The sequence below is a fragment of the Streptomyces sp. NPDC043896 genome, assembly GCF_056435605.1.
In genome coordinates this window covers 114,908-161,707 of record NZ_JBWKEE010000022.1, presented here as the reverse complement: position 1 = coordinate 161,707, position 46,800 = coordinate 114,908, and the positions used below count along the sequence as shown (strand labels likewise).

The window sequence follows — 46,800 nt, the reverse complement described above, 5'->3', positions numbered from 1 at the left end:
CACCTCGTCACCGAACACGGCGTCCGCGACCTCCTCCTCACCAGCCGACGCGGCCAACAAGCCCCCGGCACCACCGAACTCACCGAAGAACTCGCACAGTTGGGCGCCCGGGTACGGATCGCGGCCTGCGATGCAGCCGACCGCACCGCACTCGCCAACCTGCTGGGGTCCATCCCCGCCGACCGGCCTCTCACGGGGGTCGTCCACGTCGCCGGGGTCCTGGACGACGGAACCATCGGCTCCCTGACCGGCGAACGCGTCTCGCGCATCCTCGCCCCGAAGGCCGACGCCGTCGTCAACCTGCACGAGCTGACCCGCGACACGGACCTGTCCGCCTTCGTCGTCTTCTCCTCCGTCGCAGGTGTGTTCGGCGGTGCCGGACAGGCCGGATACGCCGCCGCGAACTCCTTCCTCGACGCCTTCATCGCCGAACGCCACGCGGCGGGCCTTCCCGGCCTGTCGCTGGCCTGGGGCCTGTGGACCGGAGTCGGCGGCATGGGCGACACCCTCACCCCCGAGGACGTCGAACGCATCGGCCGCTCCGGCGTCCAGGTCCTCACCCCCGGTCAGGGCCTCGCCCTCTTCGACGCCGCCCTCACCACCGACGAGGCCCTCCTCGTCCCCGTCCCCCTCGACCTGCCCACCCTGCGCACCCGGAGCCAGGTGCCGGGCCTGCTGAGGTCCCTGGTCAGCGCGCCCCGGCGGCGCGGTGCGGCCGCCACGGCCACGGCCACGGCGACCGGCGGCTCCCTCGCCGACCGGCTGGCCGCCCTCGGGCGGGCCGAACAGCGGTCGCTGCTGCTGGAGTTGGTCTGCACCCAGGCGGCGGTGGTCCTCGGACACGGCGGAGGCGGCGCGGTGGAGGCCGAGCGGGCCTTCCGCGAGCTGGGCTTCGACTCGCTCACGGCCGTCGAGTTCCGGAACCTGCTGATGGGCGAGACGGGCATCCGGCTCTCCCCGACGGTCGTGTTCGACCACCCCAACCCGGCGGCCCTCGCCGAGTTCCTCCGTACGGAGCTGGTCGGCGAGGACGCGGACGCGCGGACCGGCGCCGCGGTGGCCGTCGGCGACGACGAGCCGATCGCGATCATCGGCATGAGCTGCCGCTACCCCGGCGGCGTGGAATCCCCCGAGGACCTGTGGCGGCTCGTCGCCGACGGCCGCGACGGCATCACCGGCTTCCCCGAGAACCGGGGCTGGGACCTCGACGCCATCTACAACCCGGACCCCGAGCACCGGGGCACCTCGTACACCCGCGAGGGCGGGTTCCTGCACGACGTGGCGGAGTTCGACGCGGAGTTCTTCGGGATCTCGCCGCGCGAGGCCCTCGCCATGGACCCGCAGCAGCGGCTGCTGCTCCAGGCCACGTGGGAGGCCTTCGAACGGGCCGGGATCGACCCGAAGGCGATGAAGGGGTCCCGTACGGGCGTCTTCGCCGGGCTGATGTACCGCGACTACCTGACGCGGCTCTCCTCGATCCCGCAGGAGCTGGAGGGCTTCCGCGGGACCGCCAGCAGCGGCAGCGTCGCCTCGGGGCGCGTCTCCTACCTGTTCGGTCTGGAGGGCCCGGCGGTGACGGTCGACACGGCCTGCTCGTCCTCGCTGGTGGCACTGCACCTCGCCGCCCAGGCGCTGCGGCGCGGCGAATGCACGATGGCCCTCGCGGGCGGTGTGACGGTCATGTCCTCGGCCGGCACCTTCGTGGAGTTCAGCCGGCAGCGCGGGCTGTCGGCGGACGGCCGTTGCAAGTCCTTCGCGGACGGCGCGGACGGCACCGGCTGGGGCGAGGGCGTCGGCATGCTGCTCGTCGAACGCCTCTCGGACGCCGTCCGCAACGGACACCCCGTCCTGGCCGTCGTACGCGGCTCCGCCGTCAACCAGGACGGCGCCAGCAACGGACTCACCGCCCCCAACGGACCCTCCCAGCAGCGCGTCATCCGCCAGGCCCTCGACAGCGCCGGCCTCACCACCGCCGACGTGGACGCCGTGGAGGCACACGGGACGGGGACCCGGCTGGGCGACCCCATCGAGGCGCAGGCCCTGCTCGCCACCTACGGCCAGGACCGGGACGCGGACCGACCGCTGTGGCTGGGCTCGGTGAAGTCCAACATCGGGCACACCCAGGCCGCCGCCGGCGTCGCGAGCATCATCAAGATGGTGGAGGCCATGCGGCACGGCACCCTGCCGCGCACCCTTCACGTCGACGCCCCGTCCTCCCAGGTCGACTGGGAGGCGGGAGCGGTGGAACTGCTGACCGAGGACCGCGCCTGGCCCGAGACCGGGCGCGCCCGCCGCGCGGGCGTCTCGTCCTTCGGCATCAGCGGCACCAACGCGCACATCATCCTGGAACAGGCCCCCGAGGCCGACACGGCCGAGGACGCGGCCGCCCGTCCCGCCCCCGACGGCGCCCTGGTGCCGTGGCTGCTCTCGGGCCGTTCGGCCGAGGCGCTGCGGGCGCAGGCGGAACGCCTGCTGGCGTTCGTGGAGGAACGGCCCGAGCTGCGGGTGGACGACGTGGCGTACTCCCTGATGCGGCGGGCCGAGATGGAGCACCGCGCGGTGGTCGTGGGCCGGGACCGCGAGGAGTTCCTCGGCGGCCTGCGCACGCTCGCCCGTGACGGGGCGACCGCTGCGGCTCCGGCCGCCGACGGCCAGGGGCGCGCGGGGAGCAACGGGCTCGCGGTGCTGTTCACGGGCCAGGGCAGCCAGCGGCCGGGCATGGGCCGCGAGCTGTACGAAGCCTTCCCGGTGTTCGCCGACGCGTTCGACGCGGTGTGCGCGGAGCTGGGCGGCGGGGTCAAGGAGACCGTGTTCGGCGAGGACGCCGATGCGCTGGACCGGACGGGTATGACGCAGCCGGCGCTGTTCGCCGTCGAGGTCGCCCTCTACCGGCTCGTCGAGTCGTGGGGCGTGGTGCCGCGCTTCGTCGGCGGGCACTCGGTGGGCGAGATCGCCGCCGCGCACATCGCCGGGGTGCTCTCCCTGGCTGACGCCGCCACGCTGGTCACCGCACGCGGACGCCTGATGGAAGCCCTGCCGGAGGGCGGGGTCATGGTCTCCGTCCAGGCGAGCGAGGATCAGGTCACTCCGCTGCTCGTGCCGGGCGCGGCCGTCGCCGCGATCAACGGGCCCCAGGCCGTCGTGATCTCCGGCGCGCGGGAGGCCGTCGAAGGCGTGGTGGCACGGCTCGCGAAGCAGGGCGTCAAGTCCAAGGCCCTGCGCGTCAGCCACGCCTTCCACTCCCCCCTCATGGACCCCATGCTGGAGGACTTCCGCACCACCATCGCGGGCCTGAACTTCCAACAGCCCGAGATCGCCTTCGTCTCCGCCCTCACCGGCAGCCTGGTGTCCGAGGACATCGCACACCCTGACTACTGGGTCACCCACGTCCGCGAAGCCGTCCGCTTCCACGACACCATCCGCACCCTCGAAGCCGAAGGCGCCACCACCCTCCTGGAACTCGGCCCCGACGCGGTCCTCACCGCCATGGGCCGCCCCTGCCTCACCCACGAGAGCACCGCTCTCGTCCCCACCCTCCGCCGCAACCGGCCGGAGGAGCAGTCGCTGACCACCGCGGTCTCCGATCTGCACCGGCACGGCGTGGACCTCGACTGGGAGGCCCTGTGCGGGATGTCCGTCGACTGGGACACCTTCTTCGCCGAGTCCGGCGCCTCCCGCGTCGACCTGCCCACGTACGCCTTCCAGCGGCAGCGCTTCTGGCTGGAGGACGCCCCGGCGGAGGCCGCCCGGGACGTCGAGTCCGTCGGTCTCAAGCCGGCCGGGCACCCGCTGCTGGGCGCGGCCATCGCGCTGCCCGACTCGGACGGGGTGATGTTCACGGGGCGGCTCGCGGCCCGGGCGCAGGCCTGGCTCGGTGATCACCGGGTGATGGGGAAGCTGGTGGTGCCCGGGGCGGCCGTCGCGGAGCTCGTGGTGCGGGCCGGTGACGAGGCGGGCTGCGGGACCGTGGACGAGCTCACCCTGGAGGCGCCGATGGTGCTTCCCGAGGACGGGGGCGTGCAGTTGCGCGTGCTGGTCGGGGCGGGTGACGCCCAGGGGCTGCGTCCGGTCAGCGTGTTCTCTCGGGCCGAGGAGGCTGCGGAGGACGCCCCGTGGATCCGGCACGCAGCCGGCACGGTGTCCGCGACCGTCGCCGCGCCGGCTGCGGACGCCGGTGCGGCGGTGTGGCCGCCGGCCGGGGCCGAGGCCCTGGACGTGGCCGGGCTGTACGGGACGCTGGGGGCGGCCGGGCTGGAGTACGGGCCGGTGTTCCAGGGGCTGAAGGCCGCCTGGCGGCTCGGCGAGGACGTCTACGCCGAGGTCGCGCTCCCCGAGGCGGCGGCCGCCGACGCGGGCCGGTTCGGCATCCACCCGGCCCTGCTGGACGCCGCCCTGCACGGCATCGGGCTCGGCTCCTTCGTCAACGCCGACGGCGGGGGCGGGGCACGGCTGCCGTTCGCCTGGACGGGGGTCGCACTGCACGCCTCCGGGGCTTCCGCCCTGCGGGTACGGATCGCCCCGGCCGGAACCGATGCGGTCTCGCTGACGCTCACCGACCAGGCCGGAGCACCCGTCGCCACGGTGGAATCGCTCGCACTGCGCGCCGTATCGGCGGGGCAGTTGGAGGACGGCTCCCTGCGGGACGCCCTGTTCCGGCTGGACTGGGCCGAGGCGGCGCTGCCCGAGACGGCGCCCTCGGTGGCGGCGGGCGCCGCGTGGGCGCTGCTGGGCGGCGGGGACGCGTACGCGGCCGGGGTGCTGCGCGGTGCCGGGGTCGGCTTCGAGGCGTACGCGGGTCTGGGCGCGCTGGCCGCCGCGGTGGATGCCGGGGCGGTGGTGCCGGAGGTCGTGGTGGTGCCCGTCGCGGGTGACGCGGAGGGGGCCGGGGCGGCCGCGCCGGAGCGGGTGCGGGAGCTGGTCGGCCGGACGCTGGCGCTGCTCCAGGAGTGGCAGGGCGACGAGCGGTTCGCCGGGTCGCGGCTGCTGTTGCTGACGTCGGGCGCGGTCGTGGCGCGGGGCGGTGAGGCGGTGCACGATCTGGCCGCGGCGGCCGTGTGGGGTCTGGTGCGGTCGGCGCAGGCCGAGAACCCGGGCCGGATCGTGCTGGCGGACGGCCCGCACCGGGAGGCGTCGGTCGGGGAGGTGTCGCCCAAGGAGGCGTCGGCCGGGGATCTGGGCTGGAACCGGCTGTCGGCCGCGCTGGCCGGGGACGAGGCCCAGTTCGCGCTGCGCGACGGGGTGTTCCTCGTGCCGCGGCTGGCGCGGGCGCGGGCCGGGGAGGTGCTGGCGGTGCCGGGCGGCGGGGAGCCGTGGCGGCTGGACGTGCGGGGCCGGGGGACGCTGGAGAACCTGGCGCTGGTTCCGGCGCCGGAGGCGGCCGGGCCGCCGGCGGCCGGTCAGGTGCGGATCGGGGTGCGCGCGGCGGGCCTCAACTTCCGTGACGTGATGCTGTCGCTGGGCCTGTACCCGGGTGAGTTCGTACTCGGCGGCGAGGGTGCCGGTGTGGTCCTGGAGACGGGCCCGGGGGTGACCTCGGTGAAGCCGGGCGACCGGGTGATGGGGATCTTCGACGGGGCGTTCGGTCCGGTGGCCGTCGCCGACGCGCGCAGCGTGCACCGGATCCCGAAGGGCTGGAGCTTCGCCCAGGCGGCGGCCGTGCCGATCGTGTTCATGACGGCGTACTACGGGCTGGTGGACCTGGCGCGGGCGCGGCGGGGTGAGCGGGTGCTGATCCACGCGGCGGCCGGCGGTGTCGGCATGGCGGCCGTGCAGCTGGCCCGGCACCTGGGTCTGGAGGTGTACGGCACGGCCAGTCCGGGGAAGTGGGACAAACTGCGGGCGGCGGGGCTGGACGGGGCGCACATCGCGAACTCGCGGACCCTGGACTTCGAGGGTGCGTTCCTGGAGGCGACCGGCGGGCGGGGCGTGGACATCGTCCTGGACTCCCTGGCCCGGGAGTTCGTGGACGCCTCGCTGCGGCTGCTGCCGGGCGGGGGCCGGTTCCTGGAGATGGGCAAGACGGACATCCGGGTGCCGGCGGAGGTCGCGGAGCTGCACCCCGGGGTGGAGTACCGGGCGTTCGACCTGGTGGACGCGGGTCCGGAGCGGATCGGCGAGATGCTGGCCGCGCTGGTCGAGCTGTTCGAGAGCGGTGCGCTGTCGCCGCTTCCGGTGACGACGTGGGACGTCCGGCAGGCGAAGGAGGCGTTCCGGTACGTCAGTCAGGCCAGGCACACCGGCAAGGTGGTGCTGACGGTTCCGGCGCCGCTGGACCGGGACGGCACGGTGCTGGTCACGGGTGGTACGGGTGCGCTGGGCGGGCTGCTGGCCCGGCATCTCGTACGGGAGCACGGGGTGCGGCGGCTGCTGCTGACGAGCCGGCGCGGGCCGGAGGCGGCCGGGGCGGCGGAGCTGACGGCCGAGCTGGCGGGGCTGGGCGCGCACGTGGAGGTCGCCGCGTGTGACGTGGCGGATCCGCAGGCGCTGGCCGGGCTGCTCGCGGGGGTCCCGGCGGAGCATCCGCTGACGGCGGTGGTGCACACGGCCGGTGTCCTCGACGACGGGATCCTCGGGTCGCTGACCGGGGAGCGGCTGGAGCGGGTGCTGCGGCCCAAGACGGCGGCGGCGCTGGCGCTGCACGAGCTGACACGGGACCTGGACCTGGCGGCGTTCGTGCTGTTCTCCTCGGCGGCCGGAGTGTTCGGCAATCCGGGTCAGGCGAACTACGCGGCGGCGAACGCCTCGCTGGACGCGCTCGCGCAGCGGCGGCGGGCGCTGGGTCTGCCCGCGGTGTCCCTGGCGTGGGGCATGTGGGAGGAGGCCAGCGAGATGACGGCCCACCTGGTGGCCGGGGAGGGTTCGCGGACGGCGCGGGGCGGTGCTCCGGCGCTGTCCTCCGAGGAGGGGCTGGCCCTGTTCGACACGGCGCTCGCGGACGGTTCGGCGGTGCTGGTGCCGGCGCGGCTGGACCTGCGGGCGGTGTCGGGGGCGGCCGGTCCGGTGCCGCCGCTGCTGCGGGGGGGTCTGGTGCGGTCCGGTGCCCGGCGGGCCGCGGCCGCGGCTGCGCGGGCCGAGGGCGGGGCGTCGCCGGCGGAGCGGCTGGGCGGGCTGCCGGCGGCGGCGCGGGAGCGTGCACTGCTGGAGATCGTCCGGGAGAACACGGCCGTGGTGTTCGGTCACGCGAGTGCCGACACGGTCGACGTGCACAAGCCGTTCAAGGACCTGGGCATCGACTCGCTGACGGCGCTGGAGCTGCGCAACCGGGTGACGGCGGCGACGGGGCTGCGGCTGCCGCCGACGGTGGTCTTCGACTGCCCGACCCCGGCGGCGCTCGCGGCGCGGCTGCGGGAGGAGTTCGCCGGGTCGGACGAGCCGGCGCCGCCGGCGGTGCTGTCGGACATCGACCGGCTGGAGTCGGCGTTCGGTTCGGTGGACGCGGCCGACGAGGCGGCGGTCGGGGCGCGCCTGCGGGAGCTGCTCGCCGCCTGGAACGCGCGGACGGCGTCCGCGGTGCCGGAGCCGGCCGACGGGACCGACATCGAGTCGGCGACCGCGGAGGACCTGTTCGACCTGCTCGACGGCGAGCTGGGAGCGCTCTGACGCCGCGCCCCCCGTACGAGCCCCCAGTCCCGCCGGCCAGAACCTGTTGGAGCGATTCCACGTGACGAACACCAGCCAGAACAACGAGGCCAAGCTCCTCGACTACCTGAAGAGGGCCACGGCCGACCTGCGTGAGACGAAGCGCCGGCTCGGCGAGGCGGAGGCCCGGGCGGAGGCGAAGGAGCGGGAGCCGATCGCCATCGTCGGCATGAGCTGCCGTTTCCCGGGCGGGGCGGATTCCCCGGACGGGCTGTGGGAGCTGGTGCGGCGCGGCGGGCACGGCCGGTCGCCGTTCCCGGAGAACCGGGGCTGGGACGTGGACGCCCTGTTCGACGAGGACCCGGGCCGGCCGGGGACCTCGTACGTGAAGGAGGGCGGGTTCCTGCACGGGGCCGTCGACTTCGACGCGGGGTTCTTCGGGATCTCGCCGCGCGAGGCGCTGGCGATGGACTCGCAGCAGCGGCTGCTGCTGGAGGGGGCGTGGGAGGCGTTCGAGGACGCGTCGATCGACCCGGCGTCGGTGCGGGAGACGGACGTCGGCGTGTTCGCCGGGGTCATCCACCACGACTACGTGACCCGGCTGGCGCAGGTCCCGGAGGGGCTGGGCGGCTATCTGAGCACGGGCAGCGCGGGCAGTGTGGCCTCGGGGCGGATCGCGTACACGCTGGGGCTGGAGGGTCCGGCCGTGACGGTGGACACGGCCTGCTCGTCGTCGCTGGTGGCGCTGCACCTGGCGGTGCAGTCGCTGCGGCGCGGGGAGTGTGCGCTGGCGCTGGCGGGCGGGGTGACGGTCATGTCGTCGCCGGGGGCGTTCGTGGAGTTCAGCCGGCAGCGCGGGCTGGCCGCCGACGGGCGCTGCAAGTCCTTCGCGGACGGCGCGGACGGCACGGCGTGGGGTGAGGGCGTCGGGATGCTGCTGGTGGAGCGGCTGTCGGACGCGCTGGCCAACGGGCACGAGGTGCTGGCGGTGGTGCGGGGTTCGGCCGTCAACCAGGACGGTGCGAGCAACGGTCTGACGGCGCCGAGCGGGCGGGCGCAGCAGCGGGTGATCCGGCAGGCCCTGGAGAGCGCCGGTCTGGGTTCCGCCGATGTGGACGTGGTGGAGGCGCACGGGACGGGGACCCGGCTGGGGGATCCGATCGAGGCGCAGGCGCTGCTGGCGACGTACGGTCAGGGCCGGGAGGCGGACCGGCCGTTGTGGCTGGGGTCGGTGAAGTCGAACATCGGGCACACGCAGGCGGCGGCCGGTGTGGCGGGTGTGATCAAGATGGTGCAGGCGATGCGGCACGGCACGCTGCCGCGCACCCTGAACGTGGACGCCCCGTCGAGGCAGATCGACTGGTCGATGGGGTCGGTGGAGCTGCTGACGGAGGAGCGGGCCTGGCCGGAGACGGGCCGGGCCCGGCGGGCGGGGGTGTCCTCGTTCGGGATGAGCGGGACGAACGCGCACGTCATCCTGGAGCAGGCGCCGCAGGCGGAGACGGAGCCGGAGCCGGAGGCTGCCGAGGGGGTGCCGGCCGCCGGGGTGGTGCCGTGGCCGCTGTCGGGCCGTACGGAGGGGGCGCTGCGGGCGCAGGCCGCCCGGCTGGCGGCGCACCTGGAGGCGGGTGCGCCGGTGCGGCCGGCCGACACCGGTTTCTCGCTGGCGACGGGCCGTTCCTCCTTCGAGCACCGGGCGGTGCTGCTCGGTTCGGAGCCGGAGGAGTTCCGTACGGCGCTGGCGGCGCTCGCGGCGGGCGGGCCGGCGCCGGGGCTGGTCCGGGGGGCGGCGGAGAACGGGGCGTACGGGCGGGTGGCGTTCGTCTTCCCCGGGCAGGGCGCCCAGTGGGCGGAGATGGCGGTGGGGCTGCTGGACGGCGCTCCGGTGTTCCGGGCGCGCATGGAGGAGTGCGCGGCGGCGCTGGCCCCGCACACGGACTGGTCGCTGCTGGACGTGCTCACGGGGAAGCCGGGGGCGCCGACGCTGGAGCGGGTGGACGTGGTCCAGCCGGCGCTGTGGGCGGTGATGGTGTCGCTGGCGGCGCTGTGGCGTTCGTACGGGGTGGAGCCCTCGGCGGTCGTCGGGCATTCTCAGGGCGAGATCGCGGCGGCCGTGGTGGCCGGGGCGCTGTCGCTGGAGGACGGCGCTCTGGTGGTGGCCCGGCGCAGCCGGGTGCTGACGGGGCTGTCGGGGCGCGGCGGGATGATGTCGGTGGCGCTGCCGCAGGAGCGGGTGGCGTTCGACGTGGCCGGGTACGCCGACCGGGTGGCGGTGGCCACGGTCAACGGGCCGGCGGCGACGGTGGTGGCGGGCGAGCCGGACGCGCTGCGGGAGATGAAGGCCGCCTACGAGGCGGAGGGGGTGCGGGCGCGGATCATCCCGGTGGACTACGCCTCGCACTCCCCGCAGGTCGAGTCGATCCGGGAGCGGCTGCTGGAGGTGCTGGCTCCGGTGCGGGCGCGCCGGCCGGAGCTGCCGCTGTACTCGTCGGTGACGGGTGACGTCGTGGAGAGCGCGGTCCTGGACGCCGAGTACTGGTACGAGAACCTGCGGCGCACGGTGCGGTTCGAGGGTGCGGTGCGGGCGCTGCTGGCCGACGGGCACCGCTACTTCGTGGAGGTCAGTCCGCATCCGGTGCTGACCCTGGGCATCACCGAGACCCTGGACGCGGCGGCCGGTGGCGGCGGTGCGGTGGAGCGGGCGGCGGTCGTGGAGTCGCTGCGCCGTGACGACGGGGGCCTGGACCGGTTCCTGGCGTCGGTGGCGGAGCTGTACGTGCAGGGCGGGCCGGCGGACTGGCGGCCCGCGTTCGAGGGGCACCGGCCGCGGCGGGTGCCGCTGCCGACGTACGCGTTCCGGCACGAGCCGTACTGGCTGGAGAACGCGCCCGGGGCGGGCGGGGCCGGTACGTCCGGGATGGCGGCGACGGGGCATCCGCTGGCGGCGTTCCGGCTGGATCTGCCGGAGGCGGGGGCGGTGCTGTTCACGGGCGCGGTGTCGGCGCGCAGCCACCCGGAGTTCGCCGTGTCGGGCGGGGTGCCGGTGGAGGCGCTGGTGGAGGCGGCGCTGGCGGTGGGCGGTGAGGTCGGGCTGCCGGAGGTGGCGGAGGCCGCCGCGGAGGCGGCGCTGGTGCTGCCCGAGCGGGGCGGGGTCCGGCTCCAGCTGCTGGCGGAGGCCCGGGACGAGGCGGGCCGGCGGCGGCTGACGGTGTCCTCGCGGGCCGAGTCGGCGGACGCGGAGGAGCCGTGGGTGCGGCACCTGACGGCCGTTCTGGCGCCGGGCCGGGTGCCGTCCTCCGGGCCGGCCGAGTGGCCTCCGGCGGGCGCGGAGCCGCTGGCGGAGGCCGAGGAGCACCCGGCGGTGGAGCGGGCCTGGCGGCGCGGCGAGGAGTTCTTCGCGGAGGTCTGCCTGCCGGGCGGGGTGCGGGGGCGGGCGGGGGCGTACGCCCTGCACCCGGCGTTGCTGGAGGCGGCGCTGCACCCGGTGCTGGCCGTGGCGGACGGGCCGCTGGTGGCGGGGGCGTGGAGCGGTACGGCCCTGTACGCGACGGGGGCCGCCTCGCTGCGGGTGCGGGCGGTGCGCGGTGCGTTCGGGGTGGTGGCGCTGGAGCTGGCCGACGCGGAGGGCGGTGCGGTGGCGGCGGCGACGGTGACGCTGTCGGAGGCGCCGGGCGGCCGGACCGGGCGTCCCGTCATCCCGCTGGCGGTGGTGTGGGAGCGGGCGGCGGAGGCTGCCGAGGCGGTGCCGGGTCCGCGTCGGGCGCTGCTGGCGGGGGCGGTCGGCGGGGGCGGTCCGTCGCCGCTGCCGGACTGTGACGGGGCGCCCGTGTACGCGGGGCTGCCCGCGCTGCTGGCGGCGGCGGACGGGGGCCTGCCGCCGGAGCTGGTGCTCGCCCGCCGCGCGGAGCCGTCCCCCGGCGGGGAGTTGTCCGGCCGGGCGGTGGCGGAGGCGGTGGAGGAGGTGCGGGAGCTGGTCGGTGCCTGGCTCGCCGAGGAGCGGCTGGCCGGTTCGGTGCTGGCGGTGGTGACGGGCGGGGCCGAGGAGGTGCTGCCCGGGGAGGGCGTCGGCGACCTCGCCGGGGCGGCCGTGCGCGGCTTCGTGCGGTCGGTGCAGGCGTGGCTCGCGGGTGCGGGTGCGGGCCGCATCGTGCTGGTGGACGTGGACGACAGCGACGCGAGCCGCAAGGCCCTGGTGCGGGCGCTGGGCGGCGGTGAGCCGGACGTGGCCCTGCGGGACGGGGTCGCGTACGCGCGGCGGCTGGTGCGGGCCGGGTCCGTGACGCCGGGGTCGGGTGCCGGCGGGCCGGGGACGGTCCGGCTGAGCGGGGCCGTGGAGGGGCCGCGCGCCGAGGAGAGCGCCCGGCACCTGGTGGAGGCGTACGGCGTACGGCTGGTCGGGCCGGGTGAGGAGGCGGCCGGGGTCGTGCACCTGACGGGTCCGGGCGGGCCCTCGCTGGAGGCGTCGGTGGATGCCGCGCTCGCCCTGGACGGGCACACGACGCCGCTGGCGTTCGTGACGACCGTCGGGTCGGCCGTCGGTGCGGGCGGTCCGGAGGACTGCGCGGTGCTGGGTTCGTTCCTGACGGCGTTGGCGGCCCGCCGCCGCGCGGCCGGTCTGCCGGCGGCGGTGGTGGGCTGGGGCGCCGACGCGGACGGTTTCCCGGCGGGGCTCGCGGCCCCGGTGGGCGGGGACGGCCCGGACCTCCTCGGGCACGCCCTCGCGCGGAGCCTGACCCTGGTCGCGGCGCGCGCCGAAGCGGGGCCGCTGCGGGAGGGCGGGGCCGCCGTGCCGGCGCTGCTGCGGACGCTGGTCGCGGAGCGGCCCCGGCGGGCCGCCAACCGGCTCGTGGAGGACGGGATTTCGCCGCGCGAGCGGCTGGCGGCGCTGCCCGCCGGGGAGCGGGCCGGGGCGCTGACCGCGCTGGTGCGGGCCCACGCGGCCGGTGCGCTGGGGCACGCCGACCCGGAGGCGCTGTCGGTGGAGCGGTCCTTCACCGAGCTGGGCTTCCAGTCGCTGACGGCGCTGCAGCTGGTGCGTTCGCTGCGGGAGGCGACCGGGCTGACGCTGGCCCCGGTGACGGTCTTCGACCACCCGTCGGTGACCCGGCTGGCCGGGCACCTGGCGGGGCTGCTGGCGGAGCGGGACGGCGCGGGCGGACCTGCGGGCGGACCTGCGGGCGCACCGGCGGGCGGATCGCAGGGGGCTCCGGCCGCGGCGGCCGCGGCCGGGGGGACCTTCGCGGGGCTGCTGCGCGGGGCGCACGCGCAGGGCCGTACCGCCGAGGGCGCGGCGCTGCTGATGGCGGCGGCCGAGCTGCTGCCCGGCTACGACGCGCGGTCGGGGGTGGAGCGGTGGCCGGCTCCCGCGCGGCTGGCGCCGGGGCGGGAGGGCGCGGCGGGGCTGTTCGCGTTCCCGTCGCTGGGCGCGGCTTCGGGCCCGCACGAGTTCCTCGCGCTGGCGGCGGCCCTGGAGGGGCGCCGGGGGCTGACGGTGCTCGGGCACCCCGGTTTCGGGGGTGAGCCGGTGCTGCCGCGGAGCCGGCGGGCGCTGGTGCGGGCGCAGGCGGAGGCGGTCGCGGAGGCGGCCGGCAGCACGCGTCCGGTGCTTCTGGGACACTCCTCCGGTGGGTGGGTCGCGCACGCCGTGGCCCGCGAGCTGCTGGAGATCGGCCGGGAGGCGGCGGCGGTGGTACTGCTCGACACGTACGCGCGGGGCGAGAACGGTCACGGGCTGGCGGTGCTGACGGAGCGTCTGCTGGATCCGGACAGCCCGCTGGGGGTTCCCGACGACGGGCGGCTGCTGGCGATGGGCGGCCATCTGCGGGTGTTCGCCGACTGGACGCCCGAGCCGGCGGCGGCTCCCACGCTGCTGGTGCGCGCCTCGGCGTCGGCGGCCTCGGGCGCGGGCGGCTGGGAGTACGCGGACCACCTGGCGGAGGTGGCCGGCGACCACTTCTCGCTGCTGGGCGCTGACTCGGGCGCCGTGGCCGGTGTGGTGGACGGCTGGCTGCGGGAGGTGGCCGGCTGATGGCGGCGGCCCCGGCCGGACGGCTGCTGGCCGTGTCCGACCTGCACGTGGTCCACGCGGAGAACCGCAAGCTGCTGGAGGAGCGGATCGTGCCCGGGTCGCCCGGGGACTGGCTGCTGGTGGCCGGGGACGTCAGTGAGACCTCGTCCGAGATCGAGTGGGCGCTGGGGCTGCTGCGCGAGCGGTTCGCGCAGGTGGTGTGGACGCCGGGCAACCACGACCTGTGGACTCCGGACGACGACCCGGTACAGCTGCGGGGGGAACCCCGGTACCGGTACCTGGTGGAGATGTGCCGTCGGCTGGGGGTGCTCACGCCGGAGGATCCGTACCCGGTGTGGGAGGGTCCCGGCGGGCCGGTGGTGGTGGCGCCGCTGTTCACGCACTACGACTACTCGTTCCGCGACCCGGCCCTGACGAAGGAGGAGTCGCTGGCCGCCGCCCACGCGTCGGGGGTGGTGTGCACGGACGAGTTCCTGCTGCACCCGGAGCCGTACCCGGACATGGACAGCTGGTGCCGGGCCAGGGTGGCCGCAACGGCGGCCCGGCTGGACGCCGTGGACCCGGCGCTGGGGACGGTGCTGGTGAACCACTACCCGCTGGTGCGGGAGCCGACCGACATCCTGCGCTACCCGCAGTTCGCGCAGTGGTGCGGGACGACGCTGACGGCGGACTGGCACCTGCGCTACCGGGCGGTGGCCGTGGTGTACGGGCACCTGCACATCCCGCGCACGACGTACCACGACGGGGTGCGCTTCGACGAGGTGTCCATCGGCTATCCGCGCGAGCGCAGGCAGCGGGGCCTGCCGCGCGGGGTGGTGCGGGACGTCCTGAGGCCCCGCGAGGGCGGGGCCTGAGCGGCGGACGGGGCTGCGGTCAGGCGGTGAGGGCGGTGATGTCGCCGTAGGAGGTGGTGGCGTGGATGCTGAGCACCTCTCCTTCGCCGGTGTTGCGCAGGGCGTTGCCGACGCGGCCGTACCCGGTGCCGGCGTCGAGGGAGGCGGCGGTGCCGCGGGCGGCGGTGACGGAGATGTCGCCGTGTTCGGTGGCCAGGGTGAGGGTGCCGCCGGTGGCCTCGGCGACGGTCAGGTCGCCCTTCTGGACACGGATGTCGGCCGGGCCGGCCAGCCGGCCGATGGCGACGTCACCGGCGGCCAGGGTCAGCTGCACCCCGGCGGCCTCGTCGAGCTTGACGGTGCCGTGGGCGCTGTCGAGGGTGACCTCCCCCAGACGGCCGACGCCGCGGAACTCGGAGCTGGCGGTCTTCGCCCGGACGTGCGAGCCGGCCGGGAGCTGGACGGTGACCTCGATGGAGCCGGAGGCGCCGAACAGCTGGTTCCGGTGCGGAGAGCCGATGCGCAGGACGCCGTCTCGGTACTCGACGGTGGTCTCCTCGGCGGCCTTCACGTCGCGGCTCTTGCCGGCGTCGGCGGGGAGGACCTCGACCGTGGTGTCCGCGCGGTCGGCGGCGATGAAGCGGATGTTGCCGGCCGGGACGTCGAGGACGGCGGTGATCGCGGCGGGGGTGACGAAGTTCGGCATCGTTTCGTTCCTTCGGGCTCGTTGCTGCGTGTTTCCGACGAGAGAAACACTACGTAGCCTTCACATGTCGAGCAACAACCACGTTGCACGAGATGCACATCTCCGCAGGTCACAACGCTAGAATCGTTGCATCACCCCTGAATTCAACGCAACGAACGCCATCCTTCCGTTGCAACGGGCGACGGTGAACGCTACGGCGTCCCACCCCTCCGCCACTCCTCCGCCGCCTCGACCATGCTCCGGCCCACGTGCCCGAAGAAGTCGCCGATGTCCTGCATGCGGCTCCCGGCGGGGGTGGACGTGCCGAGGGTGCGGGCGCTGCGGCGGGCGAAGTCGGCCAGCAGGGCGTTCTGCCGGGCGCTGGCCATCCAGCCGCGGAACCAGGCGTCGGCGTCGATGACGTACCGGTCGCGGCGCCGGCCGGGATCGCGCTCCCGCCGGATGAGCTCCTGCTGTTCGAGTTCGCCGACGGCCTTGGAGACGGAGGCCGCGCTGACCTGGAGGCGGGAGGCGAGCTCGGCGGCGGTCAGGCTGCCCTCGTCGGTGACGTACAGGCAGGTGAGCACCCGGGCCGTCATCCGCGGCAGGCCGGTGCCGACCATCATCGCCGTGAACCGCTCCTCCACCTCGCGCACGGCTTCGGGGTCGCGCCCGTGCGCGTCCTCCACGCCCGGGGACGCGGCCGCCGGGGTCCGCCCGCCGCGCCGGGCGCGCCCGGCGGTCGCCCGGTGCGCCGCGTCGGCCCGGTAGGCGGCGGCGCCGCCGTTGCGGGCCACTTCCCGGGTGACCGTGGAGACGGGCCGGTCCAGGCGGGCGGCGATCTCGGAGTACGTGTGCCCCGCCGCCAGCCCCTCGGCGATCCGCCGTCGTTCCTCGTGCGTCAGCCTGCCTCCGGGCACCGGCCACCTCCGTCGTCGCGTCCCGCCGTGTCGGTGGCCAGTATTGCTTTCGACGGCAGTTCATTGCAAACACCTCGCCACGGGTTTGCATTAGATCTCACAGTCATTGCAAATCTTTGAACCGCCTGACCTGCATGGTTGCAAGCATGGCCGGGGTTGTTGATTGACCGATGACTGAAAGCTAATTAGCTTTCAGTCATCCGCGAAACAAGGAGCCCGCGATGAATTCCGTCCTCACCCCGCTGCGCGCCTGGCACCGCCCCCTGGTGGTCTGCGCCGCGCTCATGCTCGGCCTGGTCCTCGTCTCCGGCGTGGGGCTCCTGGTCGACGGCCGGACCCTGCTGGGCCGGCCGGTCTGGGCCAAGCCGCTCAAGTTCGGCCTCGCCTTCGCCGCCTACACGGGCACGCTGGCGTGGCTGCTGACGAAGCTCGGCCGGGGCCGGCGGCTCGGGCAGTGGTCCGGGACCGTCTTCGCGGTGGCCGCGGCCGCGGAGGTCGGCGCCATCACCGTCCAGGCGGCGCGCGGCACCTTCAGCCACTTCAACGCCGACCAGGACGACCCGGTCACCCGCGCCCTGGTCCCCGTCCTCACCTTCGGCGTCATGGTGATCGTCATCGCGCAGCTCGTGCTGGCGGTCGTCGTACTGGTCCAGCGCGGCGGCGGGGCCGCCCTGAACCGGGCCCTGCGCGCGGGGCTGGCCCTGGCCACCTTCGGGATGCTCGTACCGGTCTACTGGATGACCACCCACATCAGCGCCCGGACGGTGACCGACGCCCACGGCCGCCCCGTACCGATGTACCAGGGCCACGGCATCGGCGACCCCGACGGGCACGGCATGCCGCTGACCGACTGGAGCGTGACCGGGGGCGACTTCCGGGTCCCGCACTTCTTCGCCCTGCACGGCATCCAGGTGCTCCTGCTGGTCGCCGCCGTCCTGGCCGCCCTGGCCGCCGAGCGCGTCTGGCTGCGCGACGAGAAGGTGCGCGCCCGGCTGGTCGGCTGCGCCGTCCTCGGCTACGGCGGGCTCGTCGCGGTGGTCACCTGGCAGGCCGGGCGCGGCCAGTCCCTGGTCCACCCGGACGCGGCCACCCTCCTCGCCCTGGCCGCGGTGGCGGTGCTCACCGCGGCGTCCGGTGCGGCGGTGGCCGTCACCGCCAGGCGGCGCGCGGCCTCCGCCGCACCGGCCGGGACCGCCCTCGCCGCCTGAACCTGCCGCTCCGGGCACGCCGGTCACGCCGGCGGCCCAGGGCGGCCCGGTCGACCGGCCGTCAGACGATCGGCCAGGGACGTCCCAGCGGATCTCGACCGGGGTCCTAGGCGGGACTGGTGGCGTGGAGGGCGAGGAGTCCGTCCGTCTGCGCGGTGCGCTCCTCCGCCGACGACGGACGAGAGAAACGGACGCTTCCCCATGGCGGACCCCCAGGCTCTGCGCGACCTGTGGCTCAGGCAGTACCACCCGGCTGCGGACGGGGCGGTGACCCTGGTCTGCTTCCCGTACGCGGGCGGCGCCGCCAGCTACTTCCACCCGCTCTCCGAGGCGCTGTCGCCCGGGGTGCGGGTGCTGGCCGTCCAGTACCCGGGCCGCCAGGACCGTCGCGCCGAGCCGGTCCGTACGCGCGTGGACGCGCTGGCGGACGAGATCGCCGGGGTCCTCTCGTCCGGCGTCCCCGGCCCGATGGTCTTCTTCGGCCACAGCATGGGCTCGACGCTCGCCTACGAGACCGCGCTGCGGCTGGAGGCCGGGGCGCCGTCCGGGGCACGAGTGCTCGGGCTGGTCCTGTCGGGGCGCCGGGCGCCGGGGACGGTCCGTGAGGAGACCGTCCACCTGCGGGACGACGCCGGGATCATCGAGGAGGTCGTACGCCTCGACGGGACCAGCGCGGCGCTGCTGGCCGACGAGGACGTCGTCGCGATGGTGATGCCGGCGCTGCGCGGGGACTACACCGCGGTGGAGACCTACGTCCCCTCCGCGGGAGCGCGGCTGCGCTGCCCCGTCAGCGTGCTCACCGGGGACGCCGACCCGCAGGTGACGGCCGAGGAGGCCGCCGCCTGGGCGGAGGTGACGGACGGGCAGTTCCGCCTGCGCACCTTCCCGGGCGGCCACTTCTACCTCAACGCGCGGCGGGACGCGGTGAACGCGGCCCTGGCCGAAGACCTGGCCGCGTTCGCCCGGCCGGCCCGAGTGTGACCTGCCACCCCTCTTGGAGATTCAGTTGAGCAGTACTCCCGCCCGTCCCTCCTTCGGGACGGTCATCCTCGCCGTGTCGCTGCCGATGTTCATGGTGGCCCTCGACAACCTGATGGTGACCAACGCACTGACCGCGATCCGCGCCGAGCTGGGCGCCTCGGTCGAGGACCTCCAGTGGATCACCAACGCGTACATCCTGGGCTTCGCCGGCCTGCTGCTGGCGGCGACCGCGCTCGGTGACCGCTTCGGCCGCAAGCGCGTCTTCGTCTCCGGGATCGTCGTGTTCGCCCTCACGTCGGTCGGCGGCGCGCTGTCCTCGTCGACGGAGGCGCTGATCCTCTTCCGCGCCCTCCAGGGCATGAGCGCGGCCGCGGTGATGCCGCTGTCGCTGACGCTGCTGGCGATGGCGGTGCCGGCGGAGAAGCGCGGCGCGGCCATCGGCCTGTGGAGCGGCATCAGCGGTCTGGCGGTGGCCCTTTCGCCGCTGATCGGCGGTGCGATCACCTCGGGCCTCGACTGGCAGTGGATCTTCTGGGTGAACGTGCCGGTGGGCGTCGTCGCGGTCCCGCTCGTCCTCAGGGCGGTCTCCGAGAGCCGGGGCGCGCCGGTGAAGCTGGACCTGCCGGGCCTGGTGCTGGCCTGCGCCGGTGTGGTGTCCCTGGTGTGGGCCATCGTCAACGGCCACGAGAAGGGCTGGGGTTCGGCCCCGGTCGTGTCCGCGTTCGCGGCGGCGGTGGTGCTCCTGGTGGCGTTCGTCCTCTGGGAGCGCAAGGCCCCGGCACCGCTGCTGCCGCTGGGCTTCTACCGGATCCGCGCGTTCACCCTGTCCAACGTGGTCTCCCTGGCCGTGTACTTCGGGATGTTCGGCGCGACGTTCCTGATCGCCCAGTACCTCCAGACCGGTCTCGGGCACTCGGCGTTCGTGGCGGGCCTGTGGACGCTGCCGTGGGCGGTCATGCCGATGCTGATCGCCCCGCAGGCGGGCAGGCTCGCCGCCAGGGTCGGCGCGGGCCGGCTGATGGCGCTGGGGCTGGCGGTCTCCGGCGTGGGTCTGGCCTGGTTCGCCCTGGTCGTCGGGGTCGGCACCTCGGACTGGGCGTTCGTCGGCCCGTTCGTCCTGGCCGGCGCGGGCATGGGTCTGGTCTTCGCCCCGACGGCGACGGTGGTGATGGGAGCGGTCGAGCCGCAGCACATGGGCAAGGCCTCGGGCGCCAACACCACCGTCCGCGAGCTGGGCGGGGCGCTCGGCATCGCGGTCCTGGCGAGCGTCTTCGCGGCGCGGGGCGACTTCGGCGGCCAGCAGCGCTTCGTGGACGGCCTGGTCCCGGCGATCTGGATCGCGGTCGCCGTGGTGTTCGTGGGTGCCCTGTTCGCCCTGGCCATCCCGCGTCCGAAGCCGGCGGCGGCCCCGGCTGCCGCCCCGGCCGCCCCGCAGGCGCAGCAGCCGGCGGGTGCGCCGGCGTAACCGCCCTCCGGTCCGTCACGGCGGCCTCCCCGCTCCCGCGGGGAGGCCGCCGTCGTGTGCTCAGTGCCGGGTGAGCGTGGTCTCGGAGGCCACGCGGTCCAGCTTCTCGGGGTTGCGCACGTAGTAGAGGCCCGTGATGCGGGCGTCCTCGACGCGGACCGCCATCACGCCGTCGACCTCACCGTCCAGGCTGATGAGGAGGGCGGGGCTGCCGTTGACCACGGTGGGGACCATGGTGATCTCGCGCTTGTTCTTGCCGAGGCCGCCGATCATGAAGCGGACGACCTTGTCGGCGGTGGTGATCGGGCGCAGTGCGGCCTGCTTGATGCCGCCGCCGTCGCTCACCAGGACGACGTCCGGGGCGAGTACGTCGAGCAGGCCCTGCGGGTCGCCGGTCTCGATCGCCCGCCGGAACGACTCCAGGGCCGCGCCCGCGACGCTCGCGGGGACCGCCTGGCGGGGGCGGCGGGCGTCGACGTGCTTGCGTGCGCGGTGCGCGATCTGGCGTACGGCGGCGGGGCTCTTGTCGACGGCGGCGGCGATGTCGTCGTAGCCGACGTCGAAGGCCTCGCGCAGGACGAAGACGGCGCGTTCGGTCGGGGAGAGCGTTTCGAGGACGAGCATCATGGCCATCGACAGGCTTTCGGCGAGTTCGATGTCCTCGGCGACGTCCGGTGCGGTGAGCAGCGGTTCGGGCAGCCACTGGCCGACGTACGCCTCTTTGCGGCGCTGCAGGGTGCGCAGCCGGTTGAGGGCCTGGCGGGTGGTGATCCTGACGAGGTAGGCGCGCCGGTCGCCCACCTGCTCCAGGTCGACCTTGACCCAGCGCAGCCAGGTCTCCTGGAGGACGTCCTCGGCGTCGGCGGCCGAGCCGAGCATCTCGTAGGCGACGGTGAAGAGCAGGTTGCGGTGGGCGACGAAGGCTTCGGTCGCCGGGTCGGTGGGGTGGTCGTGGGCTTCCACAGCAAGATCCTTTTCGTTGGCAGCCGGGCTATCGGATCACACCGGGTGCCGGAACGGCAGGGGTCGCGGTGCGCAGCCGGTCCCGGCGCCCGGCGTCCTCGGCCCACCAGGTGCGGGTGCGGAAAACCGCCGGAACCGAGGGGCCGGTTTGTTTACCGTCGGATTTCCGGCGGCAGGGGCGGCACGTAGGCGGCGCCGCACCGCGTACGCGTTCCAGGAATACTCGGGCGGAATTCGAGCGGCCGCACGGGCGAAAAAAGGAAAAAGGCCGCCGCGGTCCGATGGGCAGATCGGACCGCGGCGGCCTCGGGAAATGGATTCCGGGCGGGTCAGCCGGCCTTGCGGCGGAAGCTGCGGGTCTGGCCGCTCGGGCCGTTGTATCCCTTGAGCTTCAGGCGTCCCTCGGTGTTGGCCTGCTGGGAGCGGGCGTTACGGGCCTTGCGCTCCAGAGCCTCACGGAACTTCTCCTTGCCTTCGGCCGTGGCGGCGCTGTTTTCCGGCGTATCGGTCACGAATTACCTCCCGTGTTGTTTCCGGAGCGGGCTCAGTGTGGCATCCGGGCGGTCGCGCGGCGAGCTCTTTTCCCGAGCGGGCCGGCCGGTCGCACCCGGCCCGCCGGGCTCATGCGGAACGCGAGGCCAGCACGCCCGGCTCGTGCCGGGGCACGGCCCGTACGGGTGCGCCGCCCTCCAGGACCGCGGCGGCGGCGCGGTCGAGGATGGACATGGCCCAGCCCGGCAGGTCCTGCTCCATGTCCGCCGCCGCGCTGGCCCAGCGCTGGCGCCGGTCGCGGGAGACGTTCACCTGGATCCGCATGGTGAGGGCGCCGGCGTCGCCGTGCTCGTCCGCCTCGCGGGCGGCCTTCACGCGGGCGCGCAGGAAGTTCCGGGACCAGTTGAGCCGCTCGGCCCGGTCCATCCAGTAGTTCTGCTCCTGCTCCGGCAGGCTCGCCAGTTCGGCGTGGTGCTGGAAGCTCAGGGCCGGGCGTCTGCGCACGGGGGCGAACCGGCGTGCCACCCAGGCGTAGTTCCGCAGGGTCTGGTAGTCGAGGTCGGTCTCCTCGACCGCCCGCCGGTAGCGGTCCGGATAAGCGGACTGGCCGTACACGAGCCAGTCGCCGAGCCACCAGGCGGAGGAGTCGGCGGCGGCGAAGAGCCGGTCACCGATCTTCCGCCAGTCGTCCATGGATATTCCGGCAGGCATGTCGAGTGCGGTCCGCCGGGCGGAAACCTGCTCCACCACTTCGGTACACCTCTCGCCGGTCAAACGCGAGGCCTGGCGGAAGATTCCGAACCGCTCCCTTGTTTTTGTATCGCCCATTGTCTTTAAATCCCCCATGACGATCCTTCAGAGCCATTGATTCCTTGAGACGGTCAACACCACTGTACCCAGCCTCAAGTGCATCCTGACCAGTCCGCGTCCCTCCTTGGCGGGGCCGGACGCGGCTCCGGTAACCGTTCCGAGTGCAACGCGGCCGCGGGGGCGTGCGGCCGGTTTCAGAAGCGGTCTTCGGGATTTCCGGCGTCGTGCACGAAGAGCGCGACCTGGACCCGGTTGTTGAGGCCGAGTTTGGTCAGGATGCTGGAAACGTGGGTCTTGACGGTGGACACTCCGAGGTACAGCGCCTCGCCGATCTCCGCGTTCGACTTGCCCTGGCCGATGCCGAGGGCGACGGCCCGCTCCCGCTCGTTGAGGACCGACAGCCGTTCCTCGGCGTCCCGCTTGCGTCCGCCGTCGGGCAGGGACACGACCCGGTCGATGAGCCGCCGCATGACGGCGGGCGACAGCACCGGCTGCCCGGAGGCCACGCGCCGGATCGCCGCGACGATCTCCGCCGGCGGGGTGTCCTTCAGGGCGAAGCCGGCCGCACCGGCGCGCAGGGCGCGGAGCACGTACTCGTCGGCGTCGAAGGTCGTCAGTACGAGGACCTCGGGGGCGTCGCTCATCGCGCGCAGCGCCTCCGTGGCCGCCAGCCCGTCCATGACCGGCATGCGGATGTCCATCAGGACCACGTGGGGGCGGTGTTCGCGCACCAGCGCGATGGCCTCGGCGCCGTCACCGGCCTGGGCCACGATGCGCAGGTCCCCGGCTCCGCCCAGCATCACCGAGAGTCCCATGCGCACCAGAGGGTCGTCGTCGGCGATCAGCACGTCGACCGCGGACTGCTGGGCTGAGGTCATGCGGCGAGCATAACCGCAGCGGAACCACCCCTTCACCGACGGAGGGGGCCGTGCGCGGCGGCGGGGCCGGGACCGGGCGGCGCGGCACGTAAGTCGGCCCGCGGAAGGGACTTTGGTCTCGTCGGCGGCCGGACCGCGGTGCTTCGGTCGGCCCCCCGTGTACCGGTGAGGGATCTGCGGGGCGCACGGGGTTTCCTAGCCTGACGGCATGCCAAAATTCGTTCAGTTCGCGGGAGTCTTCCTCGTCGTCGCCGGGATCAGCGGCACCATCGACCGGTTGGCGACGCAGCCCTTCCTGAGTCCCGTGCTCAACTTCGTCAACCTGTACGTCACCCCCCACATCTCTTCTCTCCAGGGGTACGAGGTCATCTGCAACCTCTCGCTTGCGGTCCTGGGAGTCATCCTGGTCATCGTCGCCGACGGTGCCCGAAAGACCGCCGGCTGAGCCGTGGCGCGCACCGTGTGCCGTGAATCCGCCGGACACCATCCTTAAGAGCAGGACGACGGCCGCAGAACCGTGTCCTACGTGGTGAGGTGATCGCCGTGGCGGCCAGCGGCCGGGGCACGTGGAGTTGGATCGTTCCGGATGAGCTGTGGGAGGTGGCGAGACCGCTGATCCCACCGCCCCGGGTGCGGCCGCAGGGCGGCGGCACCCAGGACTGCCCGGACGAGACCCTCTTCGCCGCGATCGTGTACGTGCTGGTCAGCGGCTGTGCCTGGCGGGCGTTGCCGCCCTGCTTCGGCATCTCGAAGTCGACCGCCCACCGCCGGTTCGGGAGCTGGACGCGGTCCGGGATGTGGGGGCGGCTGGCGGAGTCGGCGGCCCGGCGGCCCGGCGGTTCCGAGGTGCCGGCCCTGACGCGCCTGCTCCTGGACTCGGCGCTCGCCCGGTTCGAAGGGGCGGGGACGACGGCGCCGTACGCGGGCGTGGCGGCCCGGCGCAATCCGCGGTGCGCCCTGTGCCCGTACCGTCCGAGCTGCTCTTCCTCGTCGTCGGTCCATCCGGTGTCCGGGTACTGAGGGCACCCGCCGAGCGGCGGCCGGGGGCCCTCCGGCGGCCTAATCGCCCGTCACCACATGGGACACGGCCTTCGGGCGTGACATCGTGTTCCCACCGGGACGGCACCGGGCGCGCGCCGCCCCGCGGCTCACGGACGTCCACGACTGTCCCGCCGGCGGGACGCGAGCGGGACACGAGCGAGTCCGGACCATCCTCATAGGACCGCAGACCACGATCAGAGCTGCGGGTTTACAGCCCCTTTACCACCCTTGTGTGAATTCGAGAGCCACACGACCGGCCGTCGAATTCAGTGAAAGGAGCAGAACGACATGCTCGACCACGCCAAGGCGAACCCCGTCTCCCCCACCCCCGCGGCGTCCGGTCAGGCAATCCGAAGAAGAACGGCCCTTTCGATTTCGCGCGGCATGTCCATGGAGGCCTGGAGCAGCCTGGGACAGCAGCTGGAGGCGATTTCCAACTCCTCGTCCTGGTGGCTCGGGGACTGGCTCATCTACGGCCAGAGCGAATTCCCGAACCGCTACAAGCACGCCATCGCGCAGACGTCGCTCGACTACCAGACCCTGCGGAACTACGCCTGGGTCGCGCGCAGTTTCCAGCCGCACCAGCGGCTGGCCGGGCTGAGTTTCCAGCACCATGCCGAGGTCGCCGGAATGGAGGCCGAGGAGCGGGGCCGGCTGCTGAGCCAGGCGGCGGAGCACGGCTGGTCCCGCAACGAGCTGCGGCGGCAGGTCCGGGCGCGCAGGGCACCGGTCGAGGAAGAGCGTGCCGTTCCGCTGAAGATCAAGCCGAACGACGACCAGCGGGAGCGCTGGCAGGCCGCCGCCCAGCACACGCGGCAGGACCTGCTGACGTGGATCACGGCGGCTCTCGACGACGCCGTGGAGTCCGTTCCGGGCATCGGCGCCTGAGCGTTCACAATCCGGGCGGTGCCCCTCGTGGGACGGCACGTCCGCGGTGACGATGACGGCATGAATGGAGCAGAGGCGCCCGTCGCGGCGCCGCCGACCGGAACGCTGTACGACCGACTCCGCCCGCCCCGCCACCGCGTGGAGAGACGGGCCGTCTGGTGGTGGACGATCCGGGTCGTCATCTCCATGGCCGTGGTCGTCGGGGCGCTGGGGCTGACGTACTGGCTCTGGGACGCGTCCCGGCCCTGGACGGGGCCGGGGCTCGTCCTCCTGACGGTGTGCCACGTGGTCACCGGGGCGGTCATGCCGGGCTGGCGGTACCGGGTCCACCGCTGGGAGAGCACCGGCCGGGCCGTGTACGACCTGAAGGGCTGGCTGGTGCGGGAGTGGCGCATCGTCCCCGTCTCCCGCATCCAGAGCGTGGACGTGGTCCGCGGCCCCGTGCAGCAGTGGCTCGGCCTGGCCACGCTCCGGGTGGTCACCGCCTCCCACGAGGGCCACGTCAAGATCGTCGGCCTGGACGCCGACGTGGCCGCGCGGACCGCCGAGGAGCTGACCGAGCTCACCCAGGCCACGCCCGGGGACGCCACGTGAGCGCCGTGGACACCGGGCGGACGGCGGCCGCGGCGCCCGGATCGGACGCCGGCGGACGCGACGCCGACGAGGTGCCCTGGCAGCGCCTGGACGGGCGGCTGATCTGGGTCAACCTGGTGCGGCTCCTGCTGTCGACGGCGCCGACCGTCCTGTCCGTCGTCTTCTTCGGCACCGGACGGCGGCTGTCCGACCTGTGGCCCGCGCTGACCGCCACCGGGATCGGCGTGTTCATCAGCGTCGGCGACGTCGTGCGGTGGGTGCGCACCCGGTACCGGGTCACCGGGGAGCTCGTCGAGATCAGGACGGGCCGCCTCATGCGGGTCTACCGGCAGGTGCCGCGCGACCGCATCCGCGCCGTCGACCACAAGGCCCGGCTGCGCCACCGGCTGGCGGGCCTGCGCGTGGTGGTCATCAGCTCCGGCGGGACCCGGCCGGCGCTGCGGCTGGACGCGGTCTCCAAGGACACCGCGCAGGCCCTGCGCGAGGAGCTGATGCGCGGGGTCCCCGACCCCGGGGCGGAGCCGGCCGAGGCCTTCCGGGAGACGCCCATCGCGCGGGTGCGCTGGTACTGGATCTTCTACAACGTCATCAACATCTGGGGGATCCTCGTCGGCGCGCTGATGCTGTGGAGCCTGGACGGCATGGCGGAGCTGGTGAACCTCGACCTGACCGGTGCGATCGGCGGCGTCGTCGACCGCCTCGCCCCCGGGCGCTGGGGCTCGTACGCGCTGTGGGGCGCCGTGGTGTTCCTGCTCGGCTTCCTCGCCCTGGCCGCCGGGTTCGTCACGGACAACTGGCACTTCCTGCTGGTACGCAGGTTCAAGGACGAGGGCAGCGAACTCATCACCCGGCAGGGGCTGATGTCCACGCGGGAGGTGCACCGCGACGACGGCCGGCTGCGCGGGGTGCAGCTCAGCGAGCCGCTGTTCTGGCGCTGGATCGGGCTCACCGAGACGGCGGTCATCTCGACCGGGCTCGCGAGCTGGTCCCTGACCGGGGAGCCGGCGAGCAGCATCCTGCCGCGCGGCCCGGTCCGGGAGGCCAGGCGGGTCGCGGCGATGGTGCTGCCCGGCCCGGAGCGTCCGCTGGAGGCGGAGTTGCGCCGGCACCCGCCGGGCGCGCTGGTGCGGCGGCTGCTGTGGGCGGTGGCCCTGTGCGCCGGGCTCTCGGGCCTGACGGCCTGGCTGGGTGCCACGGGCGCGGTCCCGGGGTGGGTGTGGGCGGTGCCGCTGTGGGCGCTGCCCCTGGCCGTGGCGGGGGCCGTGGTCGCGTACCGGGCCCTGGGGCACGCGTACGCGGACCCGTACGTCGTCATGCGGCACGGGCTGTCGCGGCGGCAGACCTCGGCGCTGCGCCGGGAGGCCGTCCTCGGGCTGCGGATCCGCCAGTCGCTGCTCCAGCGGGGGCTGGGACTGGTGAGCGTGGCCACGCCGACGGCTGCCGGGCTGCGCGTCTACCAGGCGCCCGACATGAGCGTCGGGCAGTTCACGGAGCTGGTCGGCGAGGCGGTTCCCGAACTGCTCTCGGAGTTTCTCGAAGGCGGTGCGCGGGAGGATTTCGCCGGCCCCGGAAAGTAATGCGCGGCAACGGCTCCCGGCCCTCTGACCGATACGGAATGATCTGGGTCGGCGATCCGCCTCCCGAAGTGAATCCATGGGCCCGAGGGCCACTGCCCGGGCCTTTCCGAAGCAGCACGAGAGTTGTCAGCACCGGATTTTATGGAGTACATAGAAATGTGGCGCACCAAGCTGACCGACGGTTATTCCGTGAGTGCGCTCGGCCTTGGCTGCAGTTCGATGTCCCACGGCTACGGAGCCGGTCCGCGGGATGACGAGGAATCCACCCGCGTCATCCACCGGGCCCTGGATCTCGGCATCAACGTATTCGACACGGCCGATGTGTACGGTCCGTTCACCAACGAGGAACTCCTCGGCCGCGCCCTGGAGAACCGCGGGGACGACGTCGTCATCGCGACCAAGTGCGGAATGATCGCCCAGTCCGACGGGAAGTTCGTCCGCGACGGCCGGCCCGAGCACCTGCGCCGGGCCTGCGAGGCCTCCCTGCGGCGGCTGCGGACGGACACCATCGGCCTCTACCAGCTGCACCGGGTGGACCCGGCCGTGCCGATCGAGGAGACCTGGGGCGCCCTGGGCGAACTGGTCACCGAGGGGAAGGTGCGCGGTCTCGGCATCTCGCACGCCACCGTCGAGGAACTCGGCCGGATCCACGCGGTCTTCCCCGTCGCGGCGGTGCAGTACGAGCTGTCGGTCTGGTCCCAGGAGAACAAGCGGGACGTCCTGCCCTGGTGCAGGAGCAACGGCGTCGGCTTCCTGGCCTTCGCGCCCATCGGGCGCGGGTACCTCTCGGGCCGGCTCGCGCACGAGCACCTGCACCCGGACGACTCCCGGGTCCGTGACCCGCGGTTCGGGGAGGACGCCATGCGTTCCAACGGGGCGATCCTCGACGGCCTGCGGGAGATCGCCGCCCGGCACGAGGGTGCCACGGCCTCCCAGGTGGCGATCGCCTGGGCGCTGGCTCAGGGCCCGGACGTCGTGCCGATCCCGGGTACCCGGCACCTGCACTGGCTGGAGGAGAACGTGGCCGCCGCCGGGCTGCGGCTCACGCGGGCGGAGCTGGACCTGCTCGACCGGCTGCCGGCCGCGGTGGGCGACATGCGCTGGGACAGCCTCCGGTCCGGCGGCACGCCCCCGCCGCCGGCGTCGGACGCGGGTGGCGCCACGGCGTCCGGAGCCTGACGGTCCCGGACGGGACCCGGCGGTCCTGCCGCTCGCCCCCTCCTCCCCCCGACCCGACCGATTGGACCGACCCGTGCTCTTCCCGCACACCGCCTCCCGGCGCCTGGTGTTCCGCCCGGCGTCGGACCGCCACCACTCGGAACTCGTCCGCACCATGCTGCGCACCGGCATCGAGAGCGTCAGCCCCTCGGCGCGCGGGGGCGACCGCGCCCTGTCCGCGTGCGACGCCGCGTTCCTCGTCACGTCGCGCGGCAGCGGGGACGTCCTGGGGTTCAGCACGCTGCACGGGCTGGACCGCGCCGGGCACGTCAAGTCGGGGGTCTACCTGGATCCGCGGCGGGCCCGGCTGGGTGTCGGGTCCGAGGCGATCTACCTGACGATCAACTACGCCTTCGCGGTGTTCGACGTCGAGAAGGTCATCGCGCAGACGACGGAGGCCACCTTCGGCTCGGTCGGTCTGACCCCCGACAGCAGCGAGGCCACCGCGGTGCTGCGGGAGCACCTCTACTTCCGCGGGCGCCACTGGGACCTGCACACCTTCGAACTCGGGCGCGGCGAGTGGGAGCGCCACGTCGACGGCGACCTGGGGGGCGTCCTCGGCCCGGGGCTGAGCTGGCGCGAGGCCCCCGGACCCCGCTCCACGCCCTCCCCCCGTCCGGCGGCCTGACGCCGCCGGGCGCGCCCGCGCCCGCCGCCCACCGGAACAGGATTTAAGGAGAACCAGTGCCAGGTCACGCAACGGCACCGCTGATCACCGTGCTCGGAGCCTCAGGCCTGCTGGGTACGGCCGTCAGCCGGGAACTCGCGGGCAGGCCCGTCCGGCTGCGGCTCGTCGGCCGGCGCCCCGTGGCGGTCCCGCCCCGGCCCGTCGCGCTGATCGAGGAACACCGGACCGACCTCACCCGGCCGGGCGCGGTCGCGGACGCCGTCGCCGGCTCCGACGCGGTGATCCACCTCGTGGCGCACATATCCGGGGCCGGCACCTGGCGGGTCGCCGACGGCGACGCCCTCGCCGAGCGGGTCAACGTCGGGCTGGTGCACGACGTCATCGGGGCGGTGCGCGCCCGGCGTCCGGAGCGGCCCCCGGCCCTGCTGTTCGCCGGGTCGCTCTCCCAGTCGGTCAGCGTCCCGGACGCCCCGGCGGCGGACGGGGTCCAGCCCCAGTCGCTGCTGACCACGTACGACCGCCACAAGCTGGCCGCCGAGCGGGCGATCGCGGAGGCCACGGCCGAGGGGGTGGTGCGCGGTGCGACGCTGCGCCTGTCGACCCTGTACAGCCTGGGCACGGACGCGACGGACCTGGACCGGGGCGTGGCCGCCTCGATGACCCGGCGCGCCGTCGCCGGGCAGCCGCTCACGGTGTGGCACGGCGGGACGGCCAAGCGGGACCTGCTGGGCATCGACGACGCGGCGCGGGCGTTCACCGCGGCCCTCGACGCGCTCGACGCGGTCGTGGGCGGGGCGTGGGAGGTCGGCTCGGGCGAGCAGACCAGCGTGGCGGAGCTGTTCTCCGCGATCGCGGGGGCCGTGTCCCGGCACACCGGGCTGCCGCCGGTGCCGGTGGTGGACACGGTGCCCGCCGAGTTCGCGCTGCCGACGGACCGGCTGGACTTCGTCCTGCGTTCCGCGCGGTTCCGCGAGCTGACCGGGTGGGCGCCCCGCGTTCCGCTCCGTGAAGGCCTGGACCGTCTCGCCGCCGCCGTGGCGGGCCAGCCGGCGGCCGCCCTGGCCGGCCGCGACTCCTAGGGGGACCCGATGCGCGTACTGTTCACCTCCACCCCGGACAAGAGCCTCTTCCAGCAGATGGTGCCGCTGGCCTGGGCGCTGCGTACGGCGGGCCACGAGGTCCGCGTCGCGGTCCCGCCGAAATTCGCCGACGTGGTCACCCAGGCGGGGCTCACCGCCGTCCCCGTCGGCAGCGACCGTCCCGTGTGGCGGCTGCCGCAGCTCGATCCGGAGCGGATGGAGGCGGACCGCAAGGGACTGCCGGACCCGTACCGGGCGGCCGAGCAGGATCCGCGGGACCTCGACTGGGAGACGATGCGGGCGGGTTACGCGCACGTCGTCGGCCAGTGGCACAAGACCGACAACTTCCCGATGACCGCCGACCTGGTGGAGTTCGCCCGGCACTGGAAGCCGGACCTGGTCCTGTGGGAGCCGCTGGCCTACGCGGGGGCGATCGCCGCCAAGGCGGTGGGGGCCGCCCACGCCCGGCTGCTGTGGAGCATCGACGTCCTCGGGATGACGCGCAGCCGCTTCCTGGACCTGAAGGCGTCGCGGCCGCGGGACGAGCGGAGCGACCCGCTCGCCGAGTGGCTGGGCGGCTACGCCCGCAAGTACGGCGGGGAGTACAGCGAGGACCTCGCCACGGGCCACTTCAGCATCGACCAGTTCCCCGTCTCCATGCGGATGGCCGCGGACCTGCGCTACGTGCCCATGCGGTACGTGCCGTACGGCGGGCCGGCGGTCGTCCCCAAGTGGCTGTGGGAGGAGCCGAAGAGGCCGCGGATCGCCCTCACCCTGGGCATCGCCGCCACGAACCGGTTCGCCGGGCACGTCGCGGACGTGGGGGACATCCTCGACTCGCTGGCCGGTCTCGACGTCGAGGTCGTCACCACCCTCGCCGAGTCCGAGCAGCGCAAGCTGAAGCGGATCCCCGGCAACGTCCGGGTCGTGTCGTACGTGCCGTTGCACGCCCTGCTGCCCACGTGCAGCGCGGTGATCAACCACGCGGGCCCGGGGACGTTCCTGACCACGGTGCTGAACCCGGTGCCGCAGATCGCGGTGCCCTGGGACTTCGACGAGCCGGAACTGGCCCGCCGGGCCGCCGCGCAGGGCGCCGTGCTGTCCGTCCGGGCCGACCGGGCCACGGGCGCGGTGGTACGGGAGGCCGTACAGCGGGTGCTGGGCGAGCCGTCCTTCCGGCAGGCGGCGCGGGACCTGCGCGACCAGTTCCTCGCGCTGCCGACGCCCAACGAGCTGGTGCCCGTGCTGGAGGAGCTCACCGCCGAGTTCCGCTCCCCCGTCCGACGTCCCGAGTGAGGCGAAGTCATGCGTGTCCTGTTCGCGGCGAACCCGCACAAGAGCATCTTCCAGTACATGGCGCCCGTCGCGTGGGCGCTGCGCACCGCCGGCCACGAGGTGCGCTTCGCCAGCCTGCCCCGGTTCGCCGACGTGATCACCCAGGCCGGTCTCACCGCCGTGCCGGTCGGCCGCCGGCAGAACCCGGCGCGGCTGCTGGAGCTGGCCGATCCGGCGCTGCTGGCGAAGTCCCGGGCCGGTCTGCCGGCGCCCTGGGACGTCACGGAGGACCCGTCCAGGGCGACGTGGGAGCACCTGTCCACCGGCTACGAGCTGGCGACGGGGTCCCTGCGCGAGGACAACTTCCCGATGACCGCCGACCTGGTGGAGTTCGCCCGGCACTGGAAGCCGGACCTGGTGGTCTGGGAGCCGTTCACCTACGCCGGGGCGATCGCCGCCGAGGCCGTCGGCGCGGCCCACGCCCGGCTGCTCTTCGGCATCGACGTCTTCGGCGTGGCCCGCGAGCACTTCCTGCGCGTACGGGCCGGGCAGCCGGAGGGCGAGCGGAGCGACCCCCTCGCCGAGTGGCTGGGCGGGTACGCGCGCAAGTTCGGCGGTGAGTACTCGGAGTCCATGGCGACGGGCCACTTCACCATCGACCAGTTCCCCGCGAGCCTCCAGACCCGCGCCGCGGGCGTGCGGTACGAGCCGGTGCAGTTCATCCCGTACGGGGGTCCGGCGACCGTCCCTCGGTGGCTGTGGCAGGAGCCGGAGAAGCCGCGGGTCGCGCTGACGATGGGGCTGAGCGCCACCGAGGTGTACGACGGCTACACCATCGACACCCGCGACGTCCTCGACTCGCTGGCCGACCTGGACATCGAGCTGGTCGCCACGATCGCCGACAGCGAGAAGGCGGCGCTCGGCCCCGTCCCGGGCAACGTCCGGCTGGTGCCGTACGTGCCGATCCACCACCTCGCCCCGACGTGCAGCGCGTTCATCCACCACGCGGGCGCGGCCACCCTCGCCACGGTCGCCCGCCACGCGGTCCCCCACCTGTCCCTCAGCTACCACTGGGACCAGCCGATCCTGGGCCGGCTGCTCACCGAGCAGGGCGCCGGACTCGACATGCACACCAGCCGGGCCACCGGCGAGAGCGTCCGCGCGGCCGTCCGGCGGCTGCTGGAGGAGCCCCGGTTCACCGAGCGCGCGGCGGCCCTGCGCGACGAGACCCTCGCCCTGCCCACCCCCAACCAGCTCGTCGCCCGGCTCGAGGAGCTCACCGCCCGCCACCGCGGCGCACGCCGCGCCTGACGCACACCAGAAGGGCAGCACCATGCGCGTCCTGTTCACCACGTACCCGGAGCGAACGCACTTCCTGAGCATGGCCCCGCTGGCGTGGGCGCTGCGCACCGCCGGGCACGAGGTCCGCTTCGCCAGCCAGCCCAAGTTCGCCGACGTGATCACCCAGGCCGGTCTCACCGCCGTGCCCGTCGGCCGCGACCGGGACCTGTGGCAGATCCTCTCCCGGGACCCCGACTGGCTGGGCCGGTCGGACGCGGGCGGGATGCCGCTGCCCTACGACGTCGCCGAGCGGCGGCCCGGGGACATCACCTGGGAGTACCTCAGCGAGGGGTACGCGGCCCAGGTCGACCGCTGGCACAAGAGCAGCAACGTGCCGATGGTGACCGAGCTGGTCGAGTTCGCCCGGCACTGGAAGCCGGACCTGGTGGTCTGGGAGCCGCTCACCTACGCCGGGGCGATCGCCGCGGAGGCCGTCGGCGCGGCCCACGTCCGGCTGCTCTTCGGCACCGACATGTACGGGGTGGCGCGCGAGCACTTCCTGCGGCTGAAGGCGGAGCGGCCGGAGCGCGGGGACACCGATCCGTTCGCCGACTGGCTGGGCGGCTACGCCCGCCGGTACGGGGGCCGGTTCGGCGAGGAGCTGATCACCGGCCAGGCGACCGTCGACCTGGTGCCGGAGGTGCTCCAGAACCGCGCGGACCTGGAGTACCTCCCGCTGCGGTACGTGCCGTACGGCGGCCCGGCGGTGGTGCCGTCGTGGCTGCACCGTGCCCCGGAGAAGCCCCGGGTGGCGCTGACACTGGGGCTGAGCACGACCGGGCACGGCGGCGAGTACGCCGTCGGCGTGCAGGACGTCCTGGACGCGCTCGGCGAGCTGGACATCGAGCTCGTCGCCACGATCGCGGAGGCCGAGCAGCGCAAGCTGACGAGGATCCCCGGCAACACCCGGGTGGCCTCCTTCCTGCCGCTGGACGCGCTCACCGCGACGTGTGACGCCGTCATCCACCACGCCGGTTTCGGCACCCTCGCCACGACGGCGCTGCGCGGGCTGCCGCAGCTGATCCTGCCCTGGGACAACGACGGGCCCGCGCTGGCCGCCGGCGTCGCCCGGACCGGCGCGGGTCTGGTGCTCAACCCCCGCCGGTCCTCGGGCGCGGACGTGCGCGACGCGCTGCGCCGGCTGCTGTCGGAGCCGGAGTTCCGCCGGGGCGCCGCCGGGCTCCGCGACCGGATGCTGGCCATGCCCTCGCCGAACGACCTGGTCGGCACGCTGGAGCGGTTCGCCGCGGAGCGGGGCGGGCGCGCCGCGGCGGCCACGGCCCGGCTCGGGGCGTGAGCCGTGCGCGTCCTGTTCGTCGCCAATCCCGAGCGCGCGCACGTGCTGGCCATGGTGCCGCTGGCGTGGGCGCTGCGCACCGCCGGGCACGAGGTCCGCTTCGCGAGCGCCCCCTGGTTCTCGGACGTGATCACCCGGGCGGGTCTCACCGCCGTGCCCGTGGGCCGCGACTACGACCTGTGGGAGCTGCTGCGCCGCAGCATGCACACCGTCGAGGACTGGTCGTACCGGCCGGAGTTCGGGCTGCCCGCGCCGTACGACGTGGCGCAGGACCCGGAGCGGGCCGGCTGGCGGCACCTGACGGAGGGGTACGCCGGGATCATCCACCAGTGGCACAAGCCGGCGGCGTTCCCGATGACCGCGGCCCTGGTCCGGTTCGCCCGGGCCTGGCGTCCGGACCTCGTGCTGTGGGAGCCGCTGGCGATGGCGGGCCCGATCGCCGCGCAGGCCTGCGGGGCCGCCCACGGGCGGCTGCTGTGGAGCGTCGACGCCTTCGGCCGGACCCGGGAGGAGTTCCTGCGGCTGCGGGACGCCCAGCCGGAGGCCGAGCGGTCCGATCCGCTCGCGGAGTGGCTGGGCGGCCATGCCCGGCTGTACGGCGGTGAGTACACCGAGGACCTCGCGACGGGGCAGTTCACCGTCGACCAGCTCCCCGCGTCCGTGCGGCCGGCGAGCGCCCTGCACACCCTGCCCATGCGGTTCGTGCCGTACGGGGGGCCGGCGGTGGAGCCGCGCTGGCTGTGGCGGGCGCCGGAGCGGCCGCGGGTGGCGGTGACGATGGGGATCAGCTCGGCCGCGCACGCCGGCGGCGAGGGCTTCGACGTCCAGGACGTGCTGGACGCGCTGGCCGGTCTCGATGTCGAGGTCGTCGCCACCGTCGGCGGGGAGCAGCGCGAGCGGCTGTCCCGGGTGCCGGACAACGCCCGGCTGGTGTCCTACGTACCCCTGCACTCCCTCGCGCCGACCTGCGACCTGGCCGTCCACCACGCCGGGTACGGGACGTTCCTGACGATGGCGCGGCACGGTGTCCCGCAGCTGCTGCTGCCCTGGGACTTCGACGGCCCCCTGCTGGGCCGGCTCGCCGCCGCGCAGGGCGGCTCGCTCGCCGTCGGGGCGGAGCGGGCGACGCCGGAGGCCGTGCGCGAGTCCGTGGTGCGGCTGCTGGGCGAGCCCGGTTTCCGCGAGCGGGCGGCGGCGCTGCGGGAGGAGTCCCTCGCGCAGCCGTCGCCCAACGAGCTGGTGCCCCGGCTGGAGGAGCTCACCGCCGCGTTCCGCTCGTCCGTACGCCGCTCGGCCTGAGCGGCGCCCCTTCACCTCCCCTTCCCGGAAGGCAGCAGCCATGCGCGTCCTGTTCACCGTCCTCCCCGAGAAAACGATCTTCCTGAGCATGGTGCCGCTGGCGTGGGCGCTGCGCACCGCCGGGCACGAGGTCCGGGTGGCCTGTCAGCCCAAGTTCGCCGACGCCGTCACCCAGGCCGGGCTGACGGCGGTCCCCGTCGGCCGTGACAGCGACCTGTTCCGGGTGGCCCGGATGGACCCGGAGGAGCTGGAAGCGGCGCGGGCCGGGCTGCACGCCCCGTGGGACGCGGCCGAGGACCCGGCGAAGGCGGCGTGGGAGCCGATGCTGAACGGCTACTACGACGCCGTCGCGAAGGGCTTCAAGCCCGACAACTTCCCGCTGGTCGCCGGCCTGGTGGAGTTCGCCCGGCACTGGAAGCCCGACCTGGTCGTCTGGGACCCGCTGACCCAGGCCGGCGCGATCGCCGCGACGGCCGTCGGCGCGGCCCATGCCCGGCTGATGTTCGGGCTGGACGTCTTCGGCGCGGCCCGCGAGCGGTTCCTGCGGCTGAAGGCGGAGCAGCCGGAAGGGGAGCGCACCGACCACCTCGCCGACTGGCTGGGCGGGTACGCGCGCAGGTTCGGCGGCGAGTTCACCGAGTCCATGGCGACGGGCCACTTCACCATCGACCAGTTCCCGCGCAGCCTCCAGGTGGAGGCCGGGGAGCTGGACTACCTGCGCATGCGGTTCGTCCCGTACAACGGCAAGGCGACGGTCCCGAAGTGGCTGTGGAGCGCACCGGAGCGGCCCCGCGTGGCACTGACGATGGGGCTCACGGCCACCGACCACTACGGGGGCTACACGATCAGCACGCAGGACGTGCTCGACTCCCTCGCCGACCTGGACGTCGAGGTGGTCGCCACGCTGTCCGAGGCCGAGCGGGCGGGGCTGCGGCACGTCCCCTCGAACGCCCGGCTGGTGCCGTTCGTCCCCCTGCACGCGCTCGCGCCGACCTGCTCGGCGGTGATCCACCACGCCGGGACCGGCACGGTCGCCACGATGGCGGGGCACGCCGTCCCGCACCTGTCGGTCCCGTACCACTTCGACGAGCCCCTGCTCGCCCGGAAGCTCGTCGAGCAGGGCTCGGGGCTGGAGCTGGCGCACGACCGGGCGACGGGTGCCGCCGTCCGCGAGAACGTGCTGCGCCTCCTGAACGAGCCGCGGTTCGCGGCGCGCGCCGCCGCCCTGCGCGAGGAGATGTCGGCCCTGCCCACGCCCAACGAGCTCGTCCCCCGGCTGGAGGAGCTCACCGAACGCCACCGCACGTCCGCCCGCTGACGCGCCGCGGCCGCCGAACGAGAGACGAAGCATGCGCATTCTGTTCACGTGCTACCCCGAGCGCACCCACTTCCTGCTCATGGCCCCGCTCGCGTGGGCGCTGCGCACCGCCGGGCACGAGGTGCGGGTGGCCTGCCAGCCGAAGCTGACCGACGCCGTCACCCGGGCCGGGCTGACGGCGGTGCCCGTCGGCAGCGACCGTGACCTGTGGCAGGTGGCCGGCCGGCTCAAGGGCAGCGGGGCGCGGCTGGCGCCGGGGCTGGCCGAACCGTACGACGCGGCGGAGCGCGCCCCGGAGGACATCACGCTGCCGTGGCTGCGCGAGGCGTACCGGGTGCGGATCGAGGCCGCGCACAAGATGACGAACGCCCCGCTGGCGACGGCGCTCGTCGAGTTCGCCCGGCACTGGAAGCCCGACCTGGTGGTGTGGGAGCCGCTGACCTTCGCCGGGGCGATCGCGGCCGAGGCCGTCGGCGCCGCGCACGCCCGCATGCTGATCGGGGCGGACGTCTACGGGATCGCCCGGCAGCACTTCCTGCGGCTGCGGGAGGCCCTGCCGGAGGGCGAGCGGGGCGCGGACCCGCTCGGGGAGTGGCTGGACGGCTATGCCCGGCGGTACGGGGGCGGGTTCACGGAGTCCATGGCGACCGGCGGGTTCTCCCTCGACCTGCTGCCGCCCTCGCTCCAGGTGCACGCGCCCGGCCTGGAGTACCGGTCGCTGCGGTTCACCCCGTACGGCGGGCCGGCGGTCGTGCCGCGCTGGCTGTGGGAGCCGGCGCGGCGTCCCCGGGTGGCCCTGACGCTGGGTCTGACGGTCAGCGACCACGGCCTGGCCTATCCGGTGGACGTCCAGGACATCCTCGACCACGTCGCCGACCTGGACATCGAGCTGGTGGCGACCGTGAGCGAGAAGGCCGCGAAGGAGCTGCGGCGGGTTCCGGACAATGCGCGGCTGGTGTCGTACGTACCGATGCAGGCGCTGCTGCCGACCTGTTCGGCGGTGATCCACCACGCCGGGGTGGGCACCCTCACCACGGCCGCGTTCTACGGCGTGCCCCAGCTCGCCCTGCCGTGGGACGTGGACCAGCCGCTGCTGTCGTCGCGGCTGGCCGCGCACGGCGCGGGCCTGACCACGCACGCGACCCGGGCGACCGGGGCCGTCGTCCGCGAGAGCCTGCTCCGGCTGCTGGAGGACCCCGCCTTCTCCGCCCGGGCGGGCGATCTGCGCGACGAGGTGGGGGCGGTGCCCCACGCGAACGCGCTGGCACGGGAGCTGGAGGAGCGGGTGGCCGCCGGCCGCCGGTGACCGGCGAAAGGGGGGCGGCCGGTCCGGCCGCCCCCCTTTCGCGTCCCGCGCCGGTCCGCCGCGTCCCGCCCCGGCGGCCGGCGTGGCCGGTCAGTGCTGGAGCCTGCGCCAGTACTGCTGCTTGTTCCGGTCGCACACGACCAGGTCCAGGCGCTGGAGGTCGCCGCGCAGTTCGCGGAGTTCGTCGCCGGAGCCCGGCTTCTTCAGGAACTCCCGGCGGGCCTTGAACAGGGCGTGCGCCTGGGCGGGCAGCTGGGGGCTCTCCGGCACCCAGAGCTGGAACTCCGCCTTGTGCGGGTCCTCGTCCGCCCAGGTGTAGCCGTGCCGGGTGAAGGCCTCGGCGAGCCGGGCACGGTCCTGGTCGCAGTCCTCGCGGGCCAGTTCCTCGGTGCCGTGGCCGAGCAGGACGAGCTGCTTGCCGTCGCGGAAGGCCATGGCGACGTCCGCGCCGGGGTACTCCCGCGACTCTCCCTTGCGGGTGAACAGCACCTGGGTGTCGGACACGGTGACGGACAGTTCGCTGAACTTCACGAGGAAGCCGGCGATCAGGCCGACCAGGCCGCCGAGGGCGATCGCCCCGATGGTGAGGCCCGGTTCGGGGATCGCCGAGACCAGCTTCGCCGGGCCCTGCATGGGTGCCCAGGGCAGGGTCACCACCCACTTCGCGAGCACCTTGGCGAGCCAGCAGATCCCGGCTCCGACCAGCGCGAAAATCAGGCAGACGAGCACTTGGCCCCAGAGCGGTTCCGAGACCTCGGTGGATCCGCCCGCCTTCGGATTCAACTCTTTCGCCACTGCTGGACTCTCCTGTTCGTTGATCGGTCACGCCGCGGCGCGACGTTCTGTTTCGGTGCGGGTGCGGTGCGGGGCGCACCGCGCCGGGGTGCCGGGGCTACGGCCAGGGCAGCCGGGCCGTGATGCCCCAGCCGCCGTCCCCGGTGGGGCCGTACTCCAGCCGTCCGCCGGCGAGCGACACCCGCTCGGCGAGCCCCGCCAGCCCCATGCCGGAGGGTGCGTACGCGGACGCCGCGGGCCGGGGGGCGGGGGCCGGGTTGGTCACCTCGACGGTGAGCCCGTCGCCCTCTCCCCCGGTCACGTGGACGTCGGCGGGGGCTCCCGGGGCGTGCTTGCGCACGTTCGTCAGGGCTTCCTGCACGACCCGGTAGGCCGTGCGGCCGACGAGGTCCGGTACCGCTCGCGGGACCTCCTTGAGCAGCCGCACCCGCATCCCGGCCGTGCACGACTCCGAGACGAGCCGGTGCACGTCCGCCAGCGTGGGCTGGGGCCGTTCGCCGGCCTGCGGCGCGCGCAGCACCGTGAGGACCTCGCGCAGTTCCTGGAGGGCCTGGTGCGCGCTCTCCCGGATCACCCCGGCCGCCCGGGCGATGTCCTCGCTCGGGGCGTCGGGGCGGTACTCCAGCGCCCCGGCGTGCAGGGTCAGCAGGGACAGCCGGTGCCCGAGCACGTCGTGCATCTCCCGGGCCACCTCCTCCCTGGCCCGCATCTGTGCCTGCTCCGCCCTCAGCCGCGCCTCGGAGGCCACCCGGACGAGCAGCTGCCGGCGGTGGTGGACGAAGAGCCCCCACCCGACGGCGCCGCCCTGGACGATGGTCCCGAAGACGAAGTAGTGGAAGGCCGACATGGCGGGGTCCGGGCGCAGCAGCGCGTCCGAGAGCACCGGCAGCAGGCTGGCCAGGTAGACGGTGACGGTGGTCCGGGGCTTGCGGTGGACCGCCACGGAGAACAATGCCGCGACCATGGCGCCCGCGACCATCTCGAACGGCACCGAGAGCGCCATCAGCACGCAGGCGACCTCGACGGGCCTGCTGCGGCGCAGCCACAGCAGGCCGCAGCCGAAGGCGCCGGCCATCTGCTCGACGTGCATCCAGTTGAGGCCGAGCTCCGGGGCCGCCTGCGTACGGCTCTTCGCGACCGCCACTCCGTAGGCCACCGCGAGGAGGAACAGGGCGGTGTCCACGATCCAGTCCCGTGGACTCCGCCGACCGGGCTGAGAAGCAGTCATGGAGGGGAGCACGCTTCGGACTTTACCGTCGTGATCTCTTCCCGCCGGAGGTGCGGACGGTGGACGATACCTTGGTCGGACTGTTGGAGACGTTCGTCTCGGACGAGGTCGCAGGACGGCGTCACATCCGCCCTCCCCCGTCTCGCCGGCGGGACGCGGCACGCGCTCGCGGGCCGTCGCTCCGGGCCGTTTCCCGCTCCCCGTCCCCGTCGCCGCGCCGCCCCGGGGTTTCTCGGCCGGGGCGGCGGACCGGCATGCCCGGCCACGGGTCCCCGCGGCGTTCCCGCCGTCCGCACGGCCCCCGCGCCGCACCGGCGGCGCGGCCCTCCAGGCCGGCCCCTTTTTCCCCGAGAGAAGGCCCAGTTGACGAACACACCAGGTCCGACGAGCGACGCGCCCAACGATGTCCGCCCGATGAACGGTGCGGAGTACCTGGAGTCCCTGCGGGACGGGCGCGAGGTGTACATCCGCGGCGAGCGGGTCCGGGACGTCACGGCGCACCCGGCGTTCCGCAACAGCGCCCGGTCCGTGGCGCAGCTGTACGACGCCCTGCACGAGCCGGACGCCAAGGGTGTCCTGAGCGTTCCGACGGACACCGGGAACGGCGGGTTCACGCATCCGTTCTTCAAGACCGCGCGGAGTTCCGAGGACCTGGTCGCGGCGCGGGACGCCATCGTGGCGTGGCAGCGGCGGGTGTACGGCTGGATGGGCCGGACCCCGGACTACAAGGCGGCCTTCTTCGGGACCCTCGACGCGAACGCGGAGTTCTACGGGCCGTTCGCCGACAACGCCCGGCGCTGGTACCGGACGGCACAGGAGCGGGTGCTCTACTTCAACCACGCGATCGTCCACCCGCCGGTGGACCGCGACCGGCCGGCCGACCGGACCGCCGACGTGTGCGTGCACGTCGAGGAGGAGACCGACGCCGGCCTGATCGTCTCGGGCGCGAAGGTCGTGGCCACCGCCTCGGCGCTCACCAACGCGAACCTGATCGCCCACATGGGTCTGCCGCTGCGCGACAAGCGCTTCGCCGTCACCTTCACGGTGCCGATGGGCTCCCCCGGGCTGAAGCTGTTCTGCCGCACCTCCTACGAGATGCACGCGGCGCTGCTGGGAAGTCCGTTCGACTATCCGCTGTCGAGCCGGCTGGACGAGAACGACTCGATCATGGTGCTCGACCGGGTGCTGGTGCCGTGGGACAACGTGTTCATGTACGACCCGGCCGCGGCGAACTCGTTCGCGAGCCGGTCGGGGTTCCTGGAGCGGTTCACCTTCCACGGGGTCACCCGCCTCGCCGTCAAGATCGACTTCATCGCCGGCTGTCTGCTGAAGGCCGTCGAGGTGACGGGCAGCTCCGGCTTCCGGGGCGTGCAGGCGCAGATCGGCGAGGTCCTCAACTGGCGGGACCTGTTCTGGGGGATGTCGGACGCGATGGCGAAGTCGCCCACGGAGTGGGTGAACGGTGCCGTGCAGCCGAACCTCGACTACGGGCTGGCGTACCGGACGTTCATGGGCATCGGCTACCCGAGGATCCGGGAGATCATCCAGCAGGTCGTGGGCAGCGGCCTCATCTACCTCAACTCCCACTCCAGTGACTGGAAGAACCCGGAGATCCGCCCCTACCTGGACCGCTACCTGCGGGGCTCGCGCGGGGTGGAGGCCATCGACCGGGTCAAGCTGCTCAAGCTGCTGTGGGACGCGGTCGGCACGGAGTTCGCCGGACGGCACGAGCTGTACGAGCGGAACTACGGCGGCGACCACGAGGGCATCCGCGTGCAGACCCTGCTGAGCTACCAGGCGCGCGGTCAGGCCGACGTCCTGAAGGGCTTCGCGGACCAGTGCATGGCGGAGTACGACATCGACGGCTGGACGCGGCCCGACCTCTTCGGGCCCGAGGACCTGCCCCGCCTGGTCACCGGGAACTGACCGTGCCCCGCACGCGCGGGCGATCCCCCCGGAGGCGGTCCTCGTCCTCCGGGTTTCCACGTACAGCACCACGTCTTCAGGGCAGGGGGAGCCGGTGACCTCGCACACGCTCAAGGGGATCCTCTCGACGGTGGGGAACACGCCCCTGGTCGAACTGGAGCGGATGTCGGCCGACCACGGTCTGCGGATCCACGCCAAGATGGAGCGCTTCAACCCCGGCGGGAGCATCAAGGACCGCTCCGCGCTGGCCATGCTGATGGAGGGCCTGCGCACCGGTGCGGCCGTGCCCGGCCGGACCACGGTGATCGAGTCCAGTTCGGGGAACCTCGCGATCGGGCTGGCACAGATCTGCTGCTACCACGGGCTGCGGTTCATCTGCGTGGTGGACCCGCGCACCACGGAGCAGAACCTCGCGATCCTGCGCGCCTACGGGGCCGAGGTGGAGCTCGTCGGCGTGCCCGACCCGGAGACCGGCGAGTTCCTGCCCCAGCGGCTGCGCCGGGTGGCCGAGCTCGCGGCGACCGTGCCGCACGCGTACGTGCCGGGCCAGTACTCCAACCCGCTCAACCCCCAGGCGCACCTGGAGACGATGCGCGAGATCGACCAGGCCCTGCGCGGCTCCGTGGACTACGTGTTCTGCGCGGCCGGCACCACGGGGACCCTGGGCGGGTGCGCCTCGTACGTCCGCCGGCACGGCCTGTCGACCACGGTCGTCGCGGTCGACGCGGTGGGCAGCAGGCTGTTCGACTCGCCGGTGTCCTGCTCCCGGCTGATCCCGGGCCACGGCGCGGCCGTGGTGCCCGCGGTGTTCGACCCGACGGCCGCCGACCGGGTGGTGCACGTCGGCGACCTGGAGGCGGTGGCCGGCTGCCGCCGGCTGGTGCGGCGCGAGGCCATCCTCGCCGGGGGGTCCTCCGGCGCCCTGGTCGCCGCGCTGGAGAAGCTCGCGCCGGAGATCCCGGCCGGCTCGTCCGTCGTGCTGATCCTGCCGGACGGCGGGGACCGCTACCTGGACACCATCTACTCGGACCACTGGGTGCGCCGGCACTTCGGCGAGGTCCCGCTCCCCGCGCCGGCCGCGCACGACGCCGGCGGGGCGTACGGAGCGCTGCCCGCGGCAACGGCTTCCGGCTGAGCGGGCGGCGCGGACCCCGCGCGCCCCTCCCCGGTACGGAAACGAGGCCCAGGTCCCGGCGCGGGCCTGGGCCTCGCCCTCAGATCCCCTGGTACGGACACGAAGGAGACTCCCTTGCTGGTCATCGGTCATCGTGAGGTGCAGGACGTCATGCGGGGGCAGGAGGAGCGGATCCTCTCCCTGGTCGGCGACGCCTACCGGCTGCACGACGAGGGGCGCACCGCCCTGCCCCACTCGGTGTTCCTGCGCTTCCCCGACAGCCCCCGCGACCGCATCATCGGCCTGCCCGCCTACCTCGGGGGTGAGGACGCGGTGGCCGGGATGAAGTGGATCGCGAGCTTTCCCGGCAACGTCGCCGCCGGCAAGGAGCGGGCGAGCGCGGCCATGGTCCTCAACTCCACCGCCGACGGCCGGCCCGAGGCCGTGATCGAGGCCTCGCTGATCTCGGCCCGGCGTACCGCGGCCTCCGCCGCGCTGGCCGCCGCCCACCTGGTCACCGGCCCCGATCCGGACGGCATCGCGCTGATCGGCTGCGGCCCGATCAACCGCGAGGTGCTGCGCTTCGTGAAGGCCCGGCTGCCCGGGGTGCGCGAGGCCGTGCTGTTCGACACGGACCGCGCCCGCGCCGAGGCCTTCGCCGCCGAGGCGGCGGTGTTCGCGCCGGACCTCGTGTTCAAGGTGGTGGAGCGGGTGCGGGAGGCGCTCGGCTCCCACCGGCTGGTCTCCCTGGCGACCTCCGCCGGCGAGCCCCACCTGGACCTGTCCGCGTGCCTGCCGGGGGCGACGGTCCTGCACGTCTCGCTGCGCGACCTGACCGTGGACGCGGTCCTGGGGGCGCAGAACGTCGTGGACGACGCCGACCACGTGTGCCGGGAGCGGACCTCGCTGCACCTGGCCGAACTGGCCACGGGGGGACGGGAGTTCGTCGACGCGACGATCGGGTCGCTGCTGCGCGGCGGATCCGGCTTCCGCAGGGACCCGGAGCGGATCGCGGTGTTCTCCCCCTTCGGCCTGGGCGTGCTCGACCTCGCCCTGGCCCGGTGGGTGCGGGACGAGGCCCGCGAGCGCGGCGCCGGCACCTCCGTCGAGGGGTTCCTGCCGTAGCCGGCGCCCTTCCGGCACGCGCACGCGTACGGCCGGTGCCCCGCCCATCCCGGGCGGGGCACCGGCCGTACGCGTGGCCGTCAGACCTCGATGACGAGCGCCTTCGCCCGGATCTCCTCGACCAGCGCGGCCTGGCGCAGCGAGCCCTCCTGGTGCTCCCGTATGTCGAGGCCCCCCAGGACGGCGTCCGTGAAGGTGTCGACGACGTTCGCGAACTGGTGGTCGGCCGGCAGCACGAACTGCTCGTGGTGGTCCTGCCGTTCGACGCGCATCACCGGCTGGTAGGTCTCCGGCGGCGTGAAGGCGCGGTCGAGGACGATGCGCCCCGTGCTGCCGGAGAGGCTGTAGGTGTTGCGGTACGAGTGCTCCATGCCGAACGTGAGCCGTGCGGGCACCCCCTCGGGGGTGCACAGCAGCACCCCGCCCGAGAGGACCACGCCGCGGCTGCGGTCGTGCCGGAAGACCGCGCCGACGACCGTGAGGTCGCTGCCGAGGAAGTACTGGGCCGCCCGGACGGGGTAGCCCCCGAAGTCGAGGAAGGCCCCGCCGCCGACCTCGCTCTGGTAGCGGATGTCGCCGGCGGGCTTGGGCGGGATGGTGAACTCGCTGGTGAACTCGCGCACCTCGCCGATGGCGTCCTCGGCCAGGGCCTTGCGCACCGCCGCGTGCTGGGAGTGGTAGAGGAACATGTAGTTCTCCAGCAGGACCAGCCCGCGCGCCCGCGCGTCGGCGACCAGCCGGCGGGTTTCCTCGTGGCTCGCCGTCAGCGGCTTCTCGACGAGGACGTGCTTGCCGGCCTCCAGGGCCCGGGAGACCCATTCGGCGTGCAGCCGTCCGGGCAGCGCGATGTAGACGGCGTCGACGTCCTCGCGCTCCAGCAGCGCTCCGTACCCCTCGACCGGCACCCCGCCGAACCGGTCGGTGAACCGGACGGCGGACTCCGCGCGCCGGCTGGCGATCGCCGCGACCTCGACGGCGGGGTTGTCCCGGAGGGCGGGGAGCGTACGGCGCCAGGCGATGTCCGCGCACCCCATGATCCCGATGCGCAGTCTGTCGCTCGTGCTTTTGAACATGTGGAAGAACTCCGCTCAGCATGGGGTGAGAAGACGGGCGCCCGGTGGGCCGGGACGCCCCGTGGGGCGTCAGCCCTTGATCGAGCGCTCCCTCAGCGCCTCGTAGTGGGCGAGGCACTCCTCGTAGGTGGGGAGCATGCCGAGGGCCACCGCCTCTGCCAGGGTGGGCGCGGCGGCGTCCTTCTCCGACATGACGGGCGGCTCCTCCAGCCCCCACGGGATCCCGATGTCCGGGTCCAGCGGGTTGACCTCGATCATCGTGCCGGGGATGTAGGCCTCCGAGCACAGGTAGTTCATGCACGCGTCGTCGGTCAGGGTCAGGAACGCGTGGCCGATGCCGTCGGCCAGGTAGACGGCGGTGCCGGACTCCTCGTCCTGCGGGGTCACCTCGTACATCCCGAAGGTGGGCGAGCCGACCCTCAGGTCCACGGCGACGTCCAGGACGGCGCCGCGCACGCAGGTGACCAGCTTGGCCTGGCCGGGCGCCAGGGAGGTGCTGTGGATGCCGCGCATGGTGTTGCGGCAGCTGACGGAGTAGTTCGCCTGCCCGACGGTGAACGGGTAGCCGATGATGTCCGTGAGGATGTCGGCGCGGAAGGCCTCGTAGAAGGATCCGCGCCGGTCCGGGTACTTGTTGGGGACGATCCTGTAGGCCCCCTTGATCTTCGTTTCGGTCACTCGTGCCGCGTCAAACATGGCCCACCCGTCTCGGAGTCTCGCGCTCGTTCACATCACCCGGCCGGTCCGGCTCCTCCGGACCGGCCGGCCGGTCCGGCCCGTCCGGCCCGCGTCCGCTCAGCACAGGCTGAGCAGACAGGTGAGCAGGGACCGGGCCTCGATGTTGAGGTAGTGCCCGTGGCGGAGCAGGCCGGTCAGCTGCCGGACCGTCATCCAGCGCAGGTGGGGCGGTACGTCGGCCGGGAAGTCCTCGCCCACCTCGATGATCTGGTAGCGCGTGCCGGCGTGGTGGAAGCGGCCGCCCTCCTCCGACAGGACGTGGTCGTACCGCGTCGTGCCGCCGCCGGGCAGCAGGGCCTCGCGCAGGAAGGCCTCCTGGACGGAGTCCACGTCCTGGCCGGGGTGCAGCTGCACGGTCGGCGCCATCTCCACCTGGTCCATCAGGCCGTACTCGGGCCGGGCCCGCACCAGGAGCCGGAGCACGCCGTCGGTCTTGCGGGCGACGAACACGGCCCTGCCGTCACCCCGGGGGTGGAGCAGGGGCTGGGTCCACCGGGCGACCTCGCGGTTGCCGGCGGTGACCTCGACCGCGATGATGCGGAAGCTCTCGGCCGACTCGTCGGCGATCTCCCGGTCGTCGCGCTTCCAGCCGGCGACGTCGGTGAGCGGGACCAGCCGGGCGGTCCACTCGACGCCGGTCTTCGCCTCGTTGAACCAGCTGAGGATCCCGCCCGAGCCGTCCTGTCCGAACCGGCCGTCCACCGCGGGCTCTTCCCGGTACGAGCGCACCAGCGCGTCGCGGAAGGAGTCGCCGGCGGGTGCCGGGGCGTCCCCGGGGACGAGGAACGGCATGCAGGACAGCACGGTGCGGGCGTCCATGTTGACGAGGTGGTCCACCGCCATCAGTTCGCGGACCAGGTCCAGCGGGAGCCAGCGGAAGTCCTCGTGCTCGGGCACGTCACCGGTCGCGAGCACCACCATGTTGCGGTTGCGCTTGCGCCAGAACCAGGCGCCCTGCTCCGACTGGAGCACGTCCACGAGCACCTGGCCGCGGTCCGGCCCGGTGAAGAACTCCAGGTACCGGGTGGACGTGCCCCGGTGCACCTTCATGTAGTTGCTGCGGGTCGCCTGCACCGTCGGGGAGAGCTGGAGCGTGTTG

General features: G+C 74.0%; 33 protein-coding genes and 2 pseudogenes (1 of these 35 running past the window's edge). 24 read left to right on the top strand and 11 right to left on the bottom strand.

Annotated features, from left to right (window positions below; translation table 11 throughout):
- The 4 genes and pseudogenes from AC069X_RS28440 to AC069X_RS28425 all read left to right on the top strand — a co-directional run.
- The coding region (locus tag AC069X_RS28440; RefSeq protein ID WP_478732816.1) for an SDR family NAD(P)-dependent oxidoreductase at nt 1-7,599 on the top strand (7,599 nt) is incomplete at its 5' end.
- Between the two features lie 46 nt (nt 7,600-7,645).
- Nucleotides 7,646-11,209 (top strand): annotated as a pseudogene (locus tag AC069X_RS28435) (type I polyketide synthase); the annotation flags it as partial.
- A 3-nt stretch (nt 11,210-11,212) separates the two neighbouring features.
- A complete protein-coding gene (locus tag AC069X_RS28430; protein WP_478732828.1) occupies nt 11,213-13,606 on the top strand; it encodes a SpnB-like Rossmann fold domain-containing protein in 2,394 nt (797 codons plus the stop codon).
- The gene (locus tag AC069X_RS28425) at nt 13,606-14,460 is read left to right on the top strand and encodes a metallophosphoesterase family protein (protein WP_478732814.1); all 855 of its coding nucleotides are present in this window, start codon (nt 13,606-13,608) and stop codon (nt 14,458-14,460) included. The genes AC069X_RS28430 and AC069X_RS28425 overlap by 1 nt, the downstream gene beginning before the upstream one ends.
- A 19-nt stretch (nt 14,461-14,479) precedes the next feature.
- Here AC069X_RS28425 and AC069X_RS28420 read toward each other — a convergent pair whose 3' ends face one another.
- On the bottom strand, nt 14,480-15,145 hold the full coding sequence (locus AC069X_RS28420) for a DUF4097 family beta strand repeat-containing protein (protein ID WP_478732812.1): 666 nt from the start codon (nt 15,143-15,145) through the stop codon (nt 14,480-14,482).
- Nucleotides 15,146-15,336: 191 nt separating this feature from the next.
- The gene (locus AC069X_RS28415) at nt 15,337-16,044 is read right to left on the bottom strand and encodes a GbsR/MarR family transcriptional regulator (RefSeq protein WP_478732810.1); all 708 of its coding nucleotides are present in this window, start codon (nt 16,042-16,044) and stop codon (nt 15,337-15,339) included.
- Nucleotides 16,045-16,265: 221 nt separating this feature from the next.
- On the opposite strand from AC069X_RS28415, the gene AC069X_RS28410 reads away from it, so the two are divergent.
- The 3 genes from AC069X_RS28410 (at nt 16,266) to AC069X_RS28400 (ending at nt 19,698) form a co-directional block, all read left to right on the top strand.
- Complete coding sequence (locus tag AC069X_RS28410; protein ID WP_478732809.1) at nt 16,266-17,252, top strand: hypothetical protein; 987 nt, start codon at nt 16,266-16,268, stop codon at nt 17,250-17,252.
- A gap of 201 nt (nt 17,253-17,453) precedes the next feature.
- Nucleotides 17,454-18,233, top strand: a complete 780-nt coding sequence (locus AC069X_RS28405) for a thioesterase II family protein (protein WP_478732807.1) — start codon at nt 17,454-17,456, stop codon at nt 18,231-18,233.
- Nucleotides 18,234-18,258: 25 nt separating this feature from the next.
- Nucleotides 18,259-19,698: an MFS transporter gene (locus AC069X_RS28400; RefSeq protein WP_478732805.1), complete on the top strand. Its 1,440-nt coding sequence runs from the start codon at nt 18,259-18,261 to the stop codon at nt 19,696-19,698.
- Between the two features lie 60 nt (nt 19,699-19,758).
- Here the strand turns inward: AC069X_RS28400 and AC069X_RS28395 are convergent, their stop codons facing one another.
- The 4 genes from AC069X_RS28395 to AC069X_RS28380 all read right to left on the bottom strand — a co-directional run bounded on the left by AC069X_RS28395 (nt 19,759) and on the right by AC069X_RS28380 (nt 22,841).
- A complete protein-coding gene (locus AC069X_RS28395; RefSeq protein ID WP_478732803.1) occupies nt 19,759-20,661 on the bottom strand; it encodes an RNA polymerase sigma-70 factor in 903 nt (300 codons plus the stop codon).
- Between the two features lie 329 nt (nt 20,662-20,990).
- On the bottom strand, nt 20,991-21,173 hold the full coding sequence (locus AC069X_RS28390; RefSeq protein WP_478732801.1) for a DUF5302 domain-containing protein: 183 nt from the start codon (nt 21,171-21,173) through the stop codon (nt 20,991-20,993).
- 109 nt (nt 21,174-21,282) lie between these two features.
- Nucleotides 21,283-21,903: an LmbU family transcriptional regulator gene (locus tag AC069X_RS28385; RefSeq protein ID WP_478732799.1), complete on the bottom strand. Its 621-nt coding sequence runs from the start codon at nt 21,901-21,903 to the stop codon at nt 21,283-21,285.
- Between the two features lie 254 nt (nt 21,904-22,157).
- Nucleotides 22,158-22,841, bottom strand: coding sequence for a response regulator transcription factor (locus AC069X_RS28380; RefSeq protein WP_478732797.1), 684 nt, complete (start codon nt 22,839-22,841; stop codon nt 22,158-22,160).
- A 208-nt stretch (nt 22,842-23,049) separates the two neighbouring features.
- Here AC069X_RS28380 and AC069X_RS28375 point away from each other — a divergent pair, with 208 nt between their 5' ends.
- From AC069X_RS28375 to AC069X_RS28310, 14 genes and pseudogenes are all read left to right on the top strand, one after another.
- Entirely contained in the window at nt 23,050-23,286 is a 237-nt protein-coding gene (locus AC069X_RS28375) for a hypothetical protein (RefSeq protein ID WP_478732795.1), read from the top strand.
- A 98-nt stretch (nt 23,287-23,384) separates the two neighbouring features.
- Nucleotides 23,385-23,747, top strand: a pseudogene (locus tag AC069X_RS28370) (transposase); the annotation flags it as partial.
- 423 nt (nt 23,748-24,170) lie between these two features.
- Complete coding sequence (locus AC069X_RS28365; RefSeq protein ID WP_478732793.1) at nt 24,171-24,770, top strand: LmbU family transcriptional regulator; 600 nt, start codon at nt 24,171-24,173, stop codon at nt 24,768-24,770.
- A 60-nt stretch (nt 24,771-24,830) separates the two neighbouring features.
- Nucleotides 24,831-25,364 (top strand): PH domain-containing protein, encoded by a 534-nt coding sequence (locus AC069X_RS28360; RefSeq protein ID WP_478732791.1) that lies wholly within the window; start codon nt 24,831-24,833, stop codon nt 25,362-25,364.
- Nucleotides 25,361-26,941 (top strand): PH domain-containing protein, encoded by a 1,581-nt coding sequence (locus AC069X_RS28355; RefSeq protein WP_478732789.1) that lies wholly within the window; start codon nt 25,361-25,363, stop codon nt 26,939-26,941. The genes AC069X_RS28360 and AC069X_RS28355 overlap by 4 nt, the downstream gene beginning before the upstream one ends.
- 141 nt (nt 26,942-27,082) lie before the next feature.
- Nucleotides 27,083-28,120: an aldo/keto reductase gene (locus AC069X_RS28350; RefSeq protein WP_478732787.1), complete on the top strand. Its 1,038-nt coding sequence runs from the start codon at nt 27,083-27,085 to the stop codon at nt 28,118-28,120.
- Between the two features lie 73 nt (nt 28,121-28,193).
- On the top strand, nt 28,194-28,787 hold the full coding sequence (locus AC069X_RS28345; RefSeq protein ID WP_478732785.1) for a GNAT family N-acetyltransferase: 594 nt from the start codon (nt 28,194-28,196) through the stop codon (nt 28,785-28,787).
- A 56-nt stretch (nt 28,788-28,843) separates the two neighbouring features.
- Nucleotides 28,844-29,866, top strand: a complete 1,023-nt coding sequence (locus tag AC069X_RS28340; RefSeq protein WP_478732783.1) for an NAD-dependent epimerase/dehydratase family protein — start codon at nt 28,844-28,846, stop codon at nt 29,864-29,866.
- Nucleotides 29,867-29,875: 9 nt separating this feature from the next.
- A complete protein-coding gene (locus AC069X_RS28335; RefSeq protein ID WP_478732781.1) occupies nt 29,876-31,162 on the top strand; it encodes an activator-dependent family glycosyltransferase in 1,287 nt (428 codons plus the stop codon).
- Between the two features lie 9 nt (nt 31,163-31,171).
- A complete protein-coding gene (locus AC069X_RS28330) occupies nt 31,172-32,452 on the top strand; it encodes an activator-dependent family glycosyltransferase (protein ID WP_478732779.1) in 1,281 nt (426 codons plus the stop codon).
- 22 nt (nt 32,453-32,474) lie between these two features.
- Nucleotides 32,475-33,779, top strand: a complete 1,305-nt coding sequence (locus AC069X_RS28325; RefSeq protein ID WP_478732777.1) for an activator-dependent family glycosyltransferase — start codon at nt 32,475-32,477, stop codon at nt 33,777-33,779.
- 3 nt (nt 33,780-33,782) lie between these two features.
- A complete protein-coding gene (locus AC069X_RS28320; RefSeq protein ID WP_478732775.1) occupies nt 33,783-35,078 on the top strand; it encodes an activator-dependent family glycosyltransferase in 1,296 nt (431 codons plus the stop codon).
- Between the two features lie 40 nt (nt 35,079-35,118).
- Entirely contained in the window at nt 35,119-36,396 is a 1,278-nt protein-coding gene (locus AC069X_RS28315; RefSeq protein ID WP_478732773.1) for an activator-dependent family glycosyltransferase, read from the top strand.
- Nucleotides 36,397-36,427: 31 nt separating this feature from the next.
- Complete coding sequence (locus AC069X_RS28310; RefSeq protein WP_478732771.1) at nt 36,428-37,702, top strand: activator-dependent family glycosyltransferase; 1,275 nt, start codon at nt 36,428-36,430, stop codon at nt 37,700-37,702.
- 90 nt (nt 37,703-37,792) lie between these two features.
- Here the strand turns inward: AC069X_RS28310 and AC069X_RS28305 are convergent, their stop codons facing one another.
- Both AC069X_RS28305 and AC069X_RS28300 read right to left on the bottom strand, forming a co-directional pair.
- Nucleotides 37,793-38,497, bottom strand: a complete 705-nt coding sequence (locus tag AC069X_RS28305; RefSeq protein ID WP_478732769.1) for a YqeB family protein — start codon at nt 38,495-38,497, stop codon at nt 37,793-37,795.
- A gap of 97 nt (nt 38,498-38,594) precedes the next feature.
- Nucleotides 38,595-39,725: a sensor histidine kinase gene (locus AC069X_RS28300; protein ID WP_478732767.1), complete on the bottom strand. Its 1,131-nt coding sequence runs from the start codon at nt 39,723-39,725 to the stop codon at nt 38,595-38,597.
- Nucleotides 39,726-40,139: 414 nt separating this feature from the next.
- Here AC069X_RS28300 and AC069X_RS28295 point away from each other — a divergent pair, with 414 nt between their 5' ends.
- The 3 genes from AC069X_RS28295 (at nt 40,140) to sbnB (ending at nt 43,890) form a co-directional block, all read left to right on the top strand.
- Nucleotides 40,140-41,651, top strand: a complete 1,512-nt coding sequence (locus tag AC069X_RS28295; protein ID WP_478732826.1) for a 4-hydroxyphenylacetate 3-hydroxylase family protein — start codon at nt 40,140-40,142, stop codon at nt 41,649-41,651.
- Between the two features lie 94 nt (nt 41,652-41,745).
- Entirely contained in the window at nt 41,746-42,786 is a 1,041-nt protein-coding gene (gene sbnA, locus AC069X_RS28290) for a 2,3-diaminopropionate biosynthesis protein SbnA (protein WP_478732765.1), read from the top strand.
- Nucleotides 42,787-42,900: 114 nt separating this feature from the next.
- Nucleotides 42,901-43,890, top strand: a complete 990-nt coding sequence (gene sbnB, locus AC069X_RS28285; protein WP_478732763.1) for a 2,3-diaminopropionate biosynthesis protein SbnB — start codon at nt 42,901-42,903, stop codon at nt 43,888-43,890.
- 80 nt (nt 43,891-43,970) lie between these two features.
- Here sbnB and AC069X_RS28280 read toward each other — a convergent pair whose 3' ends face one another.
- The 3 genes from AC069X_RS28280 to AC069X_RS28270 all read right to left on the bottom strand — a co-directional run.
- Complete coding sequence (locus tag AC069X_RS28280; RefSeq protein ID WP_478732761.1) at nt 43,971-44,963, bottom strand: Gfo/Idh/MocA family protein; 993 nt, start codon at nt 44,961-44,963, stop codon at nt 43,971-43,973.
- 69 nt (nt 44,964-45,032) lie between these two features.
- A complete protein-coding gene (locus tag AC069X_RS28275; RefSeq protein ID WP_478732759.1) occupies nt 45,033-45,641 on the bottom strand; it encodes a dTDP-4-dehydrorhamnose 3,5-epimerase family protein in 609 nt (202 codons plus the stop codon).
- Nucleotides 45,642-45,758: 117 nt separating this feature from the next.
- Nucleotides 45,759-46,800, bottom strand: partial view of an NDP-hexose 2,3-dehydratase family protein gene (locus AC069X_RS28270; protein WP_478732757.1) — the 3' portion only. Its footprint extends 311 nt past the window's final position; the window shows 1,042 of its 1,353 coding nt (coding positions 312-1,353); its start codon lies off the right edge, out of view; its stop codon occupies nt 45,759-45,761.

Bases quoted from the DNA above. Each gene is read 5' to 3' on its own strand.
- AC069X_RS28380 (WP_478732797.1), bottom strand. From the start codon at position 22,841: ATGACCTCAGCCCAGCAGTCCGCGGTCGACGTGCTGATCGCCGACGAC.
- AC069X_RS28295 (WP_478732826.1), top strand. From the start codon at position 40,140: ATGAACGGTGCGGAGTACCTGGAGTCCCTGCGGGACGGGCGCGAGGTG.
- AC069X_RS28420 (WP_478732812.1), bottom strand. From the start codon at position 15,145: ATGCCGAACTTCGTCACCCCCGCCGCGATCACCGCCGTCCTCGACGTC.
- AC069X_RS28315 (WP_478732773.1), top strand. From the start codon at position 35,119: ATGCGCGTCCTGTTCACCGTCCTCCCCGAGAAAACGATCTTCCTGAGC.
- AC069X_RS28310 (WP_478732771.1), top strand. From the start codon at position 36,428: ATGCGCATTCTGTTCACGTGCTACCCCGAGCGCACCCACTTCCTGCTC.
- AC069X_RS28405 (WP_478732807.1), top strand. From the start codon at position 17,454: ATGGCGGACCCCCAGGCTCTGCGCGACCTGTGGCTCAGGCAGTACCAC.
- AC069X_RS28350 (WP_478732787.1), top strand. From the start codon at position 27,083: ATGGAGTACATAGAAATGTGGCGCACCAAGCTGACCGACGGTTATTCC.
- AC069X_RS28280 (WP_478732761.1), bottom strand. From the start codon at position 44,963: ATGTTCAAAAGCACGAGCGACAGACTGCGCATCGGGATCATGGGGTGC.
- AC069X_RS28425 (WP_478732814.1), top strand. From the start codon at position 13,606: ATGGCGGCGGCCCCGGCCGGACGGCTGCTGGCCGTGTCCGACCTGCAC.
- AC069X_RS28335 (WP_478732781.1), top strand. From the start codon at position 29,876: ATGCGCGTACTGTTCACCTCCACCCCGGACAAGAGCCTCTTCCAGCAG.
- AC069X_RS28410 (WP_478732809.1), top strand. From the start codon at position 16,266: ATGAATTCCGTCCTCACCCCGCTGCGCGCCTGGCACCGCCCCCTGGTG.
- AC069X_RS28330 (WP_478732779.1), top strand. From the start codon at position 31,172: ATGCGTGTCCTGTTCGCGGCGAACCCGCACAAGAGCATCTTCCAGTAC.
- AC069X_RS28325 (WP_478732777.1), top strand. From the start codon at position 32,475: ATGCGCGTCCTGTTCACCACGTACCCGGAGCGAACGCACTTCCTGAGC.
- AC069X_RS28365 (WP_478732793.1), top strand. From the start codon at position 24,171: ATGCTCGACCACGCCAAGGCGAACCCCGTCTCCCCCACCCCCGCGGCG.
- AC069X_RS28300 (WP_478732767.1), bottom strand. From the start codon at position 39,725: ATGACTGCTTCTCAGCCCGGTCGGCGGAGTCCACGGGACTGGATCGTG.
- AC069X_RS28360 (WP_478732791.1), top strand. From the start codon at position 24,831: ATGAATGGAGCAGAGGCGCCCGTCGCGGCGCCGCCGACCGGAACGCTG.
- AC069X_RS28375 (WP_478732795.1), top strand. From the start codon at position 23,050: ATGCCAAAATTCGTTCAGTTCGCGGGAGTCTTCCTCGTCGTCGCCGGG.